This is a genomic window from Vibrio sp. Y42_MX_L11 (assembly GCF_024181785.1).
Classification (GTDB): domain Bacteria; phylum Pseudomonadota; class Gammaproteobacteria; order Enterobacterales; family Vibrionaceae; genus Vibrio; species Vibrio diabolicus.
The window spans coordinates 57,672-115,342 of the sequence record NZ_JAMZAP010000002.1 but is presented as its reverse complement, the minus strand read 5'-3'; the positions used below and the strand labels follow the sequence as shown (position 1 = coordinate 115,342).

Sequence of the window (57,671 nt, the reverse complement as noted above, 5' to 3'; positions counted from 1 at the left end):
TTGCAACTCTTCTGCAAGATCGGTTATTCGTACACCCTCAGGGTAAACCTGAATCACACGTAAATAATCGAACTCATTAAAGCTTAGATGTGATAACGGATCTTCTTTGGCATAAACACGCCAAGCTTTGGCGCAAAAACGCTCTAAATCAATCAAGCTTTCTTCTAGTGCCATAAAATCCACCACCACTTAGTTAGCAAGGCTAACTATTTTAAATGAGTCACTCATCAAGTTCAATCATAAAAAAAGCCGCTCTCATCGAGCGGCTCTAAATCATTCCATTTCCTGCTTTTTAGCGGCCTTTAGCTTGGCCAATCTGTCTTGCTGTAATTGATCGTAGATTTGTGCCAGTTCCAAGAAGGAATAACGGTGCTCAACATAATCATAAACGTTAAACGAAATCGCGAGCTTATAAAGTGAGATGGCACTTGCGATGTCACCTTCAAGCTGATTACGCTTTCCAAGGTAGAAATACGTTTCCGTCAATCGTTCAGCTAGGCGATAGTTCTCTCTCGTTCCATCCATAATGGCTTTAAGAGCGTCTTCGTCCGAGACGTCTCGCAGCATGATGGCAACAAGAACCCATCCCCACTCTTCACTACGATCTCGTAAATAACGCTGTTGAAGATTGGCTTTTGCTTGCTCTGGATTTTGCTCAGCTTCGATGATGTACAGCCATAATGAACGAAAAGGATCCGTTGGCATTTCTTGATAGTGCTTGGTCATATCTTCTAAAGCGAGATCGATTCGGCCACCATAATACAGTGCAATCGCACGGTTGCGCTCAGCATAGGTATTATCCGGAGCCAACTCTATGGTCGAGTCAAACGCTTCATAAGCCGCGTCAAACTCACCCACTTGGGTGAAATACACCCCCAAAAGATTGAAGATATCCGGTTGAGCAGGATTCAACTGCAAAGACTGGTTAAAGTCCAAACGGGCAAGATCACGCAAACCAACGCTATCGTAGTAGCTACCGCGCTCATAATGCATTTTAGCGCGTACTTCATCACTGAGATCAGGACGTTGTAGCAACTGCGATAAACGCGCGATTTGTACTTCTTGTTGAACGCTAGGCTGAAGTGGCACCGCCATCGGTGGATATAGCCACTTTTGTGCTGATTGCTGAGAAGTATTTGCACAACCGGTCAGCGCGATAGCAACACATAAACTTGCGGTTTGAAACCATTTCACTAATTGATACTCCTGTTTGGACCGCTCAAAATTTATTTCTCTTAATGCAATATAGGCGATAACCTTGTTTGAGGTTAATGCGTCGAAATAAACCAAAAAAAGGGGAGCGAAAATGCTCCCCTTTTATAACATGCTTTCAGGCCCTTAATCTAATAAAAGGCTGAAAGTCTCATTTTGTCTTACTCGTCTTTCGCAGCTGGTGCTTCAGCAGCAGCTTCTTCAGCTGGCTTTTCTACCGCTTCTTTCATGCTTAGACGTACACGGCCTTGGCGGTCGATTTCAAGAACTTTAACTTGAACTTCTTGGCCTTCAGCTAGGTAGTCAGACACTTTCTCAACACGTTTTTCGGCGATTTGAGAAATGTGTACGAGACCATCTTTGCCTGGAAGAACCGTTACGAATGCACCGAAGTCAGCTAGACGTGCAACTTTACCCGTGTAGATACGGCCAACTTCAACTTCAGCAGTGATCTCTTCGATACGGCGGATAGCTTCTTTCGCAGCAGTGCCTTCAGTTGCAGCAATCTTGATAGTACCGTCGTCTTCGATTTCAATAGTTGTACCAGTCTCTTCAGTTAGAGCACGGATAACTGCACCACCTTTACCGATAACGTCTTTGATCTTCTCTGCGCTGATCTTCATCGTGTGAATACGAGGAGCAAATTCAGAGATGTCTTCACGGGCACCAGAGATTGCTTCATCCATTACAGATAGGATGTGCTTACGTGCGCCTTGAGCTTGGTTAAGCGCAATTTGCATGATTTCTTTAGTGATGCCTTCGATCTTGATGTCCATTTGAAGAGCAGTGATACCAGTGTTAGTACCTGCTACTTTAAAGTCCATATCACCTAGATGGTCTTCGTCACCAAGGATGTCAGAAAGAACAACGAAGTCGTCGCCTTCTTTAACAAGGCCCATTGCGATACCCGCAACAGAAGACTTGATTGGCACACCTGCGTCCATAAGCGCAAGAGACGTACCACATACAGAAGCCATTGAAGATGAACCGTTAGATTCAGTGATTTCCGATACAACACGTACTGTGTATGGGAACTCATCTACTGATGGCATTACTGCTGCGATACCACGTTTAGCCAGTTTACCGTGGCCGATTTCACGACGCTTAGGAGAACCTACAAAACCAGTCTCACCTACACAGTATGGAGGGAAGTTGTAGTGCAGTAGGAAGTGATCTTTACGCTCGCCTGTTAGCTCATCAATGATTTGAGCATCACGCTGAGTACCTAGAGTTGCCGTCACGATAGCCTGAGTTTCACCACGAGTGAATAGTGCGCTACCGTGTGTGCGAGGAAGAACACCAGTGCGTACATCTAGTGCACGAACCATGTCTTTTTCACGGCCATCAATACGAGGATTACCCGCGATGATGCTACGACGTACGACTGTTTTCTCTAGATCATGGAAGATAGTGTGAATTTCTTTTGTATCCGCTTCAGGATCTTCAGCAAGAAGAACTTCATTTACTTCCGCAGCGATCTCATTGATACGGTCGTAACGAGCCATCTTCTCAGTGATTTTGTAAGCCTCAACAAGCTTCGCTTCTGCTAGCTCAGCAATCTTATCTTTAAGTGCTGTGTTTTCTTCAGGAGCAACCCAATCCCAAGCAGGAGTTGCTACTTCTGCTTTGAATTCGTTGATAGCTTTGATAGCAACTTGTTGTTGATCATGACCGTAAACAACCGCTGCTAGCATTTCTTCTTCAGTTAGGTTGTCCGCTTCTGATTCAACCATCAGTACGGCTGATTCTGTACCAGCAACAACAAGATCAAGCTTAGAAGTTTCTAGTTCAGTTTGGCTAGGGTTAAGTACAAGCTGACCATCGATATGACCAACACGCGCCGCACCGATAGGGCCGTTGAATGGAATGCCAGAGATAGCAAGAGCAGCAGAAGTACCGATCATTGTAACGATATCTGGCTGAACATCTGGGTTTACAGACATTACTGTCGCGATAACCTGAACTTCGTTTTTAAACGCGTCTGGGAATAGCGGACGGATTGGACGGTCGATTAGACGAGCTGTTAGCGTTTCGCCTTCAGAAGGACGACCTTCACGCTTGAAGAAACCGCCTGGGATTTTACCCGCAGCGTAAGTACGCTCTTGGTAGTTAACCGTTAGTGGGAAGAAGTCTTGACCTGCAACGGCTTCTTTTTTACCTACAACAGATACGAATACAGACGTATCATCCATTGTGACCATAACTGCTGCTGTAGCTTGACGTGCAATAACGCCAGTTTCTAAAGTAACTGTGTGGTTACCGTACTGGAACGTTTTAACAACTGGTTTTTCGAACATTGTTATTCCTTGTTTCTAATCTTCCTTTAGTGCTTAAAGAAATCTTAGATGTGTTAATTGACACTCAAGACATTACGAATCGCGACTAGTAAAAAGAAACTCGGAAATTCCTTTTGAATAGTCGCGACCTTTTGGTCGACGTGGTTGACTGTAATGCTATGAGCTTTGAGAAAACCTCTTACGAGGTTTAGCCGCCAGTATTATAACGGCATAAGTCTAATTTGGCTAAATTTAGGCAACAAAAAAGGGGCATAAAGCCCCTTTTTAGACAAACTGCTATGCAGTCGCTGATTAGCGACGTAGGCCTAGACGTTTGATTAGGTCTTGGTAGCGAGCTAGGTTTTTACCTTTTAGGTAATCTAGAAGCTTACGACGACGAGAAACCATGCGTAGAAGACCACGACGGCTGTGGTGATCGCCTTTGTGCGCTTTGAAGTGACCTTGTAGGTGGTTGATAGAAGCTGTAAGTAGAGCTACTTGAACTTCTGGTGAACCAGTGTCGCCTTCGCCTTGTGCGTATTCTGCAACGATTGCTGCTTTAGTTTCTGCATTCAGAGACATAATTCTCTCCTAATAAGAGTAGGTTTAAAGTTGTAGCAGCCAATCTCTGATTCAGCCGCTACGCGAAGCGCGGATTATAGGGAAATTTCCTATCTCGTGCAATATAAAAATACCGACACTCAGGTCGGTATTTTCAATCATTTACTTGGATGCGACGTCATCTCGAAACACAACCAATCGCTTAGGAGCGATTTTGCCATCTTCGTTCATTTCGCCAACGCCAATAAACAAACGCTCTTCACCCATGGTAAGGCGAAGTGAGCCTTCGGTAGGCGCACCAAATACTTGAACAGGTTGCCCATGCTGAACCATATCCGCCAGTTCAGGCACTAAGTTGACTTCTGGTAAGTCTTCTACCGCTGTATCCATTGGTAACAGCAATGGGTCCAGTAGTTCTCGAGGAGCGCGTTCTTCACGGTGTGCTTGCTCTAGTAACTCATTCAGTTGCTCAAGTGTCACCATCTTCTCGTAAGGGTATTTCGCAACACCAGTGCGTCGAAGCATAGTTACGTGCGCACCACAACCTAACATTTCGCCTAGGTCATCCACGATGGTACGAATGTAGGTGCCTTTTGAGCAATGAACTTCCATCTCGACTTCATCGCCTTCAAAACGGTGAAGAACAATCTCGTATACCGTGATCTTACGAGATTCACGCGGAACTTCGATGCCTTTGCGAGCGTATTCATACAAGGGTTTCCCTTGATATTTCAACGCTGAAAACATGGAAGGTACTTGATCAGATTCGCCACGGAACTTCTCAATGCACGCTTCTAGCTTGTCTAACGTAACATCGATTGGACGTGTCTCTACGACTTCACCATCCGAGTCAGACGTGTTGGTACGTTCACCAAGCTTTGCGATCACACGGTAGCGTTTATCAGAATCTAGAAGAAACTGAGAAAACTTCGTCGCTTCACCCAAGCAAATTGGCAGCATGCCTGTCGCTAATGGGTCCAAGGCACCAGTGTGGCCTGCTTTCTCAGCAAAGTAGATTCGCTTTACTTTTTGCAGTGCATCATTGGAAGAGATACCTGTTGGTTTATCCAACAGTATAAAGCCATTAATTGGACGACCTTTACGACGACGAGCCATTATTCTTCGTCCTCACGACCAGAATCTTTTTGCTTTTTCTTGTCTGAGCTTACCACTTCAGACACTAGGTTAGACATACGCATACCTTCAACAAGCGTATTGTCATAATGGAAGCGGATTTCTGGCGTTAGACGTAGGCGAATGCGCTTACCTAACATCATGCGAATGTGCACTTCGTGCTCGCGTAGTGCAGCTAGACATGATTCTGGTGTTTGCTCACCCACACATAGGAAGGTTACAAATACTTTTGCGTAAGCAAGGTCACGAGAAACTTCTACGTCTGAGATCGTTACCATGCCAAGGCGTGAGTCACGAACTTCACGTTGAAGGATCATCGCTAGTTCTTTTTGCAGCTGCTGTGCAACGCGCTGCGTGCGGCTAAATTCTTTTGACATATCTTTACTCTTATATAGAAAGAATGGGGGGTTGGTCAAAGCCAGCCCCCCATGGTGTATTCAACAACCAATTACTACTTATCTTTCAAAGACAATATTAGTAATTTTAGTCAATTAGTCTAGAGTACGTTTAATTTCAACGATTTCGAAGACTTCGATTTGGTCACCAACGCGAACATCATTGTAGTTCTTAACGCCGATACCACATTCGTAGCCATTCTTAACTTCTTGAACGTCATCTTTGAAACGACGTAGTGACTCTAGTTCACCTTCGTAAATAACAACGTTATCACGTAGTACACGGATTGGGTTGTTACGCTTGATCACACCTTCTGTAACCATACAACCTGCGATAGCGCCCAGTTTCGGTGACTTAAACACGTCACGAACTTCAGCAAGACCAATGATCTCTTGCTTGAATTCTGGAGCAAGCATACCGCCCATTGCTTGTTTCACTTCGTCAATCAATTGGTAAATGATTGAGTAGTAACGTAAGTCAACAGCTGCGGCTTCTACAGCACGGCGAGCAGAAGCATCTGCACGAACGTTAAAGCCAAGGATGATTGCGTTTGAAGCTTCGGCTAGTACTACGTCAGTTTCCGTAATACCACCAACACCAGAACCAACGATGTTCACTTTAACTTCGTCAGTAGATAGCTTAACTAGTGAGTCTGCGATTGCTTCTACAGAACCTTGAACGTCTGCTTTAAGTACAACGTTAAGTTCAGCAACTTCACCAGCAGTCATGTTAGAGAACATGTTCTCTAGTTTAGATTTCTGCTGACGAGCAAGTTTCACTTCACGGAACTTACCAGCACGGTAGTTAGCTACTTCACGCGCTTTACGCTCGTCACGAACTACTGTTGCTTCATCACCTGAAGATGGTACACCTGAAAGACCTAGGATCTCTACAGGGATAGATGGGCCAGCCGAAGTAATTTCTTTACCTAGCTCATCACGCATTGCACGAACACGGCCGTATTCTTGACCACAAAGAACGATGTCGCCTTTGTTTAGTGTACCTGATTGAACAAGTACTGTTGCAACTGGACCACGACCTTTATCTAGGCGAGATTCAACAACAACACCAGATGCCATGCCTTCAGCTACAGCTGTAAGTTCAAGAACTTCAGACTGAAGAAGGATTGCTTCTAGAAGACCATCGATGTTTGTGCCCTGTTTAGCAGAGATGTGAACGAACATGTTCTCACCGCCCCACTCTTCAGGAATAACGTCGTATTGAGCAAGCTCGTTCTTAACGTTATCTGGGTTCGCGTCTTCTTTATCGATCTTGTTCACAGCAACAATTAGAGGAACGCCTGCCGCTTTCGCGTGCTGAATCGCTTCTACTGTTTGTGGCATTACGCCATCGTCTGCTGCAACTACAAGAACAACGATATCTGTCGCTTGAGCACCACGAGCACGCATTGCAGTAAACGCTGCGTGTCCAGGAGTATCAAGGAACGTGATCATGCCATTGTCTGTTTCAACGTGGTACGCACCAATGTGCTGAGTAATACCACCCGCTTCGCCAGAAGCAACGTGTGTGCGACGGATGTAGTCAAGTGTTGACGTTTTACCGTGGTCAACGTGACCCATGATAGTAACAACTGGAGCACGTGGAACTGCTTCCGCGTTAGTGTCACGGTCAGATAGTACCGCTTCTTCCAGTTCGTTCTCTTTACGAAGAACTACTTTATGGCCCATTTCTTCAGCAACAAGTTGTGCTGTTTCTTGGTCGATCACTTGGTTGATAGTCGCCATAGCGCCCATCTTCATCATTACTTTGATAACTTCTGTCGCTTTAACCGACATCTTGTTAGCAAGTTCTGATAGAACGATCGTTTCGCCAATTACAACGTCTTGCTTAGCAACCGTTGCTGACTTATCAAAGCCATGCTGCATTGAAGTCGGTTTAGCAAGTTTGCCTTTACGACCTCTACCGCCACGTTGGTTGTTACGGCCACCGCGAGCTTGGTCGTCTTTACCTGAAGCTTTTTTCTTCTTACGACGACCGCTCTCTACTTTGCGATCTGCTTCATCTTCGGCTTCACGTGCGTATTGTGAAGTCGTTACATGGTAATCTGTATCTTCCATATCACCCTTTTTCTCTTCTGCAGCAGACCAACGCTCTTTATTCTTTTCAGCCAATTCGCGAGCTTCTTCAAGCTTGCGCTGACTTTCCTCTTCAGCCTTACGCTTAGCTTCTTCTTCCTGACGACGTTTAAGCTCGTCGGCCTCTTTTCGCGCTGCTTCTTGCTTAATTTTCTCTTCAGCATCACGCTTTGCTTTTTCTTCAGCATTGCGTTGTGCATTCGTATCTACGTCTCGCTTCGCTTTTTCTTCAGCTTCACGTTTCGCTTTTTCTTCCGCTTCACGTTTTGCAGCTTCTTCAGCTTCACGTTTTGCAGCTTCTTCAGCTTCACGTTTTGCAGCTTCTTCTGCTGCACGTTTTGCTGCTTCTTCTGCTTCACGTTGTGCTGCTTCTTCAGCTTCACGTTTCGCTTCATCTTCAATTGTGCTGCGCTTCACGTATGTACGTTTTTTGCGCACCTCAACCTGAACATTCTTACTCTTACCACCACCCGCGTTCACACTAAGTGTACTACGAGTTTTACGCTGAAGCGTAAGGCGAGTCGGCTCTGAATCACCTGATTTATCACCGTGTTCTTTCTTTAGATGAGAGAGAAGCTTCTGCTTCTCTTCATCAGTAACATTGTCAGAGCTCGCCTTTTTAATGCCAGCGTCAGCAAGTTGTTCAATCAAGCGGTCGACTGGCGTACCAATCTCATCACTCAGTGCTTTAACTGTTAATTGTGTCATGCCGCTTCCTCCTTGCCGAAAATTATGCTTCTTCGCCGAACCAACAGATGTTACGTGCGGCCATAATTAGCTCACCTGCACGTTCTTCGGTCAGGCCTTCGATACCTTCTAAATCGTCAATACCTTGGTCAGCAAGATCTTCCAGTGTCGCTACACCTTTCGCTGCCAATTTAAATGCCATCTCACGCTCAAGACCTTCAAGTGCAAGCAGATCTTCAGCTGGTTCTAGACCTTCAAAAGACTCTTCTTGTGCTAGTGCTATCGTCGTTAGTGCATCTTTTGCACGTCCACGAAGCTCTTCGATTAGTTCTTCATTCAAACCATCGATTTCTAGTAGCTCGTTAACTGGCACGTATGCGATTTCTTCTAGCGTTGAGAAACCTTCTTCAACAAGAAGTTGAGCGAAGTCTTCTTCAATATCTAGGTACTTCATGAAGTTTTCAATAGATGCTTGTGATTCTTCAGCGTGTTTCTTCTGAAGATCAGCAACTGTCATAACATTCAGTTCCCAACCTGTTAGTTGAGATGCTAGACGCACGTTTTGACCGTTACGACCGATAGCTTGCGCTAGGTTGTCAGCTTCAACTGCGATGTCCATTGAGTGTGCATCCTCATCAACGATGATAGAAGCAACATCAGCTGGCGCCATTGCGTTGATAACGAATTGAGCTGGGTTATCATCCCAAAGCACAATATCGATACGCTCACCACCAAGTTCGCCAGAAACAGCTTGTACACGTGCACCACGCATACCAACACACGCACCTACAGGGTCGATACGTTTGTCATTTGTTTTGACAGCGATCTTAGCGCGAGAACCAGGATCACGTGCCGCGCCTTTCAACTCGATAATATCTTCAGCGATTTCAGGCACTTCAACACGGAATAGTTCTGCCAGCATTTCAGGCTTAGAACGAGTGATGAACAGTTGGAAACCACGTGCTTCTGGCGCGACTTTGTAAAGAAGGCCACGTACGCGGTCGCCTGGACGGAAGTTTTCACGAGGAAGTTGGTCATCACGTAGGATTACCGCTTCAGCGTTGTTACCAAGGTCAAGTACGATTGTGTCGCGGTTTACTTTTTTCACAACGCCAGTGATTAGATCACCTTCATTGTCGATGAACTGCTCAACGATTTGTGCACGTTCAGCTTCACGAACTTTTTGTACGATAACTTGCTTAGCCGTTTGAGTCGTAATACGGTCAAACGTTACTGATTCGATTTCGTCTTCTACGTAGTCGCCAAGCTCGATTGAGTCATCTTCGTACTGTGCTGCTTCTAGTGAGATCTCTTTTGTAGGGTTCTCAACATCATCAACAACTAACCAACGACGGTAAGTCACAAACTCACCAGTTTTACGGTCAATGGCAACACGTACGTCGATTTCGATTTCGTATTTTTTCTTTGTAGAAGTTGCTAGAGCAATCTCAAGAGCCTCAAAGATACGCTCACGAGGTACCGCTTTTTCGTTCGATACCGCTTCTGCTACCGCTAAAATTTCTTTACTCATTGTATTTAGCCTCTAAGCTTAAACTTTTTTAGGGAACTAAAATTTAGGGATCAGGTTAGCTTTGGAAATGTTACTTAGAGCAAACTCTTCTTGCTGACCGTCTACAGTAATTGTCACTGTTTCGCCATCAACGCCGTGGATAATACCTTTCCACTTACGACGGTTTGCTACAGCCATTTTCAATACGATGCTGACCTCGTGACCAATAAATTGCTCGTAATGTGCTGCTTTAAAAAGTGGTCTTTCTAAACCTGGAGAAGACACTTCTAGGCTGTAAGCAACAGAAATTGGATCTTCAACGTCTAAAACCGCACTAACTTGGTGGCTAACTTCTGCACAGTCGTCCACGTTAATACCATTTTCATGGTCAATGTAGATGCGTAACGTTGAGTGCGCGCCTGCACGAATGAATTCTAATCCAACCAACTCATAGCCTGATGCCTCTACTGGTGCTTCAAGCATTTCAGTAAGTTGTCTTTCTAAACCAGTCATTTAACCACTCCAGAAACAAAAAAAGGGCTCAGAGCCCAATCAAAAAACCAAGCAGTCTCTGAGCTATTTCAAAAAGCTCAGATAACAAAAAACCCCGATAGTCGGGGTTTTATGCTGCTGGACCCTGATACGTTAAGAATAGCCAACAAATGCTTCTCTTAACTCGTAGTGTGGTTAGCACTACGCAAACTTGCCAATCTACGATTTCTTCTTAAAGAAAGAGATTGGTTGCGGGGGCCGGATTTGAACCGACGACCTTCGGGTTATGAGCCCGACGAGCTACCAAGCTGCTCCACCCCGCGTCCGACTTGCTGAGCATTATACTCGCAAACAAGTGATTTACAAGTTTGTAAATACATGGTGCCGAGAGAGGGACTCGAACCCTCACACCTAAGGCACTAGCACCTCATGCTAGCGTGTCTACCAATTTCACCATCTCGGCATCAAAACCTTACAGCTTATTGAGGAATTTCATCACCCGCAGGGGCTGGAACTTCACTCGCTGCATCCTTAACTTGTTCAACAACTGGTTGACCTAATGTTGGGTCTACCCATTGTGATTCAGTCTGGTGCGTAGACATACGACCAAGCAACAAGCTAACGATAAAGAATACGGTTGCTAAAATAGCAGTTGTTCGGGTTAAGAAATTACCTGAGCCGCCAGCACCAAACACTGTGTTTGAAGCACCAGCACCGAACGAGGCTCCCATATCTGCGCCTTTACCTTGTTGAATCAACACAAGGCCAATCACACCAAGCGCTGCCAACAGGTAAATCACAAGTAGAACTGAAAACATTTTTTCCACCTATGTTCCAAATTGTTGAGCCAGCGCCGTTCAAGAGAATAAATCATAATTGAACAAGGCTAGCGACCTCCTAACGGGAGGCGGAGCAATACTAGCGAAAGCCGGTAACGCTGACAAGGGAAAATTAGTAAAAAATCAATGCCAATGCGCTAAGCGCTCAAAAAAAGGGCAAAAGATGCCCTTTTCATTCACTGCATACTTTAACGCAATGATTAACAACTTGCTTTTACAGCTTCGGCAATTTTCAATGCAGAGCTTTGAACTAGCTCGCCATCCTCACCTTCCACCATAACGCGAATCAAAGGCTCTGTGCCAGATTTACGCAGCAATACACGTCCTTTATCACCCAGCGTAGCTTCTACTTCGGCGACGGCGTTTAGTACTGCTTGAGCTTCAAGAGGATTACTTTCCCCTGCAAAGCGGACATTTTCTAGAACCTGAGGATACAACGTCATGCCTTGCGATAGCTCATGCAAAGACATATCGCTGCCAACTACAGAAGCCAGCACTTGCAGTGCTGCAACAATCGCATCGCCCGTGGTGACTTTATCTAATAAGATCACATGGCCTGAGTTTTCAGCACCAATTTTCCAGCCTTTTTCTAGCAGTTGTTCCATGACATAACGGTCACCAACAGCGGCACGTACGAATGGAATGCCGAGCTGCTTTAAGCCATTTTCCATGCCCAAGTTAGTCATCAACGTACCAACGACACCACCCTTTAGCTCGCCACGACGAAGAGCATCACGAGCAATAATGTAAGCGATTTGGTCGCCATCGACTTTGTTGCCAAGGTGGTCGACCATAATGATACGGTCACCATCACCATCAAATGCTAAACCAAGGTGTGCTTGCTCTTCAACGACACGCTTTTGAAGCGCACGAACATCTGTTGCGCCCACTTCTTCATTAATGTTGATGCCGTTAGGCTCTACGCCCATTGCAATAACTTCTGCGCCAAGCTCTTTGAAGACATTTGGAGCAATGTGGTACGTTGCACCGTGCGCACAATCTACCACAATTTTAAAGTTTGCAAGACTCAATTCAGATGGGAAAGTACTCTTACAGAATTCGATGTAACGGCCTGCAGCGTCATTTAGACGAGTGGCTTTACCAAGTTCTGCAGACTCAACACATTCAATGTCTTTATCCAGCTCAGCTTCAATCGCCAACTCGATATCGTCAGGTAACTTAGTACCTTCAGAAGAAAAGAATTTAATGCCGTTGTCGTAATATGGGTTATGCGATGCAGAAATCACAATCCCCGCCTCTGCGCGGAAAGTTTGAGTTAAATATGCCACTGCTGGGGTTGGCATTGGACCAGTAAATGTTGCTTTAAGTCCCGCTGCAGCAAGGCCTGCTTCTAATGCAGATTCAAGCATATAACCGGAGATACGCGTATCTTTACCTATAATAACTTTCTTTGTGCCTTGTTTTGCTAGTACACGACCAGCAGCCCAGCCAAGCTTAAGTACGAAGTCCGGAGTGATTGGGTATTGTCCTACTTTACCGCGCACACCGTCAGTACCAAAGTAACGTCTTTTATTCGACATAAACTTTCCTTTATTATTTTTAAATATTGTTTTTCGTCATCTCAACAACTTTCATTGCTTCGATTGTCTCTTCAAAGTCATGCACACGAATGATCTGCGCGCCTTTCATTGCTGCAATCGTAGCGCAAACGACACTCGCATTTGTACATTCAGCCGCAGGCTTATCCAACAATTTAAAAATCATTGATTTACGAGACATGCCAGCCAAAATTGGCAGGCCGAATTCATGAAACTTTTCAAGATGAGCGAGCATATGATAATTGTGTTCTATCGTTTTGCCAAAGCCAAATCCAGGATCGAGAATCAGTTGAGATTTATCAATCCCTGCTGCTTCACATGCCGCGATACGTTCTTCTAGAAAGGCAGATACGTCGCTCATCACATCATCATAATGAGGTGCAACTTGCATGGTTCTAGGTTGACCTTTCATATGCATCAGACAAATTGGAAGCTTTGCTTCTGCTGCGACTTCGAGAGCACCAGGTTCTTGCAAAGATCGAATGTCATTGATCAAATCTGCACCAGCATCAATAGCTTGACGCATAACTTCCGCTTTACTGGTATCGACCGAAATCCACACATCGTACTTTTCACGAATGGCCTTGATTACTGGGACAACACGTCGAAGTTCTTCTTCTAAAGACACATCTGGCGCGCCAGGCCTTGTCGACTCCCCACCAACATCAACAATGCTTACACCAGCCTTTATCATTTTATCAACTTGAGCAAGGGCGAGTTCAATCGAGTTGTATTTACCACCATCGGAAAAGGAATCCGGAGTCACATTTAGAATGGCCATAACATGTGGACGGGAAAGATCTAAAGATTTGTTATTTGCTGTAATCATCATCATAAACACAAAAACCCCGAGATAACTCGGGGTTTATTATTATCAACACTCTTTATTCAGAGTCTTTCTTTTCAGGCGCTTCGCTAGAAGTCGCTTCTGGAGAGCTAGACTTTTCTGCATCTTTCGCAGCGTCCGTTGCTTCTTCTTTAACTTCTGGCTTTGCTTGAGGCTTCTCGTTGTCTTCAGGCTTGCTAGTTGAGTTATCACTCCAGCCCGCAGGCTCACGAATTTCAGCTTTGCGCTCCATTAAGTCATCAATCTGGCGAGCATCAATGGTTTCATACTTCATCAGCGCATCTTTCATCGCATGCATGATATCCATGTTCTCTTGAAGAATCTTCTTCGCACGATCGTAGTTGCGGTCAATGATCTGACGAACTTCATCATCAATCAACTTCGCTGTATCGTCAGACACATGTTTAGTCTGAGTCACGCTACGACCAAGGAACACCTCACCTTCATCTTCTGCATACAGTAGAGGACCAAGCTTTTCCGAGAAACCCCATTGAGTCACCATCTTACGAGCAATATCAGTTGCACGTTCAATATCGTTTGACGCGCCTGTTGAGACTTTATCAGCACCGTAGATGAGTTCTTCCGCTAGACGACCACCATACAAGCTAGAGATCATAGACTCTAGATGCTGGCGAGACATGCTGACACGGTCTTGCTCCGGTAGGTACATAGTCACACCCAACGCGCGACCGCGTGGAATGATCGACACTTTGTACACTGGATCGTGCTCAGGTACTAAACGACCAACAATTGCGTGACCTGCTTCGTGATAAGCCGTTGACTCTTTTGTCTCTTCAGACATCACCATTGAACGGCGCTCGGCACCCATCATGATTTTGTCTTTCGCTAATTCGAATTCAACCATAGAAACGTTACGCTTGTTACCACGCGCAGCAAATAGCGCCGCTTCGTTGACTAGGTTTGCTAAATCAGCACCAGAGAAGCCTGGTGTACCACGAGCGATTAGAGAAGGCTCTACGTCACCTGCTAGAGGGACTTTACGCATGTGTACTTTTAGAATCTGCTCACGACCACGTACATCTGGCAATCCAACCACTACTTGGCGGTCAAAACGACCAGGACGTAACAATGCTGGGTCAAGAACGTCTGGACGGTTAGTCGCAGCGATTACGATGATACCTTCGTTACCTTCGAAACCATCCATTTCTACTAGCATTTGGTTTAGTGTTTGCTCACGTTCATCGTGACCACCACCAACACCAGCACCACGCTGACGACCTACCGCATCGATTTCATCGATGAAGATAATACAAGGTGCCGCTTTCTTAGCTTGTTCGAACATGTCACGTACACGAGATGCACCGACACCCACGAACATTTCTACGAAATCTGAACCCGAGATGGTAAAAAACGGTACTTTCGCTTCACCAGCAATGGCTTTCGCTAAAAGCGTTTTACCAGTACCAGGAGGACCTACCATTAACACACCAGTAGGAATCTTACCGCCCAGTTTTTGGAAGCGGCTTGGATCACGCAAGTAGTCCACCAGCTCTTTCACGTCTTCTTTTGCTTCGTCACAACCTGCAACGTCAGCAAAAGTTGTCTTGATTTGTTCTTCGCTCATCATTCGAGCTTTGCTCTTACCAAAAGACATGGCGCCTTTACCGCCGCCGCCTTGCATTTGACGCATGAAGAAAATCCATACACCAATCAGTAAGATCATTGGGAACCAAGAAATGAAAATAGTACCAAGCAAGCTTTGCTCTTCTGGAGGCGTGCCCTGTACTTTCACGTTTTGGTTAATTAGGTCATCTAGAAGCTTTTGGTCATACACTGGCATGTAAGTGACCATTTTGGCACCGCCGCCACGACGAACAAAGCTAATTTCACCGTCTTTAAAAGTTGCTTCTTGAATCTGGCCTTGGCCAACTTCCTGTACAAACGTGGTGTAATCCACGGTTCTGCCATTGCTTTCTCCAGGGCCAAAGCTCTGGAATACCGACATCAATACGACGGCGATAACAAGCCACAGAATTAAATTTTTTGCCATGTCACTCAAGGTGTAAGCCTCTCGATAACTAATTGTAATTAAAGGTAGGGTACTACAGTTCATTCACTGTAGCTATAGTGTTAACACGCTCTCAAGAGAGCAAAATGGTTAACCTTTGTAACCAGTGGCTACAACAAAGACTTCTCGAGAGCGAGCTCGCGATGAGTCTGGTTTTCTAATTTTTACGGCTTTAAACATGTCTCGGACTTCTTTCACATACTGATCGAAGCCTTCCCCCTGGAAAACCTTTACGACAAAGCTACCATTAGGCGCTAGAACTTGTCGACACATATCTAAAGCCAATTCAACTAAATACATAGCACGAGGTTGGTCAACAGAGTTATTTCCCGCAATATTAGGTGCCATGTCAGACATTACTACGTCTACCATTGAAGGTTGGATTCTTTCTAGCAAAGCTTCCAATACTGCATCATCGCGAAAGTCGCCTTGTAAAAAGCTGACACCTGCAATCGGGTCCATAGGAAGCAAATCACACGCAATGATCTGACCACTGTCTCCTACTATCTTAGCAGCATATTGAGACCACCCGCCCGGTGCCGCACCCAAATCGACGACTGTCATCCCAGGCTTTAACAATTTATCTTTCGTTTGAATCTCATCGATCTTGAAATAAGCACGTGAGCGATAGCCTTTTTTACGAGCCTCATTCGCGTATTTATCATCAAAGTGTTCTTTCAACCAACGACCAGAACTAGCCGAATGTTTTTGTTTACTCATTTTAATCCCAACAAGGCGCAAATTGGAGCTATTGTTTTAATAGGCGCTACCTATTACTCAATAAATTATAGTCTTCAGCAATAGATGGCGTTAAAATAGCTTTTTTCAACCCTTATTTTAAAGAAAATTGGCCGCGTAATGAACCTAAGCACCAAACAAAAGCAGCACCTTAAAGGCCTAGCTCACAGTTTAAAACCTGTCGTGCTAATGGGCGCAAATGGACTTACAGAAGCCGTGCTAGCAGAAATTGAAATCGCTCTTAACCATCACGAACTAATCAAAGTAAAAGTTGCTTCAGAAGATCGTGAAACAAAACAGCTAATCATCGACGCTATCGTACGTGAGACGGGCGCAGAAAAAGTTCAGACTATTGGTAAAGTGCTTGTGCTGTACCGCCAGTCTGAAGAGCGTAAAATCGAAATCCCTCGTAAGTAATTCTACTTACGTTGCTGAAGAAAAAAGGTCGCCATTGGCGACCTTTTTGCGTTTTATTGGAGTAACAGACTACTCTCAACGACTTAGATGTACTCTACTCGGTCGATTTCGAAGTCTTTCGCGCCACCCGGAGTTTGAATAGCAACCTCATCGCCTTCCATCTTACCGATCAAGCCACGAGCAATTGGTGAGCTTACTGAAATACGGCCAGCTTTAATGTCTGCTTCGTCATCACCAACAATTTGGTATGTTTTTTCTTCTTCGGTGTCGATGTCAATCAAGGTTACGGTTGAACCAAAAATAACTTTACCCGTGTTCTCCATCTTCGTTACATCAATTACTTGAGCAACTGACAGTTTGTATTCAATGTCACGGATTTGTGCTTCACAGATACCCTGCTCTTCTCGAGCGGCGTGATATTCTGCGTTCTCTTTTAAATCACCTAACTCACGAGCTTCAGCGATTGCCTCTGAAATTTGAGGACGTAGTTTAAGTAGACGATCGAGTTCTGCACGTAGCTTTTGCTCGCCACGTAGTGTCATTGGAACTTTTTCCATTTTATAACCTCAAGCCCAAATGGGTCTTTGGACAAAAAAAAGCCCACCCTGCCATAGGGCTGGGTAGTGCGCTTAAAGATGTATTTCATTTAGTGTAAACAAACTCCCGGACGAAATCATCTTAATTCGAAAGGCTGTAAGACTATGCATTTTCGGCATAATGATATAAGTCACTTTTAGAACGATTCTAGAGTGCATCACTGTCGCAATTTGTTGAAAAACAACACTGTTCGTTACACCAAAAACATCAAAAAAGATAAAAACTAATCAATGTCAGACGAATGTTATAGCCACAAAATATCATTTAAAACAATAGGTTAAATCAAAAACCAAAACAATCGAACAGTGTTCATCGATACGATTTATATCATTTTACTAACTCATACGGAAACTTTAGCAGTAAAACATGTCCAGCGAGTTGTTAGATCAAAGGCTTACAAGGGCGAATTATACCGCTTACTGGCCGATTATAGACCAACAACTTGTGAGAGATTACCTCTCCCCCATACAACAATGATTATGGACAGCTAACTAGGACAAATAAGATGAAAAAGACTCTAATTGCTCTTTCTGTATCTGCAGCAGCTATGGCAACTGGCGTAAACGCAGCTGAACTTTACAACCAAGACGGCACTTCTCTAGAAATGGGCGGCCGTGCTGAAGCACGTCTATCTATGAAAGATGGCGACGCTCAAGACAAATCTCGCATCCGTCTAAACTTCCTTGGTAAACAAGAGATCAATGACAACCTATACGGTGTTGGTTTCTGGGAAGGTGAATTTGAGACTGCTCAAAACGGTACTGTAGACGGCGACGACAAGAGCGATCTAGAAACTCGTCTTGCTTACGCTGGTCTTGGCGGTGCTTACGGTGAGTTCGCATACGGTAAAACTGAAGGTGCACTAGGCGTTATCACTGACTTCACAGATATCATGGCTTACCACGGTAACTCTGCAGCAGACAAACTAGCTGTAGCAGACCGTACAGACAACATGATGGCTTACAAAGGTCAATTCGAAAACCTAAGTGTTAAAGCAAGCTACCGCTTCGCTGACCGTGTAGAACAAAACGGTGAATACTCTGATAACAAACAAGACGGCTACTCTCTATCAGCTATCTACGCTGTAGCAGACACTGGTCTTGAGCTTGGTGCTGGTTACGCAGACCAATACGATGCAAACGAGTACATGCTAGCTGCATCTTACACAATGTCTGATCTTTACTTCGCTGGTATCTTCACAGATGGCGAAAAAATGACTGACACATTCAACAACACTGTTGATTACACTGGTTACGAACTAGCGGGTGCTTACACGCTAGGTCAAACAGTATTCACAACAACGTACAACAATGCAGAAACTGACAACGAAACTTCTGCAAACAACTTCGCTGTTGATGCTTCTTACTACTTCAAACCTAACTTCCGCGGTTACGTTTCTTACAACTTCAACCTAATTGACGCTGGCGATAAGTTCGGCTCAACTAGCGGTAAGACAGTTGCGAACAAGATCGATGCTGAAGACGAGCTAGCTCTAGGTCTACGTTACGACTTCTAATTCCGGTCTTTGATTAGAATATCGAATGCCCGCTTCAAGCGGGCATTTTTTATACTCCATTTTAAGCCGCACGCCTTTCTCTCATGTCTCATTCCTGATGACATATAAAGCATTTCTTTAGTTACCTAGCATATTGAAAGGACTTGCGTATACTCAATCACATAACTCACCTTAGAAAGTATCATTATGCGTTTACGTTGGCCCTTGCTCATATTCTCTTCATTACTTTCTGCTTTTTCACAAGCGTACCCTCATCAAGAAGTGTTGCCGGAAGGCTCTCGCATCAGTTTAGTCGCGGAAAAACTCAGTGAGAATGCTGAACTTGACGGTGTTCATCCTACCGAACAATTATTCCCACCAGCCAGTACATTAAAAATCGTCACAGCATTAGCGGCGAAGTTAGAGCTGGGTGATAACTTCCGCTTTCGAACCAAGCTAGAAGCGTCGAGCTCAGACGCAGTGATTTACTTTGTCGGCGATCCAACGCTCCAAACCAACGATTTAAAATCACTTCTTGCCCTAGCCAAGAAAAATGGTTTAAAACGTATTGACGGTGACTTATGGCTCGATAACAGCGCATTCACTGGTTACAACCGTGCAGTGGGCTGGCCGTGGGATATCTTGGGAGTTTGCTACAGCGCTCCGGCATCGACCATCACACTCAATAACAACTGTGTGCAGGCTTCTATCTATACGCAAAAGGACGGTGGGACTCGAGTCTACGTACCTGATCATCAACCTATTCGTGTCACAAGTACCGTAGAAACAGTTTCTAAAACCATTAAGAAAAGTCGTCATTGTGACTTAGGTTTAGTTGCAAATCCCGATAACAACTACAAGCTAACAGGGTGCTTGGTTGAAAGAGACAAACCATTGCCACTGAAATTTGCGGTTCAAGATCCCGAACTTTATACCAGCCATAGATTGGCAGCTTTGCTTAAGCAGCTCAATATTGAGTTATCAGGAAAGATTCGGATCGGTTCGGCTCCGGAAAAACAGCGCAAGCTAATCGCCATGCATCAATCAGAGGCATTACCAGACATTCTGGAAGAGATGCTTAAAAACTCTGATAACTTGATTGCAGATACATTAACCAAAACACTTGGCGCTAAGTTTTTTGTTCAGTCAGGTAGCTTTGCCAACGGTACAGAGGCGATCAAGCAGATCATTTTCGCCAACACTGGTATTGATATTCGTAATGCGCGCCTGGAAGACGGCTCAGGACTTTCGCGAAACAACCGTATTTCCGCCACCAAAATGGCGGAAATTCTTCGTTATATTTGGAAGCACGAAGACGAGCTTAAACTGATCGCCATCATGCCGAAGTCAGGTGAGTCAGGCACACTAAAGTACCGACAAAGTATGCGAAAGTTGCCTATTAAAGGACAATTGATCGCCAAAAGCGGCTCCCTCTACGGAACTTACAACATGGCCGGATATGGCTTGGATAAAAATGGTCAACCTAATACCGTTTTTGTTCAGTTTGTTTCAGACTACTTCCCAGAAAAAAGGGACGATAACAAACCTGTCATCGCCCCTATTACACATTTTGAGCAGCTTTTTTACAATGATATTGTGAACTTTAGTCAGGCAATACCTAAGAAATAGTTCACCACGTTAAAGTAAATCCACATTCCTGAAATATCGACGATAGACGCAAGAACTGGACTCACCAATACGGCTGGGTCCAACTTGCAAGCTCGTGCAATAATTGGCAACAGCCCGCCCAATGTTGTAGAAATGGTGACTTGAATGAACAGCGCAACTGCTATTGCCAGTGCGATATCGGTAAGTTCAAAGCCCCCTGTTGATTGACCGGCACTAAATAACATAATGCGTCCAATCATCACGATAGCGATAGCTAACGCAATAAATAGAGCAACGCGGCTCTCTTTCCACAAAACTTCTAACCATTGGCGTTTTTTTAGCTCTCCAGTTGCAAGAGCACGAATCACCAAAGTTGCAGCTTGTGTTCCTGTATTACCACCAGCCGCAGCGATCACAGGCATGTACACCGCAAGCAAAACGAGCTGGCTAAGGGTGTCCTCATACTGAGCAATGATCAAACCCGACACAATCCCTAAAAGGGCCAGTGCAATGATCCACCCAATACGCTGCTTCACGTGCCCCAAAACACTAGTCGATAAATAACCATCAGGTGTATCAACTTCAGACATATGCAAACCCAATTGGTGAGCATAATGACGTGCGCGTTTGTCATGGCCTGCTTGCTCAAGTTGAGCAATAAGACTATTCACATAACCGACAGAGCAATGCTGCAAAATACCTACCGCCTCATCAATCGACATGATCGTAAGCAAATGGATTTGTTGCTCTTGCTCATACTGCAAAAATGCATTGCGAGCTGCACCAATTTCTACTTCAGAAAAGTTTGGTGTTGTTTCAATAAAAGTGTTGTTCATTACCGTCATGGCGAATCTCCCGATTGGCATTGGTAACGACCATCGACAAGGCACGCAAAGTCAATCTTGCATACTTAAAGTCACACAACAATTAAGATGCACAGAGAAAACCAATGCGGATGCACTGTCTATTCAGAATGTATGAAGGAAATAACGAGAAGAAAATTAGAAAAGATGCCTCACCACTTAGGTAAGGCGGAGATTGCCAATACCGAAGCGGGTTATTTCGCTCCCTTGCTCTTACTCACCCAACGACTGGGAGGATGGTCGGTATTGTTCATGTAAATCTCCGATAACGCTGCCATTATTGGCAGCGTGAGTATAGTAGCAAAGTTCAACATGTTTGGAAGTTTTACTTTGTCTTTTTCGCTAAATTTTTATACAAAAAAAGCGCCCATCAGGCGCTTTCATTTGCAGCGATTATTGATTAATGAATAGTAATACGTGCAAATTTACGTTTGCCTACTTGGAACACGTAAGTACCCGCTTCTGGAGCAAATTTGCTGTCCGCAATTTTTTCACCATCCATCTTCACAGCGCCCTGCTTAACCATACGCATCGCATCTGACGATGATGAGCATAAGCCAGCTTCTTTCAACAGATTGCTCACTGGGCGACCTGCATCAAAATCAAATTCTGGCATTTCATCAGGAATTTGGTTCTTCGCAAAACGGTTTACGAATTCTTGCTCTGCCGCATCCGCATCAGCTTCACTGTGGAAACGAGCAATAATTTCTTTTGCTAGCAATACTTTGATGTCACGAGGGTTTTTGCCTGCTTCTACATCCGCTTTGAATTGAGCAATCTCTTCCAGAGGACGGAAAGATAGCAGCTCGTAGTAGCTCCACATTAGGTCATCCGAAATAGACATGATTTTACCAAACATTTCGCTTGGCGCTTCGCTGATACCGATGTAGTTGTTTGCTGACTTAGACATCTTCTTCTCGCCATCAAGGCCCACTAGAAGAGGCATCATCAGTACAACCTGTGGTTTTTGACCGTGAGACTTTTGCAGTTCACGCCCCATTAGCAGGTTGAACTTCTGGTCAGTACCACCAAGCTCAACGTCAGTTTCCATTGCTACTGAGTCCCAACCTTGTAGAAGTGGGTACATGAACTCATGAATAGCAATTGGCTGACCACCCGCGTAACGCTTTTTAAAGTCATCACGTTCTAGCATACGAGCAACGGTTTGGTTTGCAGCAAGACGAATCATACCTTCTGCACCAAGCTCAGATAACCACTCAGAGTTGAACTGAATCTTAGTTTTTGCAGGGTCTAAAATTTTGAATACCTGCTCTTTGTAAGTTTCTGCATTACGCAATACGTCTTCGCGGCTTAGCGGTGGACGTGTTGTGTTTTTACCTGTTGGGTCACCAACCATTGCAGTGAAGTCACCAATTAGGAACGTCACCTCATGACCTAGCTCTTGGAACAAGCGAAGCTTATTGAAAATAACCGTATGACCTAGGTGAATATCTGGAGCCGTAGGATCCGCACCCAATTTAATACGTAGAGGACGGTCTTCTTTTAGTTTTGCGATAAGCTCTTCTTCTGGAATCAGCTCTTCAACACCGCGCTTAATCTCGGCTAGTGCAGCTTCAATGCTCGCCATTCTTGTTCACTCCCACAGATTTGGCAAAAATATAATAGCTGAACATATTACTTGAATAGCGATGCATTTTGAAACACGTTAGACTAGGTAGTTGTCAATTTTTCCGTTTAATTTAGCAATCAAGTACCTCATGCATTCGATTTTTGTCCGACTTCCACTCTTGCACAAAGTATTGATCGGTTTTTTTAGTGCGCTGATTATCTTCGCGCTCTTCTTTTTACCTGATCCGCAAGACCTAGACCCGCAGCAGAGCCGATTAAAAGTTGGTCAACATTATCCTGTGCCAGTTTCCCTAGAACTCAGTGCACTAAACAGTTCGTCTCCAGCGTCCTCCGCTGTACTGCGTTGGGAAACGTACAAAGTGAAAAATGGTGAGAGTGCCGCCATCTTGTTTAGTCGCGTGGGGCTTTCTGCCCGCCTATTGCATGAGCTTGTCTCATCAGACAAAGAAGTGGAAAAGCAATTAACCCGGATTCGACCTGGCGATCGATTGCAATTCGGTTTTGATGAAAACAACGACTTAGTACAGTTAAGAAGAACATTAAGCGCATTCGAAACTTTTCGTATCACGTTAAAAGACGGCAAATACGTCTCAGAAGTCGATAAAAAAGAAGTCGACTTCCAGTACAACTACGCTGAAGCCACCATCAAATCAAACTTTTGGAATGCGGGAATCTCTTCGGGATTAAATGGCAACCAAATCATGGAACTGGCCGGCATATTTGGCTGGGATATCGACTTTGCTTTAGATATTCGTAAGAACGACAGCTTCCGAGTGCTTTACCAAGAGGAAGTGGTAGAAGGTGAAGTGATTGGACGCGGAAAAATCATTGCTGCGATATTTAAAAACCAAGGCGATACTTTCACCGCAATACTGGATCAGAAAAGTGGCAAGTATTATGACGAAAATGGACGAGCAATGAAAAAGGCGTTCTTGCGCGCACCTTTGGATTTCCGTCGAGTTTCGTCTAACTTCAACCCACGCCGCTTACACCCTGTAACGGGACGCGTTCGTCCTCACAGAGGCACAGATTATGCAGCACCTGTAGGCACCCCGATTTGGGCGGCTGGTGATGGTGTCGTTCAAAAATCGTCTTACAACAAATTTAATGGTAACTACGTTTTCATTAAACATAGCAATACTTACATTACCAAGTACCTGCACTTAACCAAACGTACGGTACGAGCTGGTCAACGCGTTAAACAAGGCCAAACCATTGGTACGCTTGGCGGAACAGGTCGTGTAACAGGCCCTCACCTGCACTATGAGTTCCTTGTGAATGGTGTCCATAAAAACCCGCGCACGGTGAATTTGCCACAATCTAAATCCCTAACAGGAAAAGCGAGACAAACTTTCATGGCAAACGCGAAAATTAGCATGGACAAACTTGAGCGCTACAGCAAACTGCTAGCAATGAAGTAAGCCAGGTATTGAAAAGGGCAGCTCAGCTGCCCTTTTTGTTTCTTTAATATCATCACGATGAAGCTTACTTTTCGGAGTGATGCTCTCTCCCGAGCATGAGCAAGCATGGTGTCAGAACCAGCGTTAGCAAAGTCGCAAACGCCAATCCACCCGCGACAGCCGTCGCAAGTTGAGACCACCATTGAGTGCTTGGCGCGCCAAATTCCACTTTCTGGTTAACTAAGTCGATGTTCATTTCTAGCACCATTGGCAATAAGCCTAGTATGGTGGTCACCGTCGTGAGTAAAACGGGTCTTAAACGCTGCACGCCTGTGCGCAAGATCGCCTCAGATTTCTCTAAGCCACGTTTACGCATCTGATTATAAGTATCGATTAATACGATGTTGTTATTCACAACAATACCTGCAAGCGCAATCACCCCTATTCCCGACATAATGATGCCAAATGGCTTTTGGAAAATAAGCAATCCAGCAAAGACCCCAACGGTAGAAAACAACACAGCACTGAGGATTAAGAAAGCTTGATAAAAGCTATTAAACTGCGTAATTAAAATCAGAGCCATCACACCAAGCGCGACAATAAAAGCATTTTGTAAGAATGCTGATGAGTTTTCCTGCTCTTCATTTTGACCCCGAATCTTATATTCAATGCCTTCCGGTAAGTCGAGCTGTTCCATTCCAGCGGCAATCTTCGGTAGCTCAAGCGCCAAATTGTAACCTTCCACCATGTCTGCTTTGATATTGATAACTCGATGGCCGTCTACACGACGAATGGTGTCTTGCTTATGATCTGGTTTGATTTGAGCAAAATTCGTAATCGGTACCAGACCAGCTGCCGTTTTCACTCTCAGTTGGTCAAATCGACCAATATCGCGCTTATCTTGTGGATAGCGTACCAAAATATCGACTTCTTCATCCGCATCATCGGGTAAATAATCGCCTATTTTCAAACCGTTTGTAACAAACTGAACAGTATTCCCGACTAAGGTCGCATCCGCTGCAAAGCGAGAGGCGTCATCTCGCTGGATATCAATTTGCCAATCAATCCCTTCCTTATTAGTGGTATCACTCAAATTGGTCAGTGCAGGATTACCATCAGCCCAGTGTCGGACTTGTTTGGCCGCTTCATCTAACGCACTAACACTCAAGTTTCGTGATGACACTTCAATCACGAGATCATGCTCGACAGGCGGTCCTGCGTCCGGGAATTTATACTCAAGTTCAACACCATAAAAGCGATCTGTCGTCTCTTTTAGTTCCTCAATAATGGTTTTCACTTTTCGTCGATACTGCCAATCCACAGGTGTTATCTGAATCTGGCCGATTTCATCCCCATTATCACTTGAGCCTGTACGCGTGTAGACACTTTCAAACTCGTCATGACCGAGCATCACCTTCTCGATTTCACGCATAACAACATCTTTTTCGTGAATAGACAGGTCACCATAAGAACGAACTTTAACGGTAAAAAAGGCAGGGTCCACTTCAGGGAAAAACTCTGCACCCAAGCCAGCTTTGTTGTAAGTGAAGCCGACACCTGCCGCTAGCAGTATCGCGCTGAGTAAGACTTTCCATGGATGACGAATCGCTACCGACAGAGTCTGGTAATAAAGCTTGGTAATGCCTGTCGCTTTTTCAAAGTTGCCGTTATGCAGCTCAACCATTTCTCGCTGAGCTTTCTGATTGACTACTTGAGGCTTGCCAATGATCCCACCGATGACAGGAACGAACAGTAGAGCCATCATCAGCGAAGCGGCCAAAGTAGCAATTAAAGTAAGTGGTAAGTACTTCATGAACTCACCAGTAATGTCTGGCCAGAAAAGTAACGGAGCAAACGCAGCCAATGTGGTTGCTGTGGATGCGGTAATAGGCCAGGCCATTCGCTTTGCTGCATCTCGATAGGCTTCTTTACGTGGCGTTCCTTCTTGCATGCGCCGATCTGCAAACTCTGTCACCACAATGGCACCATCCACCAACATGCCTACCGCCATAATTAAAGCAAACAGTACGACGATATTGACCGTCAGCCCAAATACCGATAACACCAACAACCCAGTCAAGAACGATCCTGGAATAGAAATCCCCACGAGAAGCGCGGTCCTAACCCCCAATATGGCGATAATGACGATAACTACGAGGATAATTGCGGATAAGATATTGTTTTGTAGATCACTGAGCATCAATTTGACATCGTCGGATTGATCCCAAGTGTATTTAACTTGCAAATTACTTGGCCACTCCGCTCGCAGTTGTCCTTGAGCAATCACCTCTTTGACTAACGCTACGGTTTCAATAATGTTCTCGCCCGCACGCTTTTTCACGTCAAGCACAATGGCAGGCTCACCATCTAAACGAGCAAAACTTTCAGGGTCGCGAAATGCACGTCGTACTGTCGCCACATCGCCAAAGGTGATCACTTCTTTGCCATTCACTTTGATAGGCAATTCAAGCACATCTTTCAGAGAATCAAACACCGATGGGACTTTTACCGAAAAGCGTCCATACCCAGTATCGACAAATCCCGCTGCAACCACTCGGTTATTCAAGGCGATTAAATTATAAATATCCGCTTGATCGAGACCGTAGCTTTCCATCAATAGCGGATCGACAACTATCTCCACGATGTCTTCACGATCCCCTGCGATTTCAACCTCAAGAACCTGACGGAAACTCTCCAAACGATCACGTAGCGTTCTGGCAATCTGTACAATGGTCCGCTCTGGTACGGTGCCATATAGAACAACAGTCAAAACAGGCTCTTCAGATGCAAACGTGACTTCATTTACCGTTGGCTCATCACTGTCCTCTGGTAATTTTGGCTTTGCAAGGTCAACGGCGTCTCGGACATCTGCCATCGCTTTATCAAGATCCACTCCAACACTAAATTCCAGCGTCACCGAAGCATGACCTTCTGATGCTACAGAGGTCATCTCTTTTACGCCTTCAATAGAGCGCAACTCTTGCTCTATTGGGCGAACTAATAAACGCTCGGCATCGACGGGAGAAATGCCTTGATGTCCAACGGAAACGTAGATAATAGGAATGGTAATATCAGGGCTCGATTCCTTGGGGATCGTGACGTAAGTAATGACACCGGCAATTAAAATCATCACTAATAATGTCAGCATGGTGCGAGCGCGGGATAACGCAGCATCAATCAGAGTGTACATAAGTGCTCCTTACTGCTCACTAGCCGCTTCAACAACTACGTCATCAACTTTGTTGGCCAGTACCTGATCGCCATCGCGTACAAAACCTTGCCCCAGCACGATAATATCGGCTCGCTCTCCTAACCCAGAGAGCCAAACACCATCATCCTCGGCCTTAACGAGCTGAATCGGAACAAATTCCACATGCTCATTACGCAGTGTTTTAACACCTAAATTACCTTCTTCATCGAGTGCTAGCATTGCAGCCGTAATCTTTACCGCTAACACTTCACTCAACGGCAACTGTACTTCAGCACTCATACCGGCCGGAATTCTTGCGTCTTGGTTATCAATTTCGATTTCAATTGGAAAGGTGTTAGTAGAAGCAGAAGAAACACGCCCAATGTAGCGTACCCGACCTTGATAATGCTGTTGGTTAATGGTTCTTACATCGGCTTGTAGGCCTTCCTTAAGGTATTGTATATGCCGCTCACTGACATCGGCTTCAATCACCAAAGTGTCCAAATCAATGACCGTCGCAATAGGATCGCCAATCCCTACAAAGTCGCCTAACTCAACAAAGTGGTGATCAACAATGCCATCGAATGGTGCTTTCACCTCGGTATTTCTTAATGCAGTTTGCACGTTGCTCAAACTCGCTCGAGCATCCACCAATGCCGCTTGTGCTGTCGCAAACGCAACTTCGCCCTGTAGTCCTCGACTTTTTAGCGATTTAGCTGCATTAAACTCTTTCTCTTTAACCAACAGCATCGCCTGAGCCCGCTTGAGCTGAATACCAAGATCGCGCTTGTCGATGCTTGCGATCACTTGCCCCTGCTTGACTGTTTGACCTTTTTCTATATTGAGGCTGACTATTTTACCCGCGACTTCAGCGCCAAGGCGCGCTTGACGATTGGGGGCAGTCCGTCCATACAGTTCGATGGTTTTACTTGTGGGTTCAGCAATAAAAGTGTCGAACATCACCTTTGCAAGTGGCGTGGTGTTCGTTGAAGAGGATGAAGAATTGAGATTATCATCTTGTGCTTTCAGTTGACCGATTGCCAACCATGCAACAAGAAGCAATATGAGGATAAGAGATACTAGCCACGGGCGCTCGACAATGCGACGTCCGAAAGACGATCCAGACATATAAAGTCCTTTTTATTATTTCTCTGCATATTCTGCGAGAGCGACTTTACGTGACATCCTTCTACGTAAAGTTCAGGCAGCCACTGGCTGCCTGATTGGTGTTAATTACACACTGAACGATGCACCACAACCACATGTTGTCGTTGCATTTGGGTTGTTTACAAAGAAGCGCGCTCCTTCTAACCCTTCTGTGTAGTCAACAATGCCGCCAACGAGATATTGCAGACTCATAGGGTCTACAACCAGTGTTACACCACTGTTTACGATTGTCGTATCGCCTTCGTTTACATTTTCATCAAAAGTAAAGCCGTATTGGAAGCCGCTACAGCCGCCACCAGTAATGTATACGCGCAGTTTCAATGCTGGGTTTTCTTCTTCAGCAATCAATGCTTTAACGCGAGATGCTGCTGCGTCAGAAAAAGATAATGGTACGTTTACTTCGCTCACGAAGACCTCTCTCACTCGTGTAATGCGTCAAGCCTGAAGCAAGACGTCAAATTTGTGCTAATTGAGACGATTATCCAATACCTGACAAACTCGTTCAAGTATTCACCGCCGATTCTTTATAACAGATGCGGATATATAAGATTACACTGCGAAACAACACATAAATTAAGCAAAACGTTTCTAACTTGATTATAGCTAGGTACAATGCGCTCCACTTGGTCCGAGCAATCAAAAGAGGATAACCCCATGACCAAATCATCAGAGCTGTATCAAAAAGCTCAGCAAACCATCCCTGGCGGTGTCAATTCACCAGTTCGTGCATTCAACGGCGTTGGCGGCTCTCCGCTATTTATCGAACGAGCAGACGGTCCACTGATTTTTGATGCCGATGGTAAAGCGTACATTGATTACGTTGGCTCTTGGGGTCCAATGATTCTTGGCCACAACCACGCGGTTATCCGCGAAGCCGTCATTGACGCAGCGCAACGTGGCCTTAGCTTCGGCGCGCCGACAGAACTTGAAATCGCGATGGCAGAGTTAGTTTCTGAACTTGTTCCATCAATGGAGCAAATCCGTATGGTAAGTTCTGGTACCGAAGCGACTATGAGCGCGATTCGCCTTGCTCGTGGCTTCACTGGTCGCGACAAGATCATGAAGTTTGAAGGTTGTTACCATGGTCACGCAGACAGCTTGCTAGTCAAAGCGGGCTCTGGTGCACTGACCCTTGGTCAACCTAGCTCTCCTGGCGTTCCTGCAGATTTTGCTAAGCACACGCTAACAGCAACATTCAACGACCTAGATTCTGTACGCGAGCTATTCGCTGCTAACAAAGGCGAAATCGCTTGTATCATCGTTGAGCCAGTTGCAGGCAACATGAACTGTATTCCACCAGTGGAAGGCTTCCACGAAGGTCTACGTGAAATCTGTGATCAAGAAGGCGCGCTATTAATTTTTGATGAAGTTATGACAGGCTTCCGTGTGGCACTTGGTGGCGCACAAGCGCACTACAACATCAAGCCAGACCTAACGACACTGGGTAAAGTGATCGGTGGTGGTATGCCAGTGGGTGCTTTCGGTGGTCGTAAAGAAGTAATGCAATACGTTGCGCCAACGGGTCCGGTTTACCAAGCGGGTACGCTTTCTGGCAACCCTGTCGCAATGGCTGCAGGCTATGCATGTTTGAACCTTCTTAAAGAAGAAGGCAACGAAAAACGCCTAGCTTCAAAAACCAAACAACTAGCAGATGGCTTTAAGTCTCTAGCAGAGAAACACGGTATTCCTCTGGTTGTGAACCAAGTGGGCGGCATGTTCGGCTTCTTCTTCACTGACCAAGAAAAAGTGACTTGCTACGAAGACGTAACGAAGTGCGATGTGGAACGCTTCAAGCGCTTCTTCCACTTAATGCTCAAACACGGTGTCTACCTAGCGCCTTCAGCGTTCGAAGCGAGCTTTACTTCCCTTGCTCACGGTTCAAAAGAAATCGATGCCACGCTAGAAGCGGCTGACCGCTGTTTTGCAACTCTTGCAGAAGAAGCAAAATAATCGCTTAAAAGCTGCGATAACTAATTTAAAAAAGGACCATCACGGTCCTTTTTTATTGCCAATTCAATATAATCAATACTGCTAAAACACCAACAACAATGCCAAACCACGGTATTCGTTTGGCTTTTTTCTCGGTTTGACACTTTTTATCACCGTTGCAACAACCCATACTTCATCTCTTGATTGATAACCGACTGATTTGTGGTCATTATAACAAGGTATATTGCTCTGCTCTAATTCGGCATTGTCATAAGGTTGAAAGAGTTAAGAGTGCAAAGTAATAAAGGTTCAACGCCATCTTTGAAGGCGAAAACCGTAAACGTCACCTGTAAGTTGGACTAATCTCATGCCAAATAATGTAAAAATAACGTCGAGTCACCGAGTGCTAATGGTCGCTTTACTCGCCGCTGCTTTTGCTTGCTACTTATTGGTTGAGCCATACATCAATTCCATTGTGATGGCTTTTATCATTTCTTTGCTCATGTTTCCGGTACACGAATGGTTTGAGCGGAAAATTCCCAAGCACCCCAATATGGCCGCACTGCTGTCATGTGTCGTCTTGACGTTTATTATCGTTATCCCACTGCTATTTGTGTTTGCAGCCATTGTTCAACAAGGCTCTGTTTTTTCACAAAATACGTACAACTGGGTCACTAATGGCGGAATCCAAGATATATTCCAACATCCTTTTGTTATCAAAGGTTTAGCTATAGTTAATGAGTACTTACCTTTCGATAAAATCGAGCCAAAAGCCATTGCTGAGAAAATTGGTCAATTTGCTACATCGTTTGGCTCTAACTTAGTTGCTATCAGCGCAAAGATTTTAGGAGACGCCACCAACTTCCTAATGAATTTTTTCCTGATGCTGTTTGTGCTGTTTTTTCTACTTCGTGATCACGACAAAATTATCTCTGCGATTCGTCATATTCTGCCACTCTCACGTAGCCAGGAAGACCGTATATTGACAGAGATAGAGCAGGTTTCTAAATCAGCCGTGATGGGCTCATTCCTAACGGCTATTGCTCAGGGTCTGGCTGGCGGTATCGGTATGTGGCTCGCTGGCTTCCCTGGGTTATTTTGGGGAACGATGATGGGCTTTGCATCATTCATTCCTGTGGTCGGAACCGCACTAATCTGGATTCCTGCAGCAGCGTACTTGTTCTTAACAGGCGATATGACTTGGGCTATCTTCTTGACGGTGTGGAGTGTGGTCGTCGTTGGTTCTATTGATAACCTATTGCGTCCGCTGCTAATGCAAGGCAGCGCAGGTATGAACACCCTAATGATTTTCTTCTCGTTACTGGGTGGTCTGCACCTGTTTGGATTGATCGGCCTGATTTACGGTCCACTGATTTTTGCCGTGACAATGGTACTGTTTAATATCTACGAAGAAGAATTCAAAGACTTCCTCAACCAGCAAGACAACAGCTAGTCACAGCTTAATCACTTCAAGCTTGGGGCAGATTGTGCGAAAATCTGCCCCAATTATTTCTGATGAACCCAATTTATGTCTGCTTATATCGCTCCTAGCCAAATAGCTCAGCGTCAGCTCGAGTACTTCAACGGAAAACATGTTTTAGTTGCAGGTGAAGTCGAAGATCTCTTTCCACTTGAACTGACCAAACACTGTGAATCTGTGGAAGTCTTCACTTCAAACTACAGCTTCTACCGTCAAATTCGCACTCATAACAAGGTTAAAAGCCATTTTGGTTCAGAGTTTAATACTGAGACACAAGCAGACATGGTGCTTTTGTACTGGCCTAAAGCCAAAGCCGAAGCCGAATACCTTCTGGCGATGTTGATGGCGAAACTAGGCGTGAACACTGAAATTGTAGTGGTTGGCGAAAACCGCTCAGGTGTTAAAAGCATCGAGAAGATGTTCAAAGAGTATGGCCCGGTCAATAAATACGATTCCGCTCGTCGCTGTTCATTTTACTGGGGCACTTGCCTCAATGAACCAAAGCCGTTCAATCAAGCAGACTGGTTTAAAACCTATACGGTCACACTTGGTGAGCAATCACTGACTGTTAAGAGCTTGCCTGGAGTATTCAGTCATGGCGAATTCGATTTAGGTAGCCGCCTATTACTCGAAACCCTACCTACTCTATCAGGTAAAGTCCTCGACTTTGGATGTGGTGCTGGGGTGTTAGGTGCTTTCATGGCAAAAGCCAATCCGGAAATTGCGATTGAGATGTGTGACATTAACGCGTATGCCATCACATCGAGTCAAGCCACACTAAAAGCCAATGGATTAACCGGCCATGTATTCGCCTCTGATATTTACTCAGACACTGCCGACGATTATCGTTTTATCATCAGTAACCCACCTTTCCACAGTGGTTTGGATACGAACTACAACGCAGCAGAAACACTCTTGGGTCAGGCTCCAAAGTATCTCGATAACCATGGTGAAATGATCATTGTCGCGAATAGCTTCTTAAAATATCCACCAATTATTGAGCGAGCGTTTAATAATTGCGAGACGCTAAATAAGACCAATAAGTTTTCTATCTACTACGCGAAAAAGTCATAATCTTCCCTCGCGCAGGTACAAACCTGCGCGATTTTTTCTCAAAAACTCAACACTCATAAGAAAAACTGCGTCACCCTGCACGCTTTACAACTAACTTTCTTGTCAAAGAAAAAAAACTCGTTAATTTTGTTAATTCTATCTAGTTGAACTTCTTATCCGTTTTTAACGAGAACCTCGGCAGCGAAGTACATTTTAGAACTGCCCTTTATGAGTTGTAATCTTATCCATGTTTAAATTCTACAAAAAACAGAAATTTAAGCGCCTTCAGAGTACACTGATGACCGCATTTCTGGTGCTCAGTATCACACCTCTTACTATTACTGCGATCTTTTTCCTACAGTCCCACAGTAAAGATCTGCAAGAACAAAGCACCTCACACTTGTTGTCTGTTCGAGATACAAAACAACAGCAAATTATCGACTACTTTGAGGCGCGGGAAACCGAAGTCATGGGCTTTGTGCGCTCTGAACTGGCTTACGCCAGTGGTGGTCGATTCTACGGTCTCGTCAATGCTTTTAGCCGTTTAGGCAATGACATTGAAGAATCTCGTAAAAATGCCCAACAGCGCTACATTGAAGGCAGCGGAGATCAAATCAAAACGTCAACGTTACCCGAGTCTTCCAACTATGTCGGAAGTGAACGTTACCGACTCTTACATAAACGTTACCACTGGGCCTACTTGGAGCTCCTCAAGCGCTCTGATTTTAATGATATTTTGCTGGTCGATATCAATGGTAATGTCACCTACTCGATCAACAAAGACGATAACTACGGAACAAACTTATTATCAGGCCCCTACAAAGACTCAGCACTTGGCAAAACCTTCAAGCGTCTAGCTGATGACGTCACTGAACGCCGTAAGGTGAATGAAGACTACACCCCTGTTATTGTGTCTGATTTCGAACTGGAAGGTGGTAAACAAGTCGCTTGGTTAGGTGCTCCAATTGTTCAGCAAGGCTACCTACACAGCTATGCTATGTTCCGCTTACCAAATAATGGCATCACGAAGTTAGCCGCAGACGCCAACCGAGAGTCATCCATTAACACCTTACTGGTTGGAAATGATCACCAACCTCGCACAATTAACACCAAGCAAGATGACATTAAGAACAGCTTAGAAGTGATCGATAAAGCACTCTCTGGTGCATTTGGCGTCGGCACTTACACGAACGGTTTAGGTGAAGAGATCATCGCTGCTTATGCACCGATTGAGACGCGTGGTGTTATTTGGGCACTCGTCGTGCAATTACCAGAAAACGAAGCTTTCGCTCGTATTCATCAACTCGAAAAACTGTTTGTTATCGCCATGCTGATCGCCATCATTCTAGTGGTAATCGCTTCCCATTATTTATCAAACTTTATTACTTCTCCGTTGCTGAAGTTAACTTGGGCTGCCGAAAAAGTGTCTGCCGGAGATCTTGATGACACCACCTTTAATACGGTTCGCAAAGATGAAATTGGCCGTCTTGCGCTGAGTTTTGAACGAATGCAACGCTCTATTCGAGAGAAAATTCAAACCATTAAGAAGCAAAATGAAGAACTCGAGAGCAACATCCAGATCATTCAAAAACAAAATGATGAACTGCAATTGGCCGACAAACTTAAAGATGAGTTCTTAGCCACCACTTCTCATGAACTTCGCACACCATTGCACGGCATGGTCGGAATCGCTGAGACCTTAGCGTCCGGCGCTAACGGTGCTATCCCTGCTAGCCAAAAATATCAGCTTGATATCATCATTAAAAGTGGGCAACGTCTCGCAAACCTTGTTGATGACTTATTGGATTATCATAAAATGCGTTACGGAAGCATGGATATCCAGAAGTCAGCGGTGAGTTTAGCCAGTGCAACGCGACTGGTACTAGAGCTTTCCAGTCATTTACTCGGAAATAAAACCATCCGTATCATCAACCAAGTACCAGCGGATTTGAAAGCGGTGTCTGCCGATCCTCAACGCCTTGAACAAGTGTTATATAACCTGATCGGTAATGCGATTAAGTACACCTCAGAAGGTAAAATCGTTATCTCCGCCAATGTGGTTGATGATCATGTTCGTGTGCAAGTTGTGGATACTGGGCAAGGTATTCCCGCAGAACATCTTGAACATATTTTCGAGCCACTTATCCAAGCAGGACAAGACGCAAGTCGCTATCGTCAAGGTGCGGGGCTCGGGCTTTCGATTAGCCGTCAATTGATTGAGTTGATGGGTGGCTCGTTATACGTCAGCAGCCAGCCTATGGTCGGCACCACCTTCAGTTTCACGTTACCACTTGCCAGTGAAGAAGAGATCCAAACAACTCAAACCCTTGCTGCGCACGGACACTTCCAGATTCCTGAAATCGATGTAGAGAACAATGAAGACTTATCACTGCCAGAGAATCCAGACGGCCCGTTACTGTATGTCGATGACGATGAGCCAGTAAACCTGCGTGTGCTTGAGAGTTTCTTACGTTTAGAGGGCTATCGCGTACGTACCGTCTCTGATGGACCAGAAACATTAGCACTCGTTGAGCAGGAAAAACCGGAACTCCTGTTATTGGATATCATGATGCCAGGCATGAGCGGCTATCAAGTCTGCAGTGAATTACGTGAAACTTATGACCATGCCGAGCTGCCTATCATTATGCTCACCGCGCTTAGTCAAACAGAAGATCGTGTACGAGGCTTTGAAGCAGGAGCCAACGACTATTTGTCTAAGCCATTCAATAAACAAGAGCTAGCTGCACGCATCCAAGCGCACTTAACGGCAAGCCAAGCTGAAATGCGCCATATGGAGAATAAGATACTTGAATCTGAACTTCGCCAACGAGCGGCTGTAGAGGCAAGCTTATTAGAAACTCAAGGGCGATTGTTGGAACAACTGGAATCGGCTCCTGAAGCGATTATCTGTTTGCGTGAAGATAAACGTATCCGGTTTGCTAATGAAGCTGCTTGCAAGCTATTCAAGCGTAACTTAGAACAATTAAAACGTTCATCTGCCGATGAGTTGATTGCACCTAAGTATCTGACCGTCAAACAACCTCATTACTGTGGCAAGATTGATATCTATATTGAAGATATTCGTCAAAACATCGAAGCAGACATTCTTAAACTACCTGAAGGCTCAGGCTTAGATGTCATGTATATCTTTAATGTTGGCGGAGGAGCCAATGCCGCTCGCATACACAACCTAGAAACCGCCGTAGAGGTGCTTTCAAGTTATGCTTTTGATGGCGATAAAGACCAGTTGCAGAAGCTGAAAGAACTCGGTGGAGAGTTTACACGCCTTGCAGACAAAGCGCTTGGTAACAAAAAAGACAAACAAGAGCTAATGCGAGAAATTCTGGTCGACGCAATGACACACGCCTTAGAGTATTGGGAGTCAGTCACTGGTGAAAGTAAATTCGCATTTGCCGAACAAAGTGGCTTATGGCGCGTTTATCTTGACCGTAGCACTCTGCAAACACGCACTTTGGATAAATACATGCGTATAGAAACTCTGCCGAAAACGCCACGTTGGAGAACGGTATTGAGCTCGATAGAATTCATCCTTGAACACTGTAAAGAACAGAGTCCTGAGCGTGCGTACATCGAAGCTCAACGAGATAAACTACAGCGACTGTTGACCAGCTAATACCTATCAAAAAAACTAGCCCAGCGCATACGCTGGGCTTTTTATTATCCAAGCCTTCTCTTTCTCTAAAGACGAACAATACAGCGACTCTCTACCGTTACCACATTAAAATGCCGAATAAGCCTCTGGACAAAGTTGTCCATGGCAGGCATTCCAAACATACGCTTCTATCGCTCTAACCTGCCCAAATTAGGTTGAGTCGAGCGAATAAAACACTTCATTTTCACAGTAAAAAAAGAGCAATAAATGAGAGAAAACTGTCGATAAAAGAGACTATTTTTCAGATAACAAACGGTTTTTAACCAACAATTGACAGAGATTGCGAACTCAATCACAACAGAACGGCAGATTAATTTTTAGCTAATTAATTAACACATTTTCTGCATGTGAGCGAGATCTCCGAACTAGGAAGAGAATCATAAGGCTTTTATTTTAAATAGATTATAGGTTAGCAATTACTAACACTCACTATTAACAAGGATATAAACTGCGACGCATATCAACGTTTATTTTTTGGTCTATCTCTAGTCAAAATTAGCCAAAATAACGTTTATAACGGAGAGTGACGATATTTTAACGTTTTTAACGAGAATCGAGTTTGATTATTTTATGGATAAGGTGTTTTCTTACTCCTGCCTAAGGCCTACAGGCCACTCTTGGCGAAACTCAATGTTGTAATGAGTAATGCATAAACAAGAGGTAGGTCTTGGAGAGTGTTTATCAATTGATGACATTCAATTCCATTTAGTGAAATGAAAGCAAATAGTAAGGAACAGCTATGCTTGCCAATATTAAAAAAACAGCACTAGCAACAGCAATTATTGCAACGGCTACTACAGGTTTTGCATCGGTAGCTACTGCGGCTGAACGCAGTGAACTGACTATCCACCCTAAAGAGTTTACAACTTTCGTTCGTAACTTTAACCCTTTCTTGGGTGCAACTAACCTGCACACAACAACCGACTTTATTTACGAGCCGCTCGTTGTTTTTAACGAAATGCACGGTAACACGCCAGTATTTCGTCTAGCAGAAAACTTTACCATGGCTGATGACCTAATGAGCGTGACCTTCGATATTCGTAAGGGCGTAAAATGGTCTGACGGCAAAGCGTTTACCGCTGATGACGTAGTTTATTCTTTCAACCTAGTTAAAGAGAAACCAGAGCTAGACCAGTCTGGTATCAACTCTTGGGTTACTGGCGTAGAGAAAGTTAACGACTACAAAGTTAAATTCCGTCTAAGCGAAGCAAACTCAAACGTTCCTTACGAAATTGCGAAAGTACCAGTTGTACCTAAGCACGTATGGAGCAAAGTGAAAGATCCAGCAACATTCACAAACGAAAATCCAGTAGGTAGTGGTCCATTTACCGAAATCGACACTTTTACACCGCAACTATACATTCAGTGTGAGAACCCTAATTACTGGGATGCTGATAACCTAGATGTAGACTGTCTACGAGTGCCACAAATCGCGAACAACGACCAATTCTTGGGCAAAATCGTTAACGGTGAAATGGACTGGACGTCTTCATTCGTACCAGACATCGACCGCACTTACGCTGCAGCAAGTCCGAATCACCACTACTGGTACCCACCAGCGGGTACTCAAGCGTTTGTAGTGAACTTCAAAAACCCAGACGCGGCTAAAAACGAAGCACTTACTAACGTTGACTTCCGTCGTGCGTTCTCTATGGCGCTAGACCGTCAAACGATTATCGACATTGCATTCTACGGTGGCGGTACAGTAAATGACTTCGCTTCAGGTCTAGGCTACGCATTCGAAGCTTGGTCTGACGAAGAGACGCACAACAAGTACAAAGGTTACAACACATACAACGCCGAAGGTGCGAAAAAGCTTCTTGCTAAAGCAGGCTTCAAAGATGTAAACAAAGATGGCTTTGTAGATACACCATCTGGCAAGTCTTTCGAGCTTCTCATTCAATCGCCAAACGGTTGGACTGACTTTAACAACACTGTACAACTAGCTGTTGAGCAACTAGCAGAAGTAGGCATTAAAGCACGTGCTCGTACTCCAGATTTCTCGGTATACAACCAAGCAATGCTAGAAGGTACATACGACGTTGCTTACACCAACTACTTCCACGGTGCGGATCCACACTTGTACTGGGACAGCGGCTACAACTCGAAGCTACAGTCTGGTGACGGTATGCCTCGCTTTGCAATGCACTTCTACAAGAACGATAAGTTAGACGGTCTTCTTAACAGCTTCTACAAAACCGCTGATAAGCAAGAACAGCTAGAAATCGCTCATGGTATCCAGAAGATCATTGCTCAGGACCAAGTAACCATTCCTGTGCTATCTGGCGCGTACATGTATCAATACAACACAACTCGCTTCACTGGTTGGTGGAACGAAGAAAATCCTAAGGGCCGTCCAAACATTTGGGCTGGTATCCCAGAGCGTCTACTTCACGTACTGGACCTAAAACCAGTTAAATAAGTAGAAGTTCATTTCAAGCGGCATACATCCCGTGTGCCGCCTATAAAAATCCCTTGTTAACGAAACCAATATGTGGCGCTCGTCGTCAGGGGATTTTTCGCTCTAAATTTCGCTAGGAGCGACCTGAAACCAGAAACAGGGAAAAAATCTGGGTGAGTAAGGTGTGAGTTATGGGTTATTTTTTAAGACGTTTGTCGTTCTATCTTGTCGCGCTCTTAGTTGCAGCGACGTTAAACTTTATTATTCCGCGAGCAATGCCTGGTGACCCAGTTACCATGATGTTTGCTAACGCTTCTGTACAGGTGACGCCAGAACGAATCGCAGCAATGAAAGAACTGCTCGGTTTCGTTGATGGGCCGATTTACATTCAGTACTTTTCGTACATTAAAAACATTCTAAGTTGGGAGCTAGGTACATCTATCCAGTTCTACCCTCTTTCAGTTAACTCTTTACTAGGTAGTGCATTTGGCTGGTCTCTCTTCCTAGCTGGTACTGCGGTTGTACTTTCTTTCTCAATCGCTTCTGTACTCGGTATTTTTGCCGCATGGAAGCGTGGTAGTAAGTACGATGCATTCGTAACGCCTGGTACATTGATCATTCAAGCTATCCCACAGATGGTTATCGCAATGTTAGCGCTGTTTACCTTTGCGATTGGCCTAAAATGGTTCCCATCTGGCTATGCTTACACGCCAGGTACTATCCCTGATTGGTCAAGCTGGGAGTTCATCAAAAACGTGGGTTACCACGCAGTACTCCCTCTATTCTGTGCAACCATCGTTCAGATCGGCGGCTTCCTCGTCAATATGCGTAACAACATGATCAACCTTCTCGCCGAAGACTACATCACGATGGCGAAAGGCAAAGGGCTGAGCGAGAACCGTGTCGTCTTCAATTACGCCGCACGTAACGCGCTACTTCCAAGTGTAACCGCGCTATCTATGTCTTTGGGTATGGCCATTGGTGGCCAATTGATCATCGAGATGATCTTCAACTACCCAGGTTTAGGCACCGTGCTACTTAACGCAATTCACGCTCGTGACTACCAAGTACTTCAAGGTCAGTTAATTATCATGACGATGTTCATGCTGTGCTTCAACTTAATGGCTGACATGCTGTACATGATTCTAGACCCTCGCCTACGTACGGGAGGCAAATAATCATGAAAGAACTATTCAAACTTATTTTAGGTAACTCATTCGCTAGAATCGGTCTTGGTATTGTTACCGTATTCGTATTCGTTGCGATCGCAGCTCCTTTACTTACGAAACATGCGCCAGACAAGCGAACCGGTAATCCACACGAATACCCTAGCTTTGTCGTAAAACAAGCGCAAAATAATCCTGATGGCTGGGTAGCTAAAAATCTAGCAGATGATCGTCGTACGCTGATTATGTCGAAAAAGGCTGATCACGTTCTGGGAACTTCACGTATGGGTCGTGATATTTGGTCACAAGTGGCTTACGGTGCTCGCGTATCGCTAGGTGTCGGCTTTGGTGCTGGCATCATCGTATGTTTCCTAGCAACGGTCATTGGTATCTCGGCAGGTTACTTCGGCGGCAAAGTGGATGACATATTGAGTGCAGCGATGAACATCATGCTGGTAATCCCTCAATACCCATTGCTCTTTGTACTGGCAGCCTTTATTGGCGAAGCAGGTCCACTCACCATTGCCTTGATTATCGCTGGTACCTCTTGGGCGTGGGGCGCACGTGTTGTCCGTTCTCAAACCATGGCTCTACGCGAGAAAGAGTTTGTGAAAGCCGCTGAAGTATTGGGCGAATCTTCATTCCGCATCATCTTCGTTGAAATTTTACCAAACCTAATCCCGATTGTCGGTGCAAGCTTCATCGGCTCAGTAATGCTCGCTATCAATACTGAGGCTGTAATCTCGTTCTTGGGCCTGGGCGATGCCAACACCATCAGTTGGGGCATCATGCTTTACAACGTGCAAACCTCATCAGCAATGTTGATTGGCGCATGGTGGGAAGTATTAGCACCTTGTATCGCCTTAACTCTTTTGGTGACTGGTCTTGCTCTACTTAACTTTGCCGTTGATGAAATTGCTAACCCACAGCTTCGTTCTCACAAAGGCATGAAACGCTGGAAGAAGCTGGCAGAGAAAGACAAGAAAGAGCGCGCGCCTGAAATGGCACCACAAAATGCACTATGGAGCGGAGATAAATAATCATGACTGCACCACTAATTTCTATCCGTAACCTATGCGTAGATTACATCACAGATGCTGGCGATGTCCGCGCCTGTAACAACGTTAGCTTTGACATTGCGCCAGGTGAAGTCTTTGGCCTGGCAGGTGAATCTGGCTGTGGTAAATCCACAGTTGCTTTCTCGCTCATGCGTCTTCATAAGCCGCCAGCATTCATCACTGGTGGTGAGGTCATCTTCAACGGTGAAGACATCATTAAGTACAGCGATGAACGTATGCAATCATTCCGCTGGAGCGAGATGTCGATGGTGTTCCAAAGTGCAATGAACGCATTAAATCCGGTGCTTACGATGGAAGAGCAGTTTTGCGATGTCATCATGCGCCACACCAATATGACACGTGAACAAGCGAAAAAGCGCGCCGAAGGATTGTTGGAAATCGTTGATATTCATCCAAGCCGCTTGAATGACTACCCACACCAATTTTCTGGTGGTATGCGCCAGCGCTTAGTCATTGCGATTGCTCTGGCTCTCAATCCAAAAATGATCATCATGGATGAGCCAACGACGGCACTCGATGTTGTGGTTCAGCGTGAAATCTTACAAAAGATCTATGCACTAAAAGAAGAGTTCGGCTTCTCGATCCTTTTCATTACCCACGACTTGTCACTCATGGTCGAGTTCTCGGATCGAATCGGCATTATGTACTCCGGTGAGTTAATTGAAGTCGCCCCTTCTAAGCAAATTCTGGAAAGTCCTTACCACCCTTACACTAAAGGTTTGGGTAGCTCTTTCCCTCCACTAACTGGTCCTAAAACCAAATTAACTGGTATTCCAGGCAACCCTTTGAACCTATTAGAGATTCCTCAAGGCTGCCGCTTCCAAGCCCGCTGCGACCGCGTCCACGAAGCTTGTACACGAGTACCAACTCAGCTGCGTCAAATTGAACCTGGTCGTTTTTCAAATTGCCACTTATACGGCGACACGATTGCTCAAGCTAAGGTTTAACAACAAAAAATAACGCTAGCTAAGAACAAAATTACACTGGAGAGAATTATGAGCAAACAACTCGGCGAACTACTGATTGAGGGTAAGCATGTCGTTAAGGACTTCCCTTTAAATAGTAACTCAATCAAGCAGTCAAAAATGCGCGCGATCAACGACGTGTCATTCAAGATGTACAAGAGCCGCGGTTTGTCAGTAGTAGGTGAATCAGGCTCTGGTAAATCTACTACCGCTAAAATGATAGCTAAAATGTACGCCCCTACCGAGGGTGTAATCGAATACAGAGGTCGTGATATCCAAGATATTACCTCTCGACATGACTTGATGACATACCGTGAAGGCGTACAAATGGTATGGCAGGACCCATTTGGCTCACTAAACCCTACACACAATATCTTTCACCACATTGCTCGCCCGTTGCTGATCCATAAAAAGATTGCACCAGGCAACAAAAAGGAACTGGAAGAGCGTGTGTATGACCTACTAGAACAAGTTGGTCTGATTCCGCCAAAAGAAACCGCGCAAAAGTTCCCGCACCAGCTATCTGGCGGTCAGCGTCAACGTGTAAACCTAGCTCGTAACATCGCTGTGGGTGCAGAAGTGGTATTGGCAGATGAGCCAACATCAATGCTGGACGTGTCAATTCGTGCTGGTGTTCTTAACTTGATGGAAGAGATGAAGTTCGAGAAACAAATGTCTCTGCTTTACATCACTCACGACATCGCAACGGCGCGTTACATTGCTGAAGATCTCGCGGTTATGTACGTAGGTCACATGGTTGAATGGGGGGATACTGAGGAAATCATTCACGATCCTCAGCACCCATATACGCAACTCTTGGTATCTGCTGTGCCTGATCCATCGAAGTCTATCCACGAGAAGCTGAAAGGCAACAAAGGGGAAATCCCACTTTGGACACCAGATTCAGTCGGCTGCCCATTTGCAGGACGCTGCGTACACGCAACCGATAAATGTCGCGAACGACTACCGGACGTCACTCAGCTTTCTGAGAACCACTTTGTTCGCTGTTACTTATTTGAAGATTAATTATAACGAGGGTCAGGTCCAGCCTGACCCATTCCTGTTTTTATCGTTTCCCGGAGACATTGAATGCTGCTACTGACTAACCACATTGGTTATGAACATCTGGGCCCAAAGAAAGCCATTGTCCAGACCGAACAACCACACTTGTCTTCTTACACTGCTCAATTGATTTGTGCCACTACCGAGCAAACCGTGGCAACTTTTGCGGTTGAAGAACAAGGTAAAGTGGCGAACTGGCATCAGGGCTATTTCTACCTCATCGACTTTTCATCTTTCACAGATTCAGGCGACTATTTCCTGCAAGTGGAAGATACGCGCTCTTCCTCTTTCACCATTGGCGAACATATTCTGTTGGATCAAACTTTGTCGGATGTGATCCACTACTTCAAATCACAACGTTGTGGTGGGATTTTCGATCAACAAGATCGACAAGTTCCAGTGCTCAACGCCAACCAAACGGTTGATGTGCACGGAGGGTGGTACGACGCATCTGGAGACGTTAGCAAGTATTTAAGTCATCTTTCATACGCTAATTATTTGAACCCTCAACAAACCCCAATGGTGGTTTGGAACATCCTAAAAGGACTTTCATTGCTTGAAGGAAGCGAAGACATTGCAGCCTTCACACGTACACGTCTTATTGAAGAAGCCCTGTTCGGTGCAGACTTCCTTGTTCGTATGCAAAACGAAAAAGGCTTCTTCTACATGACAGTCTTTGATAAGTGGAGCAAAGATACTGCGCAACGAGAAATCTGTGCCTACGAAACGCAACTTGGTCACAAATTTGATGACTACCAAGCAGGCTTTCGACAAGGTGGCGGTGTCGCCATCGCAGCGCTGGCCGCGGCGTCGCGTTTAGGTGTTCACGGCGAATACGATCAACAAAAGTACCGCAATGCTGCTGAAAATGGTTACTGGCACTTAAAAGAGCACAATACGCAGTACCTCAATGATGGTGAAGAAAACATTATCGACGAATATTGTGCGCTACTAGCCAGTGTAGAACTGTTTACAGCCACCAAAGAAACTCGCTACTTGGAAGAGAGCCGTTTGTGGGCACAACGCTTAATTGCCCGCCAAATGAGCGATGAGCAGATTCAACACTTTTGGTCAGCAAACCAAGACGGCAGTCGTCCATACTTTCACGCAGCTGAAGCGGGCCTACCCGTTATTGCCTTGTGCGAATACCTATCAATTGAAGACGACTCCGTACAGACAGAATCTGTAAAACGCATCGTTAACCGAGCGTGTGAGTTTGAGATCAAAATATCGAATAAAGTGACCAACCCATTCGGTTACCCTCGCCAGTATATTAAAGGCGTAAATGAGTCAAAACGCGATGCATTTTTTGTCGCACACAACAATGAATCCGGCTATTGGTGGCAAGGCGAGAATGCTCGATTGGGCTCACTCGCGACCATGGCGTATCTTGCTCAACCGCATATAGCGTCGCAGGAAATACAGCAACAACTTTCCGTGTTTGCTCAAGATGCCTTGAACTGGATTGTAGGCTTAAACCCATACGACATGTGCATGCTTGATGGCCACGGTCGCAACAACCCTGATTACCTTCCTCAATATGGTTTCTTCAACGCTAAAGGCGGTGTGTGTAACGGAATCACTGGCGGCTTTGAAGACGAGGAAGACATCGCATTTAACCCACCAGCACAAAAAGACGACATGTTACAAAACTGGCGCTGGGGCGAACAATGGATCCCGCATGGCGCTTGGTACTTACTCGCGATAATGAGTCAAGCTCAGCATATTTCTCAGTTGGCAACCTCTAAAAATATTAAGGAACAATAATCATGGGGATGTATTTTGTCGGTATCGATGGTGGCGGCACGTCATGTCGAGCCAGGATTAAAGATTCACAAGGTAATTTTATTGGCGAGGCCAAAAGCGGCAGCGCCAACATCATGCTAGGCGCTGAAATAGCAATGGCTTCGATTCTTGAATCCATAACTTCAGCAGCCGAGCAAGGCGGTCTGACACAACAAGATTTTGCATCGATGCATGTCGGCTTAGCCCTTGCAGGTGCTGAGCACAAAGCATCTTGGCAAGCCTTCATGTCTCTTCCTCATCCGTTTGCCAGTATAACTCTTAATACTGATGCTTACGGCGCGTGCGTTGGTGCACACAATGGCGAAGATGGCGCAATCATGATCGCAGGAACGGGTTCTTGTGGCATCTATCTTAAAGGATTGGAGCAGCACGTTGTCGGTGGTCGCGAATTCCCGATTTCGGATCAAGGTGGCGGCGCAGTGATGGGGCTTCGCCTAGTTCAACAAGTGTTGTTAGCTGAAGATGGCATCAGAGAGAAAACGCCTCTAGCACAACACGTCATGGCACATTTCGAAAATGACGTTGATAACGTGGTGGCTTGGTCTAAACAAGCACTTCCTCGTGATTATGGGCAGTTTTCTCCTGCAATTTTCCAACATGCAGAACAAGGTGATGCACTGGCAATTGAAATGCTGAAACAAACTGCAGCTGATATAGAAATGTTTCTCGTGGCATTAAACAAGCGTGGCGCAACGCGTATTTGTTTAATGGGCAGCATTGCTGAACGTATTTTACGTTGGCTTTCGCCACCAGTTCAGCAATGGGTTGTTGAGCCACAGTTTGACGCGATTGAAGGCGCAATTATGTTTGCAGGTAAACCTGAACATAACCTTTACTCGCTCAGTGCGGCGTAGGAGTAGATATGGAATATCGTGTTGATCTCGTCGTCCTATCAGAGCAAAAGCAAAACTGCCGTTTTGGATTGACGTTTCATAATTTAAGCGATCAAGATCTCCACAATTGGAGCCTGATTTTTGCTTTTGATCGCTACATTCTGCCGGATAGTGTTTCGAATGGTCAGCTCAAGCAAATTGGCAGCTACTGCACCCTCAAACCAGAAGGGTTGGTGCTGGCAGCTAACCATCATTTTTACTGCGAGTTCAGTATTGGTTCGAATCCATTCCGTTACTATTCTGATGGATTCAATGAAGCCTTGGTCAACTTTGAAGTCAACGGCAACCTTCAGCGAGCTCAAGTCGATGTCACGCCGATCGTATTGGCTTCACCGTACCGTGAACGTAGTGAGATCCCTTCCAGCTTGACGCATGCGCAGCCTTTATTGCCAAAACCAAACCATATAGAAGTCAGCGATCACTACTTTAGCTTTAATCATCAAGCTGGCGTTGCGGTTTATTCAAACCTAGCCAATGCAGCTAAAGAGTGGTTACTTGAAGAGCTTAAGCGCATTCATCAATTTGAGTTCGCGTCAGACAATGGCAGTCAGATCATCTTCAAAGGCAACCCAACCTTGGATGAAGGCGCTTACAAGCTGAAGGTAGCAGAAGAGTCGATCAAAATTGAAGCTGGCTCTACGTCTGGTTTTACCCATGCTTGTGCAACATTATTGCAACTGATCAAAGTTGGGGATCAACCGAATTCCATGGAAGTGGTTTGCTGTTCAATCAAAGACAGACCGCGTTTTCGTTATCGTGGAATGATGCTGGACTGCGCACGTCATTTTCACTCCGTTGAGCAAGTCAAACGCTTGATCAACCAATTAGCCCACTACAAGTTCAATACGTTCCATTGGCATTTGACCGATGATGAGGGTTGGCGAATTGAAATCAAATCACTGCCTCAACTAACCGATATTGGCGCATGGCGTGGGTTGGATGAAACCAATGAGCCACAGTACACGCACCTTGCTGAGCGTTACGGCGGTTTTTACACTCACGAAGACATCAAAGACGTGGTTGCATTTGCTTCGAAACGAGGCATCACGGTTATCCCGGAAATCGATGTACCAGGCCACTGCCGAGCTGCCATCAAGTCGTTACCACACCTATTGGTAGAAGCAGAAGACACCACCGAATACCGCAGCATTCAGCATTACAACGACAACGTCATTAACCCAGCTCTGCCGGGGAGCTATGAGTTTATCGATAAAGTGTTGGAAGACGTCTCCGCGTTGTTCCCTGCCCCTTATGTTCATATCGGTGCGGATGAAGTACCTAACGGCGTATGGTCAAAAAGCCCTGCGTGCCAAGCACTAATGGAGCAACAAGGTTACAGCGACTACAAAGAGTTGCAAGGGCACTTCTTGCGTCATGCCGAAGACAAACTGCGCAAACTTGGCAAGCGCATGCTGGGTTGGGAAGAAGCACAGCATGGCGACAAAGTCAGCAAAGACACAGTGATCTATTCGTGGTTAAGCGAAGAAGCGGCGTTGAACTGCGCGCGCCAAGGTTTCGATGTGGTGCTACAACCAGCGCAAACCACCTACCTAGATATGACCCAAGACTACGCACCAGAAGAACCGGGCGTGGATTGGGCCAACCCGTTGCCGCTAGAAAAAGCTTACAACTATGAACCACTCGCTGAAGTGCCAGCTGACGATCCAATACGCAAACGCATTTGGGGCATTCAAACAGCATTGTGGTGCGAAATCATTAACAACCAGTCTCGTATGGACTACATGGTCTTCCCGCGCTTAACCGCAATGGCAGAAGCATGTTGGACAGACAAACAACACCGAGATTGGACCGACTATTTATCACGTTTGAAAGGCCATCTACCTCTGCTTGATTTGCAGGGAGTGAATTACCGTAAACCGTGGAAGTAATACAAAACTGATGTCGAAACATCACGCTTGAAGAGTTTTTAAATTTTGGCTGCAGATGCAGCTTAGTAAAAAGGAAAGACACAAATGAAATACGGCTATTTCGATAACGGGAATCGCGAATACGTCATTACTCGCCCTGATGTACCTGCTCCTTGGACCAACTACCTAGGTACAGAAAAATTCTGTACCGTTATCTCGCACAACGCGGGTGGCTACTCGTTCTACAACTCTCCAGAATACAACCGTGTTACTAAATTCCGTCCAAACGCGACATTCGATCGCCCAGGACACTACGTTTACCTACGTGATGATGAGACGGGTGATTACTGGTCAATCTCTTGGCAACCAGTTGCCAAAAGCCTAGACGAAGCGAACTACGAAGTTCGTCATGGTTTGTCGTACTCTAAATTCAAGTGCGAATACAGCGGCATTAGTGCAACCAAAACACTCTTTGTACCAAAAGGCGAAGATGCAGAAATTTGGGATGTGGTCATCAAGAATACCTCTGACAAACCGCGTACGATCAGCGCATTCTCATTTGTTGAGTTCTCATTCAGTCACATTCAATCTGATAACCAAAACCATCAGATGTCTCTCTACTCTGCGGGTACGTCATACAACGAAGGCGTGATTGAATACGACCTGTACTACAACACCAACGACTTCGAAGGTTTCTACTACCTAGCGTCAACGTTTGATCCAGATTCATACGACGGCCAACGTGATAGCTTCCTAGGTCTATACCGCGACGAAGCAAACCCACTAGCAGTAGAGCAAGGTAAGTGTTTTAACACCGCGCAAACGTGTTACAACCACTGTGGCTCTCTGCACAAGCAGTTTACTATCCAACCAGGTGAAGAAGTTCGTTTTGCTTACATTCTAGGTATCGGTAAAGGCAACGGTGAGCGTCTACGTGCTAAGTACCAAGACCTTGCAGAAGTCGACAATGCATTTGAGGGTATCAAAGCACACTGGGATGAGCGTTGTGGCAAGTTCCAAGTGAAATCACCAAACGAAGGTCTAGACACCATGATCAACGCTTGGACGTTATACCAAGCGGAAACTTGTGTGGTGTGGTCTCGTTTTGCTTCATTCATTGAGGTGGGTGGTCGTACTGGTCTTGGTTACCGCGATACGGCGCAAGATGCAATCTCAGTTCCTCACGCTAACCCAGCAATGACGCGTAAACGTATCGTTGACCTACTGCGCGGCCAAGTGAAAGCGGGTTACGGTCTACACCTATTCGATCCTGATTGGTTCGATCCTGAAAAAGCAGATGTTAAACCATCTAAGTCTCCAACAGTTGTTCCTACTCCGTCCGATGAAGATAAGATCCACGGTATTGAAGACACTTGCTCTGATGATCACCTATGGCTAGTACCAACCATCTGTAAGTACGTGATGGAAACCGGTGAGCACAGTTTCTTTGATGAAGTGATCCCTTACGCAGATGGCGGTAATGCAAGCGTTTATGACCACATGAAAGCAGCGCTAGACTTCTCTGCGGAGTACGTAGGTCAAACCGGTATCTGTAAAGGTCTGCGTGCAGACTGGAACGACTGTCTAAACCTAGGTGGTGGTGAATCTTCAATGGTGTCGTTCCTACACTTCTGGGCACTGCAAGAGTTCATCGACCTAGCGAAATACCTAGGTAAAGCAGCCGACGTTGAAAAATACACGGAAATGGCAGCAAACGTTCGTGAAGCGTGTGAAACACACCTTTGGGATGATGAAGGCGGTTGGTACATCCGTGGTCTGACGAAAAATGGCGACAAGATCGGTACAGCGCAACAAGCAGAAGGCCGAGTGCACCTAGAGTCAAACACGCTTGCAGTACTTTCTGGTGCGGTATCTCAAGAGCGCGGCGAAAAAGCGATGGACGCGGTCGACGAGAACCTGTTCTCTGAATACGGCCTTCACCTAAACTCACCATCTTTTGCAACACCAAATGATGACATCGGCTTCGTAACTCGCGTTTACCAAGGCGTAAAAGAGAACGGTGCAATCTTCTCGCATCCAAACCCATGGGCTTGGGTAGCTGAAGCGAAACTGGGTCGTGGTGACCGTGCAATGAAATTCTACGATGCACTAAACCCATACAACCAGAACGACATCATCGAAAAACGTATTGCAGAACCATACTCATACGTGCAGTTCATCATGGGTCGTGACCACCAAGACCACGGTCGTGCAAACCACCCATGGTTAACAGGTACATCTGGCTGGGCTTACTTCGCTGTTACCAACTTTATCCTTGGTGTACGTACAGGCTTCGATGGTCTAACTATCGACCCATGTATCCCAACTAACTGGCCTGGTTTCGAAGTGACTCGTCAATGGCTAGGTGCAACGTACAACATCAAAGTGGTTAACCCTGATTCAGTGAGCAAAGGCGTTAAGTCGATTACCGTAAACGGTGAAGCTGTAAGTGGTGCATCTGTACCAGTTCAAGCGGAAGGTTCAGTAAACGAAGTTATCGTTACTCTAGGTTAATCATCTTTTAGGGGAGTTCTTCTCCCCTTTTGATTTATCCGATGCACTGAGTTTGATGAGTGCATCGGTTCGCTAGCAAAGATTTAAGAGGCGGTGGGATGCCGCTCTTATCGAGGATCGAATCATGATCAAATTTGGTACAGGCGGTTGGCGTGCATTTATCGGTGAGGAGTTCACTAAAGATAATGTACGTTTGGTCGCTCAAGCAGTTGCAAACATCACGAATAACGAATCGGTTGCTGATCGCGGCTTTGTGATTGGCTATGACCGTCGCTTTCTGTCTGACAAAGCTGGCCGTTGGTTTGCCGAAGTTTTAGCAGCAAACGGCATCGTCGTTAGCTTTATCGATAAGTTTGTTCCAACGCCTATCGTAATGTTTAAAGCGAAGGAAATGGGCTGCGCTTACTCGGCATGTATTACGGCATCGCACAACCCGGCCGATTACAACGGCATTAAAGTCTTCATTGAAGGCGGTCGTGATGCAGATGAAATCATCACCCAGAAAATCGAATCACAAATCAATACGCTCACTGCACAAGATGTAAAAAGTGTCGATTTTGAACAAGCGGTTGAAGATAAGCTGATTCAAATTATCAACCCGATGAACGAGTTCGTAGATTCGATAATTAACTTTATTGATATCGAGTCGATCAAAAAAGCCAACCTACGCGTTTTGATTGACCCGATGTTCGGTGTCGCAAAAAATGCACTGCAAACCGTATTAATCAACGGCCGCTGTGACGTTGATGTGATTAACGATGGAAAAAACCCAGACTTCGGTGGGTTAATGCCTTCGCCAAGTGCTGCAACACTCTACCGTTTGATGCACCTAGTAAAAGAGCAAGGTTACGATATTGGCATCGGTACCGATGGCGATGCGGACCGTCTTGGTATTATTGACGAAAAAGGTAACTTCATTCATCCGAATGAAGTCCTGATTCTACTTTATTATTACTTATTGGAGTACAAAGGTTGGACAGGTTCCGTGGTACGTAACATCGCGACGACTCATCTTCTCGATAAAATTGCTGAAGACCACGGTGAAAAATGCTTTGAGGTACCAGTAGGCTTTAAGCACATCAGTTCTCAAATGGAAGCGGATGACTCACTGATTGGTGGGGAAAGCTCTGGCGGCCTAACCATTCGTGGCCACATCAAAGGTAAAGATGGCGTCTTCGCGTCTAGCTTGTTAGTTGAAATGATTTCAGTAACAGGCAAGAAATTGTCTGAGTTGCTAGATGAAATCTACGGTAAGTACGGCTACGCGTACATGGCAGAAGGTGATTGCAAATTCAAACCAGCGCAAAAAGAAGTCCTGTTCAACAAGATATATGTTGAAAAACAACTGCCTGAGTTTGAGTTTGAGATCGAAAAAGTCAGCTACGAAGATGGTGCGAAAGTCTACTTCAAGAATGGCGGTTGGATCATCGCCCGCTTTTCTGGTACTGAGCCGTTACTACGTATTTTTGCAGAAATGCAAGATAAGGACACTGCGGAACGTGTTCTTCAACAGTTTAAAGACTTCTTATCTTTATAACTGACCTTGTGCCCGCTTCGAGCACAATGATGAGAGTCGACGCTGTCTGAAAAGGCGCTCATCAACAGGAGAAGAGCACTTGCCCGGCATCACTGCCGGGCTTTTTTGTATCAACAAATCGAGAATGGATTCGCAATCCCGTATGCAGAGACATTAAGCGAATGCCAGCACGCCCTGCGTTTCAATTTTCACAGCAACAGACTCACCAATATTTAATGCCTGCGATGCTGTAGCCAACAAACGGTCGCCATTCGCATCAATCACGTAACGGCAATGGTCGCCCATAAAGTGCTGCTCCAGCACCGTTACTGAGCTCTCTTCATCAGATTGAATTTGCACATGTTGCGGCCTTAGCAACAAAGAGCATTCAGACTGCACTGGGATCTCTTGTTGGGCTGTGGCTTCAACCACACCCAAGTGGGTTTCATATTCTGAATCCGAAACTCGTTTAGCGGCCAGATAGCTACCACCACCTAAGAAATCCGCAACAAACTTACTTGAAGGCTGGTAGTAAAGCTCAGATGCCGTGCCATACTGCTCGATAACACCATTGTTCATCACTGCCATTTTATCCGCGAAGGCAAAAGCCTCTTCACGGCTATGCGTAACAAAAATGGCAGTCACGCCTTGCGCCTTAAAAATCTTACGGATCTCACTTATCAACTCATGGCGAACTTGCGTATCAATATTGGAGAACGGCTCATCCAACAACAATAAGTCTGGGCTGTAAGCTAATGAGCGAGCAATCGCAACACGCTGCTGCTGTCCACCAGACAATTGATGAGGATAACGATCGCCATAGCCTTGCAAATGCACGAGCTCGAGCATCTCTTGGACTTTGCTATTTTTCTCTTTTGTCGAGTAATGCTTTAAGCCAAAGGCAATATTTTGCTCCACCGTCAGGTGAGGAAAAAGCGCATAATCTTGGAAAATCATCCCGATATTACGCTGTTCTGGTGGCAACCAGTTCTCCCCATCATCAATCGTGACGCAATTTAAGCTCATTTCGCCTGACGTTAACGGCAATAATCCCGCAACGGCTTTTAATAGTGTTGTTTTTCCGCAACCACTTGCACCTAGTAAACAGACAATTTGCCCTTGTTCCACCTCAAGAGACAATGATTCCAGTACGGTTTGATCATCATATTGGCAGGTTAGGTTTTTAATTGATAATGCGCAGCTCATCAGTGATTTTGCTCCAGTGAACGGTTAACAACAACAAGCGGGATCAACCCAACAAGAACCAACAAAACCGCAGGCAAAGCGGCCAATTCCAAATGCTCATCCGAGGCGAAGTTATAAACGTATGTGGCTAGTGTTTCAAAGTTAAACGGACGAAGTAATAGGGCCGCATTGAGCTCTTTCATCGACTCGATAAACACTAACAGAGCCGCAATCAGTGCACCACGTTTAACCAGCGGAAAGTGCACACGCCACAGCATGGCATTAGGCTTACAACCCATGGTGCGAGACGCCATATCTAACGAAGGCGAAATTTTATTTAAGTTACTTTCGATACTACCAATCGCCACCGCTGAAAAGCGCACAACCATGGCAAAAACCAGGGCGAACATGGAGCCAGAAAAAATAAGTCCCGGTCTGCCCCACTCCATGGCTTTAGCAAGGTCGTTGACGCGGTGATCCATAAACAGTACTGCGACCATCACACCAATCGCTAATACGGTTCCTGGCACTGCATACCCCATCGAAGAAAGACGCATAAATGCCAAGCTTTCGCGCTTGCCATTGACGCGATGGGTAAAGTTAACGATCAGTGCGACAGCAACACCTATAATGGCGGCAATAACCGACACGACCAAACTATTCCATGCGTATTCACGAAACTCGGGGGTCCAACTCTGCGCAAAGTAAGTTATCGCATAATCAATCAGCTGTAGTAATGGCAAAATAAACGCGCCCGAAACCAAGCCCCAACACCAAACCAGCGCGGTCCACTTTTTCCAGCCCGTCAACTCATAACGAAAATCTTCGTGACTGTTAAATTGGCTTTGAAAAAGCTTTTGTTTACGACGACTGTAGCGTTCGGCACTGAGAAGCAGTACTACAATGACGAGCATCATGGCAGAAATCTTGGCTGCTGCATTAAGATTAGAGTATCCCAACCAAGTATCGTAGACCGCTGTGGTTAACGTATTCACAGCGAAGTAACTTACAGTACCAAAGTCACCGATAGTCTCCATTGCGACCAGCGACAAACCCACAGCGATAGAAGGTCGCACTAATGGCATCGAGATGCGCCAAAAGCTTTCCCATGGAGAGCATTTGAGCAAACGCGCGCTTTGCAACAAAGAGACATTTTGCTCCATAAATGCAGCTCGACACAGCAAATACACATAAGGGTACAGCACTAAAGCCAACACAAAGGTCGCGCCAGGCAAGGTGCGAATATCAGGGAACCAATACTCGCCAGGTCCCCATCCGGTTACATCACGCAAAAAGATCTGAATCGGTCCTGCAAAATCAAACCAATCAGTAAAAATATAACCAATGATATAACCTGGCATCGCAAGAGGTAGCACCAATGCCCACTGCAACCATTTTTCGGTCGGCAGTTTACACATGGCCATTATCCAAGCGCTTGGTATACCAAGAATTAAGGACAACACCATTACGCCAATAGTGAGCGCAACCGTGTTAAAAATATAAGTCGGCATGACTGTCGCCATTAAATGGGCAAACAAATCATCCGTTTCACCAATTGCGGTGTAGAAGATCGCTAAGATCGGCAAAACCAGTAACAGAGTTATTACCCCACTACTGGTTTTCCATAAAGAGTGTTTATCTTTCATCGCCTAATTACTGCAAGGCTGTATGAAATACAAATGCTGTTGCAAATACATCTCATATCCTTTAATCAAATGGGGGTACTGTTATACCCCCACAAGGAATTAAAGGTCAAATTTCACTTCGTCTAATAGCTTAATTGCCGCTTCGTGGTTGGCTGCAATATCGTCTAGAGAAAGCTTGTCTGCTTTAAAGTCACCCCAAGATTCCACAAGTTCAGAACGCTTCACGCCTTCTTTAACAGGGTACTCGTAGTTAACTTCTGCGTACATCTGCTGCGCTTTGTCACCCGTTAGGAATTCCATTAGCTTCACAGCATTGTCTTTGTTTGGAGAGTACTTCGCCATCGCCATACCAGAGATGTTTACGTGAGTACCTGTAGTCTCTTGGTTAGGGAAGTTGATGTAAACTGCATCTGCCCAAGCTTTTTGCTCTTTGTCATTAACCATTTTACCTAGGTAGTAGCTGTTACCTAGAGAAACATCACATAGACCTTCTTTGATCGCTTTAACTTGTGCACGATCGTTGCCTTGTGGTTTGCGAGCAAGGTTTGCTTTCACGCCTTCCAACCACTCTTTGGTTTCTGCTTCGCCATTGTGAGCAATCATTGCTGAAACTAGAGAAACGTTGTACGGGTGCTTACCGCTACGAGTACAAATTTTACCTTTGAACTCTGGCTTAGCTAGATCTGCATAGTTGAAATCTGCGCCTAGTTTACCTACGCGATCACGTGAAGAGTAAACACTACGAGAGCGTAGAGTTAGGGCAAACCACTCATTCTCTTTATCTTGGTATTGAGCTGGTACGTTTTCTTCAATGATTTTGCTATCTACTTTCTGAACTAAACCTTTGTTTGTCAGTTCAGCTAGACGACTGATGTCTGTCGTAAGGATAACGTCAGCTGGGCTGTACTCGCCTTCTTGAGCTAGCTTTTCTGCTAAGCCTTTTTTAGCAAATTTTACGTTTACTTTGATGCCAGTTTCTTTAGTGAACTCGTTGAACATAGGTTCAACTAGGAAAGGTTGACGGTAAGAGTAGACGTTCACTTCTTCAGCAGCCATTGCTGTTGGAGCTAAGGTTGCGCAAGTTAATGCTGAAAGAGTTAGCAGTTTTTTCATTGTTTAATCCTTTACCATGCTAATGATAACGTTTATCAGTTGCGTTATTATATGTATGTTCAATAAGAAGACAATGACAAATATTAAAAAACCTGCTCATCGGAGCAGGTTTTTTAATGTTGAGAGTGTAACTATTTATTACAGGCTATTGATTACTTCACAGTGACAAATTCTGGGTACGCACCGACGCCACAATCATGCATGTCCATACCTTCCATTTCTTCATCTTCCGTGACGCGAATTCCAACGGTTGCTTTCAAGATAGCCCACACCACTAGACTGGCACCAAATACCCAAGCAAAGATAACGACTGCACCTAAAAGCTGCGCACCGAATGTAGCATCGCCGTTACTTAGTGGCACAACCATCAAACCAAAGAAGCCACAAACACCATGCACTGAAATCGCACCGACTGGGTCATCAATTTTTAGTTTATCTAGGCCAATGATGCTGAATACGACTAGCGCGCCAGATACTGCACCGATAGCAACTGCATATAATGGCGATGGTGATAGAGGATCTGCGGTGATAGCAACCAAGCCAGCTAGCGCACCATTGAGAATCATCGTTAAATCCGCTTTGCCCCAAGTCGTTTTACATACAAATAGCGCCGCAATAGCACCTGCAGCAGCAGCTGCGTTGGTGTTTAGGAAGATCTGACCTACCGCTGTTGCGTTCTCAAAGTCTGAAACCATCAACTGAGAACCACCGTTAAACCCAAACCAACCAAACCAAAGGATGAAAGTACCTAGTGTTGCCAAAGGCATGTTTGAACCTGGAATCGGGTAGATTTCACCGTTTTTTCCATATTTACCTTTACGAGCACCAAGAAGCAATACACCAGCGAGAGCTGCAGAAGCACCAGCCATATGTACGATACCTGAACCTGCAAAGTCGCTAAATCCAGCTTCTGCTAGGAAACCACCGCCCCATGTCCAATAACCTTCCATTGGGTAGATAAATGCGGTCAAAATCGCAGAGAAAACCAAGAAAGACCAAAGCTTCATACGTTCAGCCACCGCACCAGAAACGACAGACATTGCCGTTGCAACGAAGACGACTTGGAAGAAGAAATCAGACTCTAGAGAGTGATCAGCCCCTTCACCTTGAGTACCAATCAGCGCACCAAACGAAGGTAACCAGCCTCCTTCTCCGTTGTCGACATACATGATGTTGTAACCAACGATCAGAAACATCGTACATGCAATTGCGTACAAACAGATGTTCTTCGTAAGAATTTCTGTTGTGTTCTTAGAGCGCACAAGACCAGCCTCTAGCATCGCAAAACCAGCTGCCATCCACATTACCAACGCACCGGAAATGAGGAAGAAAAAGGTGTCAAGTGCGTAACGTAACTCGGTTACTGTTGTTGTTAATTCCATAATAAGTTTCTCCAATCCCTTGAATTCTTAAAGTGCTTCTGCGTCCATTTCGCCCGTTCGGATACGCACCGCTTGGTTCAGGTCGTAGACAAAAATTTTACCGTCACCAATCTTTCCTGTTTGCGCAGCTTTTGTAATCGCTTCAACCACTCGCTCAACATTATCCGCGTGAGTAGCGATTTCAATTTTCACTTTTGGTAGGAAATCGACCTGATACTCAGCGCCGCGATACAGTTC

The 57,671-nt window shown here is 45.2% G+C and carries 43 protein-coding genes and 2 tRNA genes (2 of these 45 cut by a window edge); 18 read left to right on the top strand and 27 right to left on the bottom strand.

Going from position 1 to position 57,671, the window contains the following annotated elements; genetic code table 11:
- The 16 genes from NL643_RS02370 to rlmE all read right to left on the bottom strand — a co-directional run.
- Positions 1 to 174, bottom strand: partial view of a MarR family winged helix-turn-helix transcriptional regulator gene (locus tag NL643_RS02370; RefSeq protein WP_005394653.1) — the 5' end (the start) only. Its footprint begins 249 nt before the window's first position; 174 of the gene's 423 nt are visible here — the first part of the coding sequence; its start codon is at positions 172 to 174; its stop codon lies beyond the left edge, outside the window.
- A 99-nt stretch (positions 175 to 273) separates the two neighbouring features.
- A complete protein-coding gene (gene nlpI / locus NL643_RS02365) occupies positions 274 to 1,194 on the bottom strand; it encodes a lipoprotein NlpI (protein ID WP_005394654.1) in 921 nt (306 codons plus the stop codon).
- Positions 1,195 to 1,373: 179 nt separating this feature from the next.
- Complete coding sequence (pnp, locus tag NL643_RS02360) at positions 1,374 to 3,509, bottom strand: polyribonucleotide nucleotidyltransferase (protein WP_005394655.1); 2,136 nt, start codon at positions 3,507 to 3,509, stop codon at positions 1,374 to 1,376.
- A gap of 291 nt (positions 3,510 to 3,800) precedes the next feature.
- Positions 3,801 to 4,070, bottom strand: coding sequence for a 30S ribosomal protein S15 (gene rpsO / locus NL643_RS02355; protein WP_005380094.1), 270 nt, complete (start codon positions 4,068 to 4,070; stop codon positions 3,801 to 3,803).
- 141 nt (positions 4,071 to 4,211) lie between these two features.
- On the bottom strand, positions 4,212 to 5,165 hold the full coding sequence (gene truB, locus NL643_RS02350; protein ID WP_253643846.1) for a tRNA pseudouridine(55) synthase TruB: 954 nt from the start codon (positions 5,163 to 5,165) through the stop codon (positions 4,212 to 4,214).
- Entirely contained in the window at positions 5,165 to 5,560 is a 396-nt protein-coding gene (rbfA, locus tag NL643_RS02345; protein WP_005394657.1) for a 30S ribosome-binding factor RbfA, read from the bottom strand. Before rbfA ends, truB begins: the two co-directional genes overlap by 1 nt.
- 114 nt (positions 5,561 to 5,674) lie before the next feature.
- Positions 5,675 to 8,383 carry a translation initiation factor IF-2 gene (gene infB / locus NL643_RS02340; RefSeq protein ID WP_012841448.1) on the bottom strand — a complete coding sequence of 903 codons (2,709 nt, stop codon included), beginning with the start codon at positions 8,381 to 8,383 and terminating at the stop codon, positions 5,675 to 5,677.
- Between the two features lie 22 nt (positions 8,384 to 8,405).
- A complete protein-coding gene (gene nusA, locus NL643_RS02335) occupies positions 8,406 to 9,893 on the bottom strand; it encodes a transcription termination factor NusA (protein WP_005380084.1) in 1,488 nt (495 codons plus the stop codon).
- Between the two features lie 36 nt (positions 9,894 to 9,929).
- Positions 9,930 to 10,385, bottom strand: a complete 456-nt coding sequence (rimP, locus tag NL643_RS02330) for a ribosome maturation factor RimP (RefSeq protein WP_005394659.1) — start codon at positions 10,383 to 10,385, stop codon at positions 9,930 to 9,932.
- A 225-nt stretch (positions 10,386 to 10,610) separates the two neighbouring features.
- Positions 10,611 to 10,687 (bottom strand) — tRNA-Met (locus NL643_RS02325).
- 56 nt (positions 10,688 to 10,743) lie between these two features.
- A tRNA-Leu gene (locus NL643_RS02320) sits at positions 10,744 to 10,827 on the bottom strand.
- A 16-nt stretch (positions 10,828 to 10,843) separates the two neighbouring features.
- Entirely contained in the window at positions 10,844 to 11,182 is a 339-nt protein-coding gene (gene secG, locus NL643_RS02315; protein WP_005380080.1) for a preprotein translocase subunit SecG, read from the bottom strand.
- A 221-nt stretch (positions 11,183 to 11,403) separates the two neighbouring features.
- Complete coding sequence (gene glmM, locus NL643_RS02310) at positions 11,404 to 12,744, bottom strand: phosphoglucosamine mutase (RefSeq protein ID WP_005394663.1); 1,341 nt, start codon at positions 12,742 to 12,744, stop codon at positions 11,404 to 11,406.
- Positions 12,745 to 12,763: 19 nt separating this feature from the next.
- The gene (gene folP, locus NL643_RS02305) at positions 12,764 to 13,594 is read right to left on the bottom strand and encodes a dihydropteroate synthase (protein WP_031780413.1); all 831 of its coding nucleotides are present in this window, start codon (positions 13,592 to 13,594) and stop codon (positions 12,764 to 12,766) included.
- A gap of 52 nt (positions 13,595 to 13,646) precedes the next feature.
- On the bottom strand, positions 13,647 to 15,620 hold the full coding sequence (gene ftsH / locus NL643_RS02300) for an ATP-dependent zinc metalloprotease FtsH (protein ID WP_253643845.1): 1,974 nt from the start codon (positions 15,618 to 15,620) through the stop codon (positions 13,647 to 13,649).
- A 108-nt stretch (positions 15,621 to 15,728) separates the two neighbouring features.
- On the bottom strand, positions 15,729 to 16,358 hold the full coding sequence (gene rlmE, locus NL643_RS02295; protein ID WP_005388985.1) for a 23S rRNA (uridine(2552)-2'-O)-methyltransferase RlmE: 630 nt from the start codon (positions 16,356 to 16,358) through the stop codon (positions 15,729 to 15,731).
- A gap of 138 nt (positions 16,359 to 16,496) precedes the next feature.
- Between rlmE and yhbY the strand changes: the two genes are divergently transcribed.
- Complete coding sequence (gene yhbY / locus NL643_RS02290; RefSeq protein ID WP_005380066.1) at positions 16,497 to 16,793, top strand: ribosome assembly RNA-binding protein YhbY; 297 nt, start codon at positions 16,497 to 16,499, stop codon at positions 16,791 to 16,793.
- Positions 16,794 to 16,876: 83 nt separating this feature from the next.
- Here the strand turns inward: yhbY and greA are convergent, their stop codons facing one another.
- The gene (gene greA / locus NL643_RS02285; RefSeq protein ID WP_005380065.1) at positions 16,877 to 17,350 is read right to left on the bottom strand and encodes a transcription elongation factor GreA; all 474 of its coding nucleotides are present in this window, start codon (positions 17,348 to 17,350) and stop codon (positions 16,877 to 16,879) included.
- Between the two features lie 545 nt (positions 17,351 to 17,895).
- Here greA and NL643_RS02280 point away from each other — a divergent pair.
- Together NL643_RS02280 and dacB are read left to right on the top strand one after the other, a co-directional pair.
- Positions 17,896 to 18,906, top strand: a complete 1,011-nt coding sequence (locus tag NL643_RS02280; RefSeq protein ID WP_012841444.1) for a porin — start codon at positions 17,896 to 17,898, stop codon at positions 18,904 to 18,906.
- 186 nt (positions 18,907 to 19,092) lie between these two features.
- A complete protein-coding gene (gene dacB / locus NL643_RS02275) occupies positions 19,093 to 20,514 on the top strand; it encodes a serine-type D-Ala-D-Ala carboxypeptidase (protein ID WP_253643844.1) in 1,422 nt (473 codons plus the stop codon).
- On the opposite strand, the gene NL643_RS02270 is transcribed toward dacB, so the two are convergent.
- Together NL643_RS02270 and tyrS are read right to left on the bottom strand one after the other, a co-directional pair.
- A complete protein-coding gene (locus NL643_RS02270) occupies positions 20,493 to 21,338 on the bottom strand; it encodes a magnesium transporter (protein WP_253643843.1) in 846 nt (281 codons plus the stop codon). The two genes, dacB and NL643_RS02270, sit on opposite strands and share 22 nt — an antisense overlap.
- 418 nt (positions 21,339 to 21,756) lie before the next feature.
- The gene (tyrS, locus tag NL643_RS02265) at positions 21,757 to 22,944 is read right to left on the bottom strand and encodes a tyrosine--tRNA ligase (protein WP_253643842.1); all 1,188 of its coding nucleotides are present in this window, start codon (positions 22,942 to 22,944) and stop codon (positions 21,757 to 21,759) included.
- 130 nt (positions 22,945 to 23,074) lie between these two features.
- Between tyrS and NL643_RS02260 the strand changes: the two genes are divergently transcribed.
- A complete protein-coding gene (locus tag NL643_RS02260; protein WP_253643841.1) occupies positions 23,075 to 24,367 on the top strand; it encodes a peptidoglycan DD-metalloendopeptidase family protein in 1,293 nt (430 codons plus the stop codon).
- Between the two features lie 64 nt (positions 24,368 to 24,431).
- Here NL643_RS02260 and vmeK read toward each other — a convergent pair whose 3' ends face one another.
- From vmeK to erpA, 3 genes are all read right to left on the bottom strand, one after another.
- Positions 24,432 to 27,536: a multidrug efflux RND transporter permease subunit VmeK gene (vmeK, locus tag NL643_RS02255; protein WP_253643840.1), complete on the bottom strand. Its 3,105-nt coding sequence runs from the start codon at positions 27,534 to 27,536 to the stop codon at positions 24,432 to 24,434.
- A 9-nt stretch (positions 27,537 to 27,545) separates the two neighbouring features.
- A complete protein-coding gene (locus NL643_RS02250; protein WP_253643839.1) occupies positions 27,546 to 28,664 on the bottom strand; it encodes an efflux RND transporter periplasmic adaptor subunit in 1,119 nt (372 codons plus the stop codon).
- Positions 28,665 to 28,769: 105 nt separating this feature from the next.
- Positions 28,770 to 29,111: an iron-sulfur cluster insertion protein ErpA gene (gene erpA / locus NL643_RS02245; RefSeq protein WP_005380031.1), complete on the bottom strand. Its 342-nt coding sequence runs from the start codon at positions 29,109 to 29,111 to the stop codon at positions 28,770 to 28,772.
- Positions 29,112 to 29,357: 246 nt separating this feature from the next.
- Here erpA and hemL point away from each other — a divergent pair, with 246 nt between their 5' ends.
- The 14 genes from hemL to NL643_RS02175 all read left to right on the top strand — a co-directional run bounded on the left by hemL (position 29,358) and on the right by NL643_RS02175 (position 52,129).
- Positions 29,358 to 30,653, top strand: coding sequence for a glutamate-1-semialdehyde 2,1-aminomutase (hemL, locus tag NL643_RS02240; RefSeq protein ID WP_012841437.1), 1,296 nt, complete (start codon positions 29,358 to 29,360; stop codon positions 30,651 to 30,653).
- 346 nt (positions 30,654 to 30,999) lie between these two features.
- A complete protein-coding gene (locus tag NL643_RS02235) occupies positions 31,000 to 32,085 on the top strand; it encodes an AI-2E family transporter (RefSeq protein WP_006743285.1) in 1,086 nt (361 codons plus the stop codon).
- 75 nt (positions 32,086 to 32,160) lie between these two features.
- Positions 32,161 to 33,186: a 16S rRNA (guanine(1207)-N(2))-methyltransferase RsmC gene (gene rsmC, locus NL643_RS02230; protein WP_005394693.1), complete on the top strand. Its 1,026-nt coding sequence runs from the start codon at positions 32,161 to 32,163 to the stop codon at positions 33,184 to 33,186.
- A gap of 226 nt (positions 33,187 to 33,412) precedes the next feature.
- Complete coding sequence (locus NL643_RS02225; protein ID WP_253643838.1) at positions 33,413 to 36,799, top strand: ATP-binding protein; 3,387 nt, start codon at positions 33,413 to 33,415, stop codon at positions 36,797 to 36,799.
- A 778-nt stretch (positions 36,800 to 37,577) separates the two neighbouring features.
- Positions 37,578 to 39,260 carry an ABC transporter substrate-binding protein gene (locus NL643_RS02220; protein WP_005394703.1) on the top strand — a complete coding sequence of 561 codons (1,683 nt, stop codon included), beginning with the start codon at positions 37,578 to 37,580 and terminating at the stop codon, positions 39,258 to 39,260.
- Positions 39,261 to 39,430: 170 nt separating this feature from the next.
- Positions 39,431 to 40,417: an ABC transporter permease gene (locus tag NL643_RS02215; RefSeq protein ID WP_005394705.1), complete on the top strand. Its 987-nt coding sequence runs from the start codon at positions 39,431 to 39,433 to the stop codon at positions 40,415 to 40,417.
- 2 nt (positions 40,418 to 40,419) lie between these two features.
- A complete protein-coding gene (locus NL643_RS02210) occupies positions 40,420 to 41,445 on the top strand; it encodes an ABC transporter permease (protein ID WP_005394707.1) in 1,026 nt (341 codons plus the stop codon).
- Positions 41,446 to 41,447: 2 nt separating this feature from the next.
- Entirely contained in the window at positions 41,448 to 42,431 is a 984-nt protein-coding gene (locus NL643_RS02205) for an ABC transporter ATP-binding protein (RefSeq protein WP_005394709.1), read from the top strand.
- A 48-nt stretch (positions 42,432 to 42,479) separates the two neighbouring features.
- On the top strand, positions 42,480 to 43,475 hold the full coding sequence (locus NL643_RS02200; protein ID WP_104970922.1) for an ABC transporter ATP-binding protein: 996 nt from the start codon (positions 42,480 to 42,482) through the stop codon (positions 43,473 to 43,475).
- Positions 43,476 to 43,538: 63 nt separating this feature from the next.
- Entirely contained in the window at positions 43,539 to 45,278 is a 1,740-nt protein-coding gene (locus NL643_RS02195; RefSeq protein ID WP_253643837.1) for a glycoside hydrolase family 9 protein, read from the top strand.
- Positions 45,279 to 45,280: 2 nt separating this feature from the next.
- A complete protein-coding gene (locus NL643_RS02190; protein ID WP_253643836.1) occupies positions 45,281 to 46,171 on the top strand; it encodes an N-acetylglucosamine kinase in 891 nt (296 codons plus the stop codon).
- Between the two features lie 8 nt (positions 46,172 to 46,179).
- Positions 46,180 to 48,099 carry a beta-N-acetylhexosaminidase gene (locus tag NL643_RS02185; protein WP_253643835.1) on the top strand — a complete coding sequence of 640 codons (1,920 nt, stop codon included), beginning with the start codon at positions 46,180 to 46,182 and terminating at the stop codon, positions 48,097 to 48,099.
- 84 nt (positions 48,100 to 48,183) lie between these two features.
- A complete protein-coding gene (locus NL643_RS02180) occupies positions 48,184 to 50,592 on the top strand; it encodes a N,N'-diacetylchitobiose phosphorylase (protein WP_253643834.1) in 2,409 nt (802 codons plus the stop codon).
- A gap of 124 nt (positions 50,593 to 50,716) precedes the next feature.
- Positions 50,717 to 52,129 carry a phosphoglucomutase/phosphomannomutase family protein gene (locus tag NL643_RS02175; RefSeq protein WP_005396733.1) on the top strand — a complete coding sequence of 471 codons (1,413 nt, stop codon included), beginning with the start codon at positions 50,717 to 50,719 and terminating at the stop codon, positions 52,127 to 52,129.
- Between the two features lie 153 nt (positions 52,130 to 52,282).
- Here NL643_RS02175 and NL643_RS02170 read toward each other — a convergent pair whose 3' ends face one another.
- The 5 genes from NL643_RS02170 to NL643_RS02150 form a co-directional block, all read right to left on the bottom strand.
- Positions 52,283 to 53,314: an ABC transporter ATP-binding protein gene (locus NL643_RS02170; RefSeq protein ID WP_253643833.1), complete on the bottom strand. Its 1,032-nt coding sequence runs from the start codon at positions 53,312 to 53,314 to the stop codon at positions 52,283 to 52,285.
- Positions 53,314 to 54,939: an iron ABC transporter permease gene (locus tag NL643_RS02165; protein WP_253643832.1), complete on the bottom strand. Its 1,626-nt coding sequence runs from the start codon at positions 54,937 to 54,939 to the stop codon at positions 53,314 to 53,316. Before NL643_RS02165 ends, NL643_RS02170 begins: the two co-directional genes overlap by 1 nt.
- 99 nt (positions 54,940 to 55,038) lie before the next feature.
- Positions 55,039 to 56,052, bottom strand: a complete 1,014-nt coding sequence (locus tag NL643_RS02160) for a Fe(3+) ABC transporter substrate-binding protein (protein WP_005386566.1) — start codon at positions 56,050 to 56,052, stop codon at positions 55,039 to 55,041.
- A 152-nt stretch (positions 56,053 to 56,204) separates the two neighbouring features.
- Positions 56,205 to 57,434 carry an ammonium transporter gene (locus tag NL643_RS02155; protein ID WP_046875065.1) on the bottom strand — a complete coding sequence of 410 codons (1,230 nt, stop codon included), beginning with the start codon at positions 57,432 to 57,434 and terminating at the stop codon, positions 56,205 to 56,207.
- Between the two features lie 27 nt (positions 57,435 to 57,461).
- A protein-coding gene (locus NL643_RS02150; RefSeq protein WP_005396729.1) for a P-II family nitrogen regulator crosses the window boundary here: on the bottom strand, positions 57,462 to 57,671 show its 3' portion. It continues 129 nt past the right edge of the window; the window shows 210 of its 339 coding nt (coding positions 130-339); the start codon falls outside the window, past its right edge — the gene reads right to left on this strand; its stop codon occupies positions 57,462 to 57,464.

Coding starts and splice junctions, on each gene's coding strand:
- glmM (WP_005394663.1), bottom strand. CDS start 12,744: ATGTCGAATAAAAGACGTTACTTTGGTACTGACGGTGTGCGCGGTAAA.
- truB (WP_253643846.1), bottom strand. CDS start 5,165: ATGGCTCGTCGTCGTAAAGGTCGTCCAATTAATGGCTTTATACTGTTG.
- rpsO (WP_005380094.1), bottom strand. CDS start 4,070: ATGTCTCTGAATGCAGAAACTAAAGCAGCAATCGTTGCAGAATACGCA.
- pnp (WP_005394655.1), bottom strand. CDS start 3,509: ATGTTCGAAAAACCAGTTGTTAAAACGTTCCAGTACGGTAACCACACA.
- NL643_RS02180 (WP_253643834.1), top strand. CDS start 48,184: ATGAAATACGGCTATTTCGATAACGGGAATCGCGAATACGTCATTACT.
- NL643_RS02190 (WP_253643836.1), top strand. CDS start 45,281: ATGGGGATGTATTTTGTCGGTATCGATGGTGGCGGCACGTCATGTCGA.
- NL643_RS02225 (WP_253643838.1), top strand. CDS start 33,413: ATGTTTAAATTCTACAAAAAACAGAAATTTAAGCGCCTTCAGAGTACA.
- vmeK (WP_253643840.1), bottom strand. CDS start 27,536: ATGTACACTCTGATTGATGCTGCGTTATCCCGCGCTCGCACCATGCTG.
- NL643_RS02220 (WP_005394703.1), top strand. CDS start 37,578: ATGCTTGCCAATATTAAAAAAACAGCACTAGCAACAGCAATTATTGCA.
- NL643_RS02160 (WP_005386566.1), bottom strand. CDS start 56,052: ATGAAAAAACTGCTAACTCTTTCAGCATTAACTTGCGCAACCTTAGCT.
- NL643_RS02215 (WP_005394705.1), top strand. CDS start 39,431: ATGGGTTATTTTTTAAGACGTTTGTCGTTCTATCTTGTCGCGCTCTTA.
- NL643_RS02200 (WP_104970922.1), top strand. CDS start 42,480: ATGAGCAAACAACTCGGCGAACTACTGATTGAGGGTAAGCATGTCGTT.
- NL643_RS02205 (WP_005394709.1), top strand. CDS start 41,448: ATGACTGCACCACTAATTTCTATCCGTAACCTATGCGTAGATTACATC.
- NL643_RS02270 (WP_253643843.1), bottom strand. CDS start 21,338: ATGACGGTAATGAACAACACTTTTATTGAAACAACACCAAACTTTTCT.
- rbfA (WP_005394657.1), bottom strand. CDS start 5,560: ATGTCAAAAGAATTTAGCCGCACGCAGCGCGTTGCACAGCAGCTGCAA.
- NL643_RS02195 (WP_253643837.1), top strand. CDS start 43,539: ATGCTGCTACTGACTAACCACATTGGTTATGAACATCTGGGCCCAAAG.
- tyrS (WP_253643842.1), bottom strand. CDS start 22,944: ATGGCGAGCATTGAAGCTGCACTAGCCGAGATTAAGCGCGGTGTTGAA.
- greA (WP_005380065.1), bottom strand. CDS start 17,350: ATGGAAAAAGTTCCAATGACACTACGTGGCGAGCAAAAGCTACGTGCA.
- dacB (WP_253643844.1), top strand. CDS start 19,093: ATGCGTTTACGTTGGCCCTTGCTCATATTCTCTTCATTACTTTCTGCT.
- NL643_RS02260 (WP_253643841.1), top strand. CDS start 23,075: ATGCATTCGATTTTTGTCCGACTTCCACTCTTGCACAAAGTATTGATC.
- nusA (WP_005380084.1), bottom strand. CDS start 9,893: ATGAGTAAAGAAATTTTAGCGGTAGCAGAAGCGGTATCGAACGAAAAA.
- NL643_RS02185 (WP_253643835.1), top strand. CDS start 46,180: ATGGAATATCGTGTTGATCTCGTCGTCCTATCAGAGCAAAAGCAAAAC.
- folP (WP_031780413.1), bottom strand. CDS start 13,594: ATGATGATTACAGCAAATAACAAATCTTTAGATCTTTCCCGTCCACAT.
- NL643_RS02235 (WP_006743285.1), top strand. CDS start 31,000: ATGCCAAATAATGTAAAAATAACGTCGAGTCACCGAGTGCTAATGGTC.
- hemL (WP_012841437.1), top strand. CDS start 29,358: ATGACCAAATCATCAGAGCTGTATCAAAAAGCTCAGCAAACCATCCCT.
- rsmC (WP_005394693.1), top strand. CDS start 32,161: ATGTCTGCTTATATCGCTCCTAGCCAAATAGCTCAGCGTCAGCTCGAG.
- yhbY (WP_005380066.1), top strand. CDS start 16,497: ATGAACCTAAGCACCAAACAAAAGCAGCACCTTAAAGGCCTAGCTCAC.
- ftsH (WP_253643845.1), bottom strand. CDS start 15,620: ATGGCAAAAAATTTAATTCTGTGGCTTGTTATCGCCGTCGTATTGATG.
- NL643_RS02250 (WP_253643839.1), bottom strand. CDS start 28,664: ATGTCTGGATCGTCTTTCGGACGTCGCATTGTCGAGCGCCCGTGGCTA.
- rlmE (WP_005388985.1), bottom strand. CDS start 16,358: ATGAGTAAACAAAAACATTCGGCTAGTTCTGGTCGTTGGTTGAAAGAA.
- secG (WP_005380080.1), bottom strand. CDS start 11,182: ATGTTTTCAGTTCTACTTGTGATTTACCTGTTGGCAGCGCTTGGTGTG.
- NL643_RS02280 (WP_012841444.1), top strand. CDS start 17,896: ATGAAAAAGACTCTAATTGCTCTTTCTGTATCTGCAGCAGCTATGGCA.
- NL643_RS02210 (WP_005394707.1), top strand. CDS start 40,420: ATGAAAGAACTATTCAAACTTATTTTAGGTAACTCATTCGCTAGAATC.
- NL643_RS02170 (WP_253643833.1), bottom strand. CDS start 53,314: ATGAGCTGCGCATTATCAATTAAAAACCTAACCTGCCAATATGATGAT.
- NL643_RS02155 (WP_046875065.1), bottom strand. CDS start 57,434: ATGGAATTAACAACAACAGTAACCGAGTTACGTTACGCACTTGACACC.
- infB (WP_012841448.1), bottom strand. CDS start 8,383: ATGACACAATTAACAGTTAAAGCACTGAGTGATGAGATTGGTACGCCA.
- NL643_RS02175 (WP_005396733.1), top strand. CDS start 50,717: ATGATCAAATTTGGTACAGGCGGTTGGCGTGCATTTATCGGTGAGGAG.
- rimP (WP_005394659.1), bottom strand. CDS start 10,385: ATGACTGGTTTAGAAAGACAACTTACTGAAATGCTTGAAGCACCAGTA.
- NL643_RS02165 (WP_253643832.1), bottom strand. CDS start 54,939: ATGAAAGATAAACACTCTTTATGGAAAACCAGTAGTGGGGTAATAACT.